At 48.2% G+C, this 56095-nt stretch carries 61 protein-coding genes, 2 pseudogenes and 1 riboswitch (1 of these 64 running past the window's edge); of the genes and pseudogenes, 50 read left to right on the top strand and 13 right to left on the bottom strand.

Going from position 1 to position 56095, the window contains the following annotated elements:
* Window positions 1-389 carry the beginning of a hypothetical protein gene (locus ADU23_RS02860; protein WP_157265565.1) on the bottom strand. 790 nt of this gene lie to the left of the window's left edge, so the window shows 389 of its 1179 coding nt (coding positions 1-389); its start codon is at window positions 387-389; its stop codon lies off the left edge, out of view.
* A 137-nt stretch (window positions 390-526) separates the two neighbouring features.
* On the opposite strand from ADU23_RS02860, the gene ADU23_RS02855 reads away from it, so the two are divergent.
* Both ADU23_RS02855 and ADU23_RS02850 read left to right on the top strand, forming a co-directional pair.
* Window positions 527-1456, top strand: coding sequence for a VanW family protein (locus tag ADU23_RS02855; RefSeq protein WP_053372362.1), 930 nt, complete (start codon window positions 527-529; stop codon window positions 1454-1456).
* A gap of 222 nt (window positions 1457-1678) precedes the next feature.
* Window positions 1679-1966: a HesB/YadR/YfhF family protein gene (locus tag ADU23_RS02850; protein ID WP_053377434.1), complete on the top strand. Its 288-nt coding sequence runs from the start codon at window positions 1679-1681 to the stop codon at window positions 1964-1966.
* 418 nt (window positions 1967-2384) lie between these two features.
* Here the strand turns inward: ADU23_RS02850 and ADU23_RS02845 are convergent, their stop codons facing one another.
* Window positions 2385-3122: a Crp/Fnr family transcriptional regulator gene (locus tag ADU23_RS02845; RefSeq protein WP_053372361.1), complete on the bottom strand. Its 738-nt coding sequence runs from the start codon at window positions 3120-3122 to the stop codon at window positions 2385-2387.
* A gap of 237 nt (window positions 3123-3359) precedes the next feature.
* Between ADU23_RS02845 and ADU23_RS02840 the strand changes: the two genes are divergently transcribed.
* The 17 genes from ADU23_RS02840 to ADU23_RS02760 all read left to right on the top strand — a co-directional run bounded on the left by ADU23_RS02840 (window position 3360) and on the right by ADU23_RS02760 (window position 17977).
* Window positions 3360-4142, top strand: a complete 783-nt coding sequence (locus tag ADU23_RS02840) for a formate/nitrite transporter family protein (RefSeq protein WP_053372360.1) — start codon at window positions 3360-3362, stop codon at window positions 4140-4142.
* Between the two features lie 2 nt (window positions 4143-4144).
* Window positions 4145-5059: an L-lactate dehydrogenase gene (locus ADU23_RS02835; protein ID WP_053372359.1), complete on the top strand. Its 915-nt coding sequence runs from the start codon at window positions 4145-4147 to the stop codon at window positions 5057-5059.
* A 127-nt stretch (window positions 5060-5186) separates the two neighbouring features.
* Window positions 5187-5720: a DoxX family protein gene (locus tag ADU23_RS02830; RefSeq protein ID WP_053372358.1), complete on the top strand. Its 534-nt coding sequence runs from the start codon at window positions 5187-5189 to the stop codon at window positions 5718-5720.
* A gap of 183 nt (window positions 5721-5903) precedes the next feature.
* The gene (locus ADU23_RS02825; RefSeq protein ID WP_053377433.1) at window positions 5904-6806 is read left to right on the top strand and encodes a LysR family transcriptional regulator; all 903 of its coding nucleotides are present in this window, start codon (window positions 5904-5906) and stop codon (window positions 6804-6806) included.
* 300 nt (window positions 6807-7106) lie between these two features.
* Window positions 7107-7943 (top strand): transporter substrate-binding domain-containing protein, encoded by an 837-nt coding sequence (locus ADU23_RS02820; RefSeq protein ID WP_053372357.1) that lies wholly within the window; start codon window positions 7107-7109, stop codon window positions 7941-7943.
* Window positions 7944-7969: 26 nt separating this feature from the next.
* Window positions 7970-8758, top strand: a complete 789-nt coding sequence (locus ADU23_RS02815) for an amino acid ABC transporter permease (RefSeq protein WP_053372356.1) — start codon at window positions 7970-7972, stop codon at window positions 8756-8758.
* Window positions 8748-9458 carry an amino acid ABC transporter permease gene (locus ADU23_RS02810; protein ID WP_053372355.1) on the top strand — a complete coding sequence of 237 codons (711 nt, stop codon included), beginning with the start codon at window positions 8748-8750 and terminating at the stop codon, window positions 9456-9458. Before ADU23_RS02815 ends, ADU23_RS02810 begins: the two co-directional genes overlap by 11 nt.
* Window positions 9455-10207 (top strand): amino acid ABC transporter ATP-binding protein, encoded by a 753-nt coding sequence (locus ADU23_RS02805; protein ID WP_053372354.1) that lies wholly within the window; start codon window positions 9455-9457, stop codon window positions 10205-10207. Before ADU23_RS02810 ends, ADU23_RS02805 begins: the two co-directional genes overlap by 4 nt.
* A 21-nt stretch (window positions 10208-10228) precedes the next feature.
* Complete coding sequence (locus ADU23_RS02800) at window positions 10229-11239, top strand: LLM class flavin-dependent oxidoreductase (RefSeq protein ID WP_053372353.1); 1011 nt, start codon at window positions 10229-10231, stop codon at window positions 11237-11239.
* Entirely contained in the window at window positions 11236-12426 is a 1191-nt protein-coding gene (locus ADU23_RS02795) for an amidohydrolase (protein WP_053372352.1), read from the top strand. Before ADU23_RS02800 ends, ADU23_RS02795 begins: the two co-directional genes overlap by 4 nt.
* On the top strand, window positions 12383-13546 hold the full coding sequence (gene solA, locus ADU23_RS02790) for an N-methyl-L-tryptophan oxidase (protein WP_053372351.1): 1164 nt from the start codon (window positions 12383-12385) through the stop codon (window positions 13544-13546). Before ADU23_RS02795 ends, solA begins: the two co-directional genes overlap by 44 nt.
* Before the next feature lie 36 nt (window positions 13547-13582).
* Window positions 13583-14077 (top strand): DinB family protein, encoded by a 495-nt coding sequence (locus ADU23_RS02785; RefSeq protein WP_053372350.1) that lies wholly within the window; start codon window positions 13583-13585, stop codon window positions 14075-14077.
* A gap of 48 nt (window positions 14078-14125) precedes the next feature.
* Window positions 14126-14662, top strand: coding sequence for a GNAT family N-acetyltransferase (locus tag ADU23_RS02780; protein WP_053372349.1), 537 nt, complete (start codon window positions 14126-14128; stop codon window positions 14660-14662).
* A gap of 81 nt (window positions 14663-14743) precedes the next feature.
* Entirely contained in the window at window positions 14744-16072 is a 1329-nt protein-coding gene (locus ADU23_RS02775) for an LLM class flavin-dependent oxidoreductase (protein WP_053372348.1), read from the top strand.
* A gap of 4 nt (window positions 16073-16076) precedes the next feature.
* The gene (locus ADU23_RS02770; RefSeq protein WP_053372347.1) at window positions 16077-17297 is read left to right on the top strand and encodes a M20 metallopeptidase family protein; all 1221 of its coding nucleotides are present in this window, start codon (window positions 16077-16079) and stop codon (window positions 17295-17297) included.
* 85 nt (window positions 17298-17382) lie between these two features.
* Window positions 17383-17622, top strand: coding sequence for a helix-turn-helix domain-containing protein (locus ADU23_RS02765; RefSeq protein WP_053372346.1), 240 nt, complete (start codon window positions 17383-17385; stop codon window positions 17620-17622).
* Window positions 17623-17689: 67 nt separating this feature from the next.
* Entirely contained in the window at window positions 17690-17977 is a 288-nt protein-coding gene (locus tag ADU23_RS02760; RefSeq protein ID WP_053372345.1) for a 4a-hydroxytetrahydrobiopterin dehydratase, read from the top strand.
* An 82-nt stretch (window positions 17978-18059) separates the two neighbouring features.
* On the opposite strand, the gene ADU23_RS33415 is transcribed toward ADU23_RS02760, so the two are convergent.
* The 6 genes from ADU23_RS33415 to ADU23_RS02740 all read right to left on the bottom strand — a co-directional run bounded on the left by ADU23_RS33415 (window position 18060) and on the right by ADU23_RS02740 (window position 22254).
* Entirely contained in the window at window positions 18060-18194 is a 135-nt protein-coding gene (locus ADU23_RS33415) for a DUF6254 family protein (protein ID WP_231637296.1), read from the bottom strand.
* A 116-nt stretch (window positions 18195-18310) separates the two neighbouring features.
* Complete coding sequence (locus ADU23_RS02755) at window positions 18311-19171, bottom strand: SDR family oxidoreductase (protein ID WP_053372344.1); 861 nt, start codon at window positions 19169-19171, stop codon at window positions 18311-18313.
* Complete coding sequence (gene uxuA / locus ADU23_RS02750; protein WP_053372343.1) at window positions 19168-20259, bottom strand: mannonate dehydratase; 1092 nt, start codon at window positions 20257-20259, stop codon at window positions 19168-19170. The genes ADU23_RS02755 and uxuA overlap by 4 nt, the downstream gene beginning before the upstream one ends.
* A gap of 20 nt (window positions 20260-20279) precedes the next feature.
* Complete coding sequence (locus ADU23_RS02745) at window positions 20280-20957, bottom strand: GntR family transcriptional regulator (RefSeq protein WP_053372342.1); 678 nt, start codon at window positions 20955-20957, stop codon at window positions 20280-20282.
* A gap of 147 nt (window positions 20958-21104) precedes the next feature.
* Window positions 21105-21263: a hypothetical protein gene (locus ADU23_RS32630; protein WP_157265562.1), complete on the bottom strand. Its 159-nt coding sequence runs from the start codon at window positions 21261-21263 to the stop codon at window positions 21105-21107.
* A 109-nt stretch (window positions 21264-21372) separates the two neighbouring features.
* Complete coding sequence (locus ADU23_RS02740) at window positions 21373-22254, bottom strand: alpha/beta fold hydrolase (protein WP_063845934.1); 882 nt, start codon at window positions 22252-22254, stop codon at window positions 21373-21375.
* Between the two features lie 220 nt (window positions 22255-22474).
* Here ADU23_RS02740 and ADU23_RS31900 point away from each other — a divergent pair, with 220 nt between their 5' ends.
* From ADU23_RS31900 to ADU23_RS02690, 11 genes are all read left to right on the top strand, one after another.
* Window positions 22475-22639 carry a DUF1328 domain-containing protein gene (locus ADU23_RS31900; RefSeq protein ID WP_065385664.1) on the top strand — a complete coding sequence of 55 codons (165 nt, stop codon included), beginning with the start codon at window positions 22475-22477 and terminating at the stop codon, window positions 22637-22639.
* A 58-nt stretch (window positions 22640-22697) separates the two neighbouring features.
* Window positions 22698-23096: a general stress protein gene (locus ADU23_RS02735; RefSeq protein ID WP_053372340.1), complete on the top strand. Its 399-nt coding sequence runs from the start codon at window positions 22698-22700 to the stop codon at window positions 23094-23096.
* A 152-nt stretch (window positions 23097-23248) separates the two neighbouring features.
* Window positions 23249-24385, top strand: coding sequence for a SpoIIE family protein phosphatase (locus ADU23_RS02730; protein WP_053372339.1), 1137 nt, complete (start codon window positions 23249-23251; stop codon window positions 24383-24385).
* Window positions 24386-24521: 136 nt separating this feature from the next.
* The gene (locus ADU23_RS02725) at window positions 24522-25136 is read left to right on the top strand and encodes a hypothetical protein (RefSeq protein WP_053372338.1); all 615 of its coding nucleotides are present in this window, start codon (window positions 24522-24524) and stop codon (window positions 25134-25136) included.
* A 77-nt stretch (window positions 25137-25213) separates the two neighbouring features.
* On the top strand, window positions 25214-25546 hold the full coding sequence (locus ADU23_RS02720) for an STAS domain-containing protein (protein ID WP_053372337.1): 333 nt from the start codon (window positions 25214-25216) through the stop codon (window positions 25544-25546).
* Complete coding sequence (rsbW, locus tag ADU23_RS02715; RefSeq protein WP_053372336.1) at window positions 25543-25980, top strand: anti-sigma B factor RsbW; 438 nt, start codon at window positions 25543-25545, stop codon at window positions 25978-25980. The genes ADU23_RS02720 and rsbW (ADU23_RS02715) overlap by 4 nt, the downstream gene beginning before the upstream one ends.
* Before the next feature lie 184 nt (window positions 25981-26164).
* The gene (locus ADU23_RS02710; RefSeq protein WP_231637295.1) at window positions 26165-26575 is read left to right on the top strand and encodes a GntR family transcriptional regulator; all 411 of its coding nucleotides are present in this window, start codon (window positions 26165-26167) and stop codon (window positions 26573-26575) included.
* A complete protein-coding gene (locus ADU23_RS02705; protein WP_053372335.1) occupies window positions 26568-27257 on the top strand; it encodes an ATP-binding cassette domain-containing protein in 690 nt (229 codons plus the stop codon). The genes ADU23_RS02710 and ADU23_RS02705 overlap by 8 nt, the downstream gene beginning before the upstream one ends.
* Entirely contained in the window at window positions 27254-28093 is an 840-nt protein-coding gene (locus ADU23_RS02700) for a hypothetical protein (RefSeq protein ID WP_053372334.1), read from the top strand. The genes ADU23_RS02705 and ADU23_RS02700 overlap by 4 nt, the downstream gene beginning before the upstream one ends.
* 11 nt (window positions 28094-28104) lie before the next feature.
* Window positions 28105-29355 (top strand): hypothetical protein, encoded by a 1251-nt coding sequence (locus ADU23_RS02695; protein WP_053372333.1) that lies wholly within the window; start codon window positions 28105-28107, stop codon window positions 29353-29355.
* 17 nt (window positions 29356-29372) lie between these two features.
* Window positions 29373-29648 carry a hypothetical protein gene (locus ADU23_RS02690; protein WP_053372332.1) on the top strand — a complete coding sequence of 92 codons (276 nt, stop codon included), beginning with the start codon at window positions 29373-29375 and terminating at the stop codon, window positions 29646-29648.
* 173 nt (window positions 29649-29821) lie between these two features.
* Here ADU23_RS02690 and ADU23_RS02685 read toward each other — a convergent pair whose 3' ends face one another.
* Both ADU23_RS02685 and ADU23_RS02680 read right to left on the bottom strand, forming a co-directional pair.
* The gene (locus ADU23_RS02685) at window positions 29822-30691 is read right to left on the bottom strand and encodes a CheR family methyltransferase (protein ID WP_442950600.1); all 870 of its coding nucleotides are present in this window, start codon (window positions 30689-30691) and stop codon (window positions 29822-29824) included.
* Window positions 30688-33438: a response regulator gene (locus ADU23_RS02680; RefSeq protein ID WP_053372331.1), complete on the bottom strand. Its 2751-nt coding sequence runs from the start codon at window positions 33436-33438 to the stop codon at window positions 30688-30690. Before ADU23_RS02680 ends, ADU23_RS02685 begins: the two co-directional genes overlap by 4 nt.
* A 163-nt stretch (window positions 33439-33601) precedes the next feature.
* Here ADU23_RS02680 and ADU23_RS02675 point away from each other — a divergent pair, with 163 nt between their 5' ends.
* The 3 genes from ADU23_RS02675 to ADU23_RS02665 are packed head-to-tail and all read left to right on the top strand — an operon-like array spanning window position 33602 to window position 35294.
* Window positions 33602-34036 (top strand): DUF948 domain-containing protein, encoded by a 435-nt coding sequence (locus ADU23_RS02675; protein ID WP_053372330.1) that lies wholly within the window; start codon window positions 33602-33604, stop codon window positions 34034-34036.
* Window positions 34037-34074: 38 nt separating this feature from the next.
* Window positions 34075-34515, top strand: a complete 441-nt coding sequence (rsbW, locus tag ADU23_RS02670; RefSeq protein WP_053372329.1) for an anti-sigma B factor RsbW — start codon at window positions 34075-34077, stop codon at window positions 34513-34515.
* Window positions 34512-35294, top strand: a complete 783-nt coding sequence (locus ADU23_RS02665) for a sigma-70 family RNA polymerase sigma factor (protein ID WP_053372328.1) — start codon at window positions 34512-34514, stop codon at window positions 35292-35294. Before rsbW (ADU23_RS02670) ends, ADU23_RS02665 begins: the two co-directional genes overlap by 4 nt.
* Before the next feature lie 75 nt (window positions 35295-35369).
* Here ADU23_RS02665 and ADU23_RS32625 read toward each other — a convergent pair whose 3' ends face one another.
* Entirely contained in the window at window positions 35370-35510 is a 141-nt protein-coding gene (locus ADU23_RS32625; RefSeq protein ID WP_157265559.1) for a hypothetical protein, read from the bottom strand.
* A 5-nt stretch (window positions 35511-35515) separates the two neighbouring features.
* Window positions 35516-35872 (bottom strand): YtxH domain-containing protein, encoded by a 357-nt coding sequence (locus tag ADU23_RS02660; protein ID WP_053372327.1) that lies wholly within the window; start codon window positions 35870-35872, stop codon window positions 35516-35518.
* Window positions 35873-36271: 399 nt separating this feature from the next.
* On the opposite strand from ADU23_RS02660, the gene ADU23_RS02655 reads away from it, so the two are divergent.
* From ADU23_RS02655 to pgsA, 3 genes are all read left to right on the top strand, one after another.
* On the top strand, window positions 36272-36838 hold the full coding sequence (locus ADU23_RS02655; RefSeq protein WP_053372326.1) for a hypothetical protein: 567 nt from the start codon (window positions 36272-36274) through the stop codon (window positions 36836-36838).
* 47 nt (window positions 36839-36885) lie between these two features.
* The gene (locus ADU23_RS02650; RefSeq protein WP_053372325.1) at window positions 36886-38367 is read left to right on the top strand and encodes a methyl-accepting chemotaxis protein; all 1482 of its coding nucleotides are present in this window, start codon (window positions 36886-36888) and stop codon (window positions 38365-38367) included.
* 174 nt (window positions 38368-38541) lie between these two features.
* The gene (gene pgsA / locus ADU23_RS02645) at window positions 38542-39129 is read left to right on the top strand and encodes a CDP-diacylglycerol--glycerol-3-phosphate 3-phosphatidyltransferase (RefSeq protein WP_053372324.1); all 588 of its coding nucleotides are present in this window, start codon (window positions 38542-38544) and stop codon (window positions 39127-39129) included.
* Window positions 39130-39211: 82 nt separating this feature from the next.
* Here the strand turns inward: pgsA and ADU23_RS02640 are convergent, their stop codons facing one another.
* On the bottom strand, window positions 39212-39625 hold the full coding sequence (locus ADU23_RS02640; RefSeq protein WP_053372323.1) for a DUF2500 domain-containing protein: 414 nt from the start codon (window positions 39623-39625) through the stop codon (window positions 39212-39214).
* 247 nt (window positions 39626-39872) lie between these two features.
* Window positions 39873-39971, top strand: a riboswitch (guanidine-I (ykkC/yxkD leader).
* Between the two features lie 82 nt (window positions 39972-40053).
* Here ADU23_RS02640 and ADU23_RS02635 point away from each other — a divergent pair.
* From ADU23_RS02635 to ADU23_RS02570, 14 genes and pseudogenes are all read left to right on the top strand, one after another.
* Entirely contained in the window at window positions 40054-41379 is a 1326-nt protein-coding gene (locus ADU23_RS02635; protein WP_053372322.1) for an APC family permease, read from the top strand.
* A gap of 256 nt (window positions 41380-41635) precedes the next feature.
* Window positions 41636-41941 (top strand): annotated as a pseudogene (locus ADU23_RS02630) (nitroreductase family protein); the annotation flags it as partial.
* Window positions 41942-41961: 20 nt separating this feature from the next.
* On the top strand, window positions 41962-42144 hold the full coding sequence (locus ADU23_RS02625) for a YezD family protein (RefSeq protein ID WP_053372320.1): 183 nt from the start codon (window positions 41962-41964) through the stop codon (window positions 42142-42144).
* Window positions 42144-42452 carry a hypothetical protein gene (locus ADU23_RS02620; RefSeq protein WP_053372319.1) on the top strand — a complete coding sequence of 103 codons (309 nt, stop codon included), beginning with the start codon at window positions 42144-42146 and terminating at the stop codon, window positions 42450-42452. The genes ADU23_RS02625 and ADU23_RS02620 overlap by 1 nt, the downstream gene beginning before the upstream one ends.
* A 206-nt stretch (window positions 42453-42658) precedes the next feature.
* Window positions 42659-43255 carry a PadR family transcriptional regulator gene (locus ADU23_RS02615; protein ID WP_053372318.1) on the top strand — a complete coding sequence of 199 codons (597 nt, stop codon included), beginning with the start codon at window positions 42659-42661 and terminating at the stop codon, window positions 43253-43255.
* Window positions 43245-45080: an ABC transporter ATP-binding protein gene (locus tag ADU23_RS02610; protein WP_231637294.1), complete on the top strand. Its 1836-nt coding sequence runs from the start codon at window positions 43245-43247 to the stop codon at window positions 45078-45080. The genes ADU23_RS02615 and ADU23_RS02610 overlap by 11 nt, the downstream gene beginning before the upstream one ends.
* 32 nt (window positions 45081-45112) lie before the next feature.
* Entirely contained in the window at window positions 45113-46876 is a 1764-nt protein-coding gene (locus tag ADU23_RS02605) for an ABC transporter ATP-binding protein (RefSeq protein ID WP_157265556.1), read from the top strand.
* Window positions 46851-48737, top strand: coding sequence for an ABC transporter ATP-binding protein (locus ADU23_RS02600; RefSeq protein ID WP_053372316.1), 1887 nt, complete (start codon window positions 46851-46853; stop codon window positions 48735-48737). The genes ADU23_RS02605 and ADU23_RS02600 overlap by 26 nt, the downstream gene beginning before the upstream one ends.
* 135 nt (window positions 48738-48872) lie before the next feature.
* Window positions 48873-49052: pseudogene (locus tag ADU23_RS02595) on the top strand (cysteine synthase A); the annotation flags it as partial.
* Window positions 49053-49234: 182 nt separating this feature from the next.
* Complete coding sequence (locus ADU23_RS02590; protein WP_053372314.1) at window positions 49235-50167, top strand: AEC family transporter; 933 nt, start codon at window positions 49235-49237, stop codon at window positions 50165-50167.
* Between the two features lie 156 nt (window positions 50168-50323).
* Entirely contained in the window at window positions 50324-51016 is a 693-nt protein-coding gene (locus tag ADU23_RS02585) for an ABC transporter ATP-binding protein (protein ID WP_053372313.1), read from the top strand.
* Window positions 51000-52025 carry an efflux RND transporter periplasmic adaptor subunit gene (locus ADU23_RS02580; protein WP_053372312.1) on the top strand — a complete coding sequence of 342 codons (1026 nt, stop codon included), beginning with the start codon at window positions 51000-51002 and terminating at the stop codon, window positions 52023-52025. Before ADU23_RS02585 ends, ADU23_RS02580 begins: the two co-directional genes overlap by 17 nt.
* 63 nt (window positions 52026-52088) lie before the next feature.
* Entirely contained in the window at window positions 52089-54968 is a 2880-nt protein-coding gene (locus ADU23_RS02575) for an ABC transporter permease (protein ID WP_053372311.1), read from the top strand.
* A 3-nt stretch (window positions 54969-54971) separates the two neighbouring features.
* Entirely contained in the window at window positions 54972-55856 is an 885-nt protein-coding gene (locus ADU23_RS02570) for an ABC transporter ATP-binding protein (protein WP_053372310.1), read from the top strand.
* Window positions 55857-56095: the final 239 nt, after the last annotated feature.

Below are 56095 nucleotides of genomic sequence, written 5' to 3'. Positions count from 1 at the left end.
TTCTTGGACACCTTTTGGGGCAAAATCGTTCGTTCAGCCGTTGCTTCGTTCCATAATTGGCCGGATTGCTCCAAGCGGAGATGCTTCTCTCCGCTGGTTGACAGCATCGTGAGGTCGATATCGGGAAAAACAATGGCGTCTGCGGCAGGCATTTGTTTCGCTTGAAGCAAAGCGTCGCTGAACTCGCGGCTTTCAATTTGAAGATCGCTGACCAGTGAAGCATGCGGGCTTGAGCGAACGGTAATCGTAAGCTTAACTTGCTGCAGCTTTTTAGCCGATGCTTTAGGTTTCTGAATCTTTCCTTCAGCTAATGCCAAATGCGGGTCTGGCTGTACAAGCAGCGTTATCATGAAAATTAACGTAAAAAGGACTATTTTTTTTCGTTTCACGCTCTCCACTCCGTCTAACGATTTTTGCTTATTTTCAACCATTCCTCCACGAATTATGTAGGCCAACGAATATGTATGGTTCCAGTCAAAATGATTCATACTAGCTTGGATACTAACCATACGGGGGGGTCATGGCAATGGGACTTCATTGGATTTTAGCTATATTCATGCTGTTTCAGCAAGGACAATATCCCGATCCTCTGGTCATTGAGCAGGAAGGAATGGCCATTGTAGAAATGAAGCGGACGCAGTACAGCCATCCTCTGCCAGGGGTGCCGCTAATTGATCAAGACAAGCTGAATCGATTTATGGACGATTTAGAGAAAAAAGTAGAAAAGCCGCCGATGAATGCGACTCTTGACGGAGCAGGACGAATACTGCCTGAGCAGGCAGGGAAAAAGCTAGACCGAAAGATTTTTACGGAGCAATTTTACAGCTTTATGTTTGAAGGGGGATTTTCGAAGCTGGAGGTTCCCATGCAACCGACTTATCCGAGAGTGGACAGCGAGCTTTTATCGGTGATAAAGGTCAAAAGAATTGGGCAATATGCTACATATTACAATTCCAACAATAAAAACCGGTCTCATAATGTAAGCTTAGCGGCAAAAGCCATCAACAATTATGTGGTGTTTCCTAATGAAAGCTTTTCGTTTAATGAGGTTGTCGGGAAAAGGACGAAGGAGAAAGGGTATTTGCGTGCTCCTGTTATCGTTAGGGGAGAAATGTCCGAGGACGTTGGCGGAGGCATTTGCCAAATATCGTCGACGCTATTCAATGCAGTGGACCGCGCCGGACTCAAAATTATTAAGCGTTACTCCCATAGCCGAAATGTAAAATATGTGCCGCCCGGGCGCGATGCGACCGTGAGCTGGTACGGACCGGACTTCGTGTTCCAAAATAAATACGATCAGCCGATTCTCATTCGAGCCTATGCGAGCGGCGGCCAAGCCAGCATCGTCATTTGTTCTTCTGAAGATATTAATGAGAAGAAAAGACAGGTTCCCAGCGCTTCGAAAAAGCTGCCTGAAGAAGTCAGGTCAGAGATGGATGCTAGCGGCACGAAGTAGCGAGTCGATAAATACGAATAAGTGAAGAAGAGCAAACCAGTTGTGGCTGGTTTGCTTTTTTGTTGTGATTTTAGAGCAATATTCAAAGCGAAGATGGTTGACCCTGCTAAGATGTTACGACAAAAAAACTAGGATATTAATGGTACCTATCATTGAAGGGTTGACACCATTGCGCATATTCGTGATGATGGAGATAGTAAGAAGCGGAAGGGGATGGCGGCGATGAAATTGATAGTGGAACAGTCGGCGGCACACTGGTATAAGTCGGAAATGGGATTAACGGATGGAGAATCGGTTCGTATCTATGTCCGCTTGGGAGGCTGTGGCAGCGTTCACCCAGGTCTTTCGCTTGGCGTCACGAAGGAAGAGCCGAGAAGCATTGGTTTAAGAGATGACGTAGCAGGCATTACTTATTATATAGAAGAAGATAATTTGTGGTATCTGGAAAATAAGTCGCTTCGGATCTCATTTGACGAGAAGTATGAAGAAATCAAAATGACTGTGGAATAATGACGCCAACGAGCCTTTAGAATCGCTTCTAAGGCTCGTTTGTCGTTTCTGGGACCATAAATAGTCGCAGTATCCTCTAAGAAAATTTCGGTTGCGTATCATTAACAGGAAATACTCCATCTAATTTTCCTCTAAGAAGCCTATTAGACCATTTAGCTGGAAAATCTCCCGTTAATCGGAGCACATTCAGCGAAATCGAGCTCATTTCAAGAAATTAACGGGAGAAATTCCTGTTACTTCTGATTTTCTTCCAAATTCTCGTAAATTAGCGGGAGTTTTTCCCGTTAATATTATTTCCAGCAAAAAGCATGAGCCGCAGCTTCAAACACCAGCGCCGGCGCTGCCGAAAGCGAGTTACATCAGGATATCAGCAATAATCTCCTCTCCGCCGCATATGCAGCCATAGTCCACTCTCCGCCTACACTCGGCATATTTCAATCGGGCATAGCTCGCATCTGCAAGTATGGCGGAGATAGTCCATATTTTTGATGACAATGGTGCCGCTAATGATATCGAGCACCTCTGCCTTGCGCATATCGCTTAGCATCCGGTTGACGCTCTCCCGCGTTGCGCCAATCATTTCCGCGAGGTCCATGTTCGTCGCTTTGTAGTTGATTGCAATGTGGCTGCTTTGTTGGATGCCATACGAATTACTCATGCGGATAAGCAGCGAGCAAAGGGCGCCAGGCTTGCCGTAAAGCAGCAAATCCCGAAACTTGGCCTGCGTCATGCGGTACATCGCCCCCATCCAGCGCATGAATTCGATCGCTAGATCCCCGTTTTTAAGCAGCAGCCGTTCCAGCTCAGCTTGCTCAATTACCCCAAACTCCGCATCCTCGATGACCTCCGCGCTAAATGCCTGTACCGATGGCTGAAACGGTGTAATATGCCCGAACATATCGCCTGTATGATGAAGGTAAAGCGTAATTTTGTTGCCTGTGTCCGTCGTTTTAGTGAGCTTAACCCGGCCTTTTTTGACAAAATACATATATTCGGCAGATTCGCCCTCTTGAAATAGATATCCGTGGACTTCTACTTTTTTGGTATGCATGATCCCTTTTAGCTTATTGAAATTTTCCTCTGAAAAAAACGCGGCAACCCCTGTATCCTGCTTAATATCCCTATCATTCGGAAGTGTATTTATGCTAACCGCCATATGTGCCAGCCCCTCTCGGCTTATCTCTTTCTTCAATTATAGATAAGGGATCGCGGCAGTCCTATCGGGGAAGCTCCCTATTTATGAGGCGCCTTTCGCGCAGAAACCCTGAGCGATAGTTCAGGGAGTTCCCCGACATACAAATGGAAAAGAATACCCTAAACTAAAGGTGTGGCAAGGGCAAGCGAAACGAGCCAAACTTCAGAGCTAACAACAAAACATTAGGAGGACTATCAGATGGAGCATGCTCCTTTGAGAAGGGTTGAGCAGCTTGCTTTGAAGAAGCAAAAAGTGTTTCTAACGAGCAAGCTGAGGTATATATTGCGAGCCATGCTGGCGAGTATGTTTATCGGGTTTGGCGTCATCGTAGCGTTCAAGACAGGCAGCTTCTTCTATGTCACGCATAGTCCGCTCACCTATCCGATGGCTGCCATCACGTTTGGGGCCGCGATCATTCTAATAGCCTACGGCGGAGGGGACCTGTTTACCGGCAACACCTTTTACTTCACCTTCACGGCACTCCGCGGCAAAATGAAATGGGCGAACGTAATCAAGCTATGGTGCACGAGCTACGCAGGCAATTTCCTGGGGGCAGTCGCCTTCGCCTTGCTGATCTGGGCAACGGGATTGTTTGAGGATGCATCGGTCAACGGATTTTTGCTTAGTGTCGTAGAGAAGAAGCTCCACGCACCGGTATGGGAATTGTTTTTCCGAGGGGTATTGTGTAACTGGCTCGTCTGCTTGGCCTTTTTTGTTCCGATGTCGCTGCGGGGAGACGGGCCAAAGCTGTTCGCGATGATGCTGTTCGTTTTCTGTTTCTTTATCTCAGGTTATGAACACAGCATTGCCAATCTTTGCACCTTCGCCATTGCGCTCGTTCTTAACCATCCGGGGACGATTTCACTCGGCGGCATGATTCATAACTTAGTGCCGGTGACGCTTGGCAATTTAATCGGCGGTTCAGTCCTCATGGGCTTCATGTATTATTTCGTAAATAAACCATTTGATGAGGTGGAATAACGATGAAAAAAACAAAAGTAGTAGTTATTGGAGTAGGGGCCGTAGGATCAACAACAGCATATACGCTGCTTCTTCGCAGCCGGATGGATGAGCTGGTGCTTATTGACGCCAATGCAGGCAAAGCAGTCGGAGACGCGCTCGATATGAATCATGGCATGCCGTTTCTCGGGCAGACAAAAGTATGGGCAGGCACTTACGAGGATTGCAAGGGTGCCGATATCGTCATCATTACGGCAGGGGCTGCCCAGAAGCCTGGCGAGCCAAGGCTTAACCTATTGAAGCGCAACATCGCCATTTATGAGAGCATCGTAACGGAAGTGTTGAAATACAATGATGACGGCATTCTGCTCATTGCGACAAACCCGGTAGATATTATGAGCTACTTCTGCTGGCAAAAATCCGGCTGGCCAACGCATCGCGTCATTGGCTCAGGCACATTGCTCGACAGCGCGCGCTTCCGCTATCTCATAGGCGAGCGGCTGCAGCTTGATCCGCGCAGCGTGCATGCCCATATTATTGGAGAGCATGGTGATTCCGAGCTGCCGGTTTGGAGCCTAGCCAACGTTGCAGGATCGTCGATTGCGCTTAGCGAGGAAGAGAAATCGGACATTTTTGCCCATACGAGAGATGCAGCCTATGAAATTATTGAAGCGAAGGGCGCGACTTATTACGCCATTGCGCTGGCATTGGATCGAATCGTAACAGCTATTTTGCGCAATGAATCGGCGGTGCTCAACGTGTCCACGCTCGTAGAAAACTATTACGGCTTATCAGATGTGTACATGGGCGTTCCATGCGTCGTCGATCGCCAAGGAGTGAGAGAAGTGCTTGATATCCCGATTACCGAAGAGGAAAAAGCTTTGCTCCACCGTTCCGCAAACAAGCTGAAGGAGCAAATAACAACGATTTCGGTATAACAAGCAGTTCAGGCATTGGAACTGAAAATAGGCTATCAATCCTGCTAAGAATGTGAAATGGATCACATATTTTACGCTAAACAAGGCTTATAGTGAAGATAGATCATAAAAAAAGGAGCTGATCCTCATGGTGATCAGATGGCTAAGCGAAAATAAATATGCAGCGGGTTTAATGCTTTTGCTTCGTGTATACTTGGGCTGGCAATGGCTGAGCGCGGGCTGGCATAAGCTTGGAGGCTTCGATGCGAGCGGATTTTTGAAGGGGGCAATCGGCAATCCGGTGATAGATAAGGCTACTAATGAATTAGTTTATCCGACGTTTACCGCGTTTCTTGAGCATGTTGCGCTGCCGAACGCCAAAATCATTAACGTACTCATTCCTTTAGGCGAATGTTTGGTCGGACTTGGACTTATACTAGGGGCGCTAACGACGGCCGCCGCATTTTTTGGACTCTTAATGAACTTCATGTTCATGTTCGCAGGCACCGTATCGACTAACCCATGGCTGATGCTGATCGGGATACTCGTATTCGCGGCAGGAGCGAACGCAGGAAAATTCGGCTGTGACTTCTTTGTGCTTCCGTATCTGCGCACGCTGATTCAAAAAATCAGAAACCGTAACGGTACCGTTCATTTAAGCAATAAGACATTCCCTCGTTAATAAGGCAGCCGAGAGTGAGCATTGTTCACTCTCGGCTTTTTGCTAGGAAGCCGAATAACGGAAAACTGGGGCCGGATGCGGCTAAACGAATGTTTGATTGACAGCGAACGTTTAGTTTGTTATTTTTAATTAAATATATTCTCATTGGTTTAGTCGGTATTAGGTGAGCGAGGGGTGTTTCCTATCAATATTGAAAATATCGAGGCATTCGTCTACGTCATCCATTGCGGGAGCTTTAATAAGGCTGCTGAAGCTTTGTATTTGTCCCAGCCTTCGGTAACGGCCCGGATCAAGTCGCTTGAGCAGGAGCTCGACTGCAAGCTGTTCGACCGGCAAGGCAAGCAGATCCAAATTACAGAGGATGGCAAACGGTTTTTGCCATACGCGCAGCAGCTGCTTCTTATTTATCAGAAGGGCAAGCACCATATCAACCAGAAGAAATCGCTGCCGAATGAGTTCCGAATCGGCTGTACCGTATCGGTTTCCAATTATATCATCCCGGATTTATTGCCGCGTTTAAAGCTAAAATTTCCGAATACTCATTATAAGCTGGTCACAGGCACTACGGATGAGATTATGAATAAAGTGCTCAGCAAGGAAGTGGATATCGGTTTTGTGCGCAATGTGAATCATCCGAGCCTGCAGTCCACTAAATTTTACGAGGACCCCATCCGGCTGTATGCCTATGACGGGCATCCTTTTTTATCGACGGCTAAGCTGACGATTGAGGCCATTGCGGAGCAGCCGCTCGTATTTTTTGAATGCGGCTCCTTAGACTGGCTTCGCATCCATCGCATCTTCGAACATCTGGAATCGCCGCCCAATATTCAAATCCATACGGATAACTCTGAAATGGCCAAAAAGCTCGTCATTCAGAAGGCGGGTATCTGCTTTCTCCCCGACTTGTGCGCCAAGCAAGAATTAGAAGACGGGAAGCTTTACCCGATCCGTGTTCCCGAGACGGAAGGCATCTCATTGCAGACCAATCTGATTTCGCAGCACGGCGAGCATCTTGAATTGCTGGATGCCATTGCGGACATCGGCAAACAATTGGCTGAAGCAAAGCTGAGCTTATCGGCAATTTGAAAGCTGTTATAGAAAAGCTCTATTATCAAAAAGCGTGTTTGTCATGATACATTTATATTGTCAGTAAAGCCGATTGGAATAATGTAGTTAAGCCTATTCGTCCGCTGCTCCTTCTGAAGCAGCGGTTTTTTTATTGGAATGGGATCGATCGGACAAATCAATTTACTTATAGAAGATCTCTATAAGGAAGAGGATTGACGAAGGCAGCAATCAGGTGGTAAAGTATGTTCAACGCTAATCCTTACTTAACAGGTAGGAATTATAAGAATTTAAAACTTAACGACTTTGGGGGAGAAAAAAATGAAAAAACGTTTTATTCTATCGATCGCACTTATCCTTACGCTAACGATTGCAGGCTGCGGCAGCAAAGAAAATAATGCCGGAAATAAATCAGAACCAGCAAGCGGAGAAGCTTCCGAGAAAGTGACTAAGATCGTTGTAGGCACAGGAACACAATTCCCTCAAGTTTGCTTTATTGACGAGAACGGCAAGTTGACGGGCTTTGACGTAGAGCTTGTAAGAGAAATTGACAAGCGCCTTCCTGAATACGAATTTGATATCCAAACGCTTGAATTCACGAACCTGCTTCTAAGCTTGGAAACGAAAAAAATCGATCTGGTCGCTCACGAAATGGAGAAGAACCCAGAACGCGAACAGAAGTATTTGTTCAGCACTGAGCCATATGCGCACTGGAGAAACAAAATCGTTGTAGCGAAGGATAATAATTCCGTTCAAACGTTGGATGATCTTAAAGGCAAAAAAGTGTTGACGACGGCTACGAGCGCCCAATCGACAATCCTTGAGAACTATAACAAAGAAAACAACAATGCGATTAAGATCGTTTACCAAAACGGCGGCGCGAACGACGAAGTAGCGCAAGTAGCATCAGGTCGTGTCGATGCATTCCTTGCGGCTGACTTTACCCTATCGCTTGTCGATACGAAGAAAGAGCTGAAAACAGTAGGTCCAGCACTTAGCGAAGCGGATATCCTGTTCATGTTCCGCAAAGATGATCCTGAGCAGAAGAAGCTTGCTGATGCGGTTGACGGAGCAGTCAAAGAGCTGAAAGCAGACGGTACGTTAGGTAAACTAAGCGCAGAATGGCTGGGCAACGACTTTACTTCCGAAGAAAAATAAGCGCGAGTGAAAGGTGAGATCACTAGATGGGAGAACCATTTGATATTAGTTATGTGTTCGAGTATCTAGTAAAGCTGCTACCTACCTTGAAAATCACTCTACTCATTGTAGTGAGTTCCATCGTACTTGGGCTGGGCGTCGGGTTTATCGTCGCCCTTCCCCAGCTTTATAAGATTCCGGTCTTAAGACGATTTTCGCAAATTTACCTTTCCTTTTTTAGAGGAACTCCGATATTGATTCAGCTTTTTTTGTTTTATTACGGCCTTCCTGAGGTTTTAAAAGCCTTTAACTTGGACGTAGCTAAAGTGCCGGCAATCTATTTTGTCATCCTGACATATGCTTTGCACAGCGGAGCATACATGGCGGAAATGATCCGCGCTGCTGTAGGCGCTGTAGACCGCGGGCAGGTTGAAGCGGCCTATGCGGTTGGCATGACAGGCTTTCAAGCTTTCACAAGAATTGTGCTCCCGCAAGCCATGGCGATTTCGATTCCTGTACTCTCCAATTTGGTCATTGCCAATTTGAAGGATACTTCGCTCGCCTTCTCGCTAGGCATTATGGAAATGACGGGCAAGTCGCAGACGCTCGCCATCATGTCCAGACATTTTGTCGAAACGTACATCTCACTGGCTATTATCTACTTCATTATCAGCTTTGGGCTGGAGAAGCTGTTCCATCTTCTAGAGCGCAAATTGTTGAAGCACGAGCACCGTTTGGCGTCAGAGGATAAGGAGCCCAGCTTGAAAAAAAAGAAAACGAAGTGGCTGGAAATAAAGCCGGGCTTTAGCAGAGGAGGCAGGGAAAATGAAGCTTGATTTTGCATTCATATGGACGGCATTTGTTCAGCTGCTATCCGCAGTGCCGACAGCTTTGGCGATTACGGCCGTTTCTATTTTTTGCGGTCTTATCATTGGAACATCCATCGCCATCATAAGACTGTATAAAGTTCCTGTCCTTTACCCTATCGCTGCATCCTATGTGACGTTTATACGCGGAACGCCTATGTTAACCCATTTATTGCTTATCTATTTCGGATTGCCGATTATTGTTGACGGCATTGCTGAAGCGCTTGGCTTATCGTTCCGGTCGATCTCCATTCCCATGATCGGATTCGCTTATATTTCATTCTCCATTACGGCTGGCGCTTATTTGTCAGAAGTCGTAAGATCAGGCCTGCTTGCCGTTAATCGCGGACAAATCGAGGCAGCCTACTCCATTGGGATGACGAGTTCCCAGGCGATGCGCAGAATTATTTTGCCGCAAGCCTTTGCCGCAAGCTTGCCTAACCTATCGAACTCGATCATAGGCATGCTGCATGGGACGACGCTGGCATTTACAGTATCGGTCGTGGACATTAATGCAAAAGCACAAATCGTTGCAACGACGAATTGGAAGTTCTTTGAGGCATATCTTGCTGCAGCCCTAATTTTCTGGGGATTAACGTTTATTATTGAGCGGCTGACCGCGTTAGCCGAGAAGCGCTTTAACCTTTACAACCGAGGCGGTGTTTCATGATTAAGCTGACACAGATTAGGAAGAGCTTTGGTCGCAATGAGGTTTTGAAAGGGATTGACCTTACCGTTAAGAAAGGCGAGGTTGTTGCGATACTTGGACCAAGCGGTTCCGGTAAAACAACGCTTCTGCGCTGCATCAACTACATGGAGAAGCCAAACGACGGCCAAATCTCCATCGACGATTTTAACGTAAATTGCAAGCGTCCAGACAAAAAAGACATCCATACCCTTCGTCAGAAGACGGCTATGGTTTTTCAACAATATAATTTGTTCAAGCATAAAACGGCCGTGGAAAATGTAATGGAAGGGCTCGTTATCGTAAAGAAGCTTTCCAAGGACGAAGCTCGCAAAAAAAGCGTGGAGCTGCTTGAGAAGGTTGGGCTTGGCAACAAGCTGGATGCCTATCCGAGCGAGCTTTCCGGCGGACAGCAGCAGCGCGTTGGCATCGCTCGCGCGCTAGCGCTAAATCCGGAGGTCATCTTGTTCGATGAGCCAACCTCGGCGCTTGATCCGGAGCTCGTTGGCGAGGTGCTTGGCGTCATTCGCAAAATCGCGAAGGAAGGCATTACGATGATTATCGTAACGCATGAAATGAGCTTTGCGCAGGACGTTGCGAGCCACGTTGTGTTTATGGATGGCGGCGTCATCGTTGAAGAGGGCAATCCAAGCAAGATTTTTAACGATCCAAAGGAAGAAAGAACGAAACAATTTTTGAAACGGATCACACCTGAAGGTGTCTATTCCATCTAACTAATAGAGGAGCGAATCAATATGTCACTAAAATTTGGCATTCTGGATCAAAGTATTATTTTCCCCGGGCAAACCGCTGCAGAAGCGCTAGGCAATACCGTCAAGCTGGCGCAGCTGGCTGAATCGCTTGGTTTCGAGCGCTTCTGGGTATCGGAGCATCATGATTCCCCAGGCATGGCCGGATCCTCGCCAGAGGTGCTTATTGCTTATTTGCTGGCTCAAACAACATCGATCCGTATCGGTTCAGGCGGCGTTATGCTGCAGCATTACAGCCCTTATAAAGTAGCGGAAAACTTTAATGTGCTTGCTTCCTTGGCGCCGGGTCGCGTTGAGCTCGGCATCGGCCGTGCGCCAGGCGGACTGCCTCGTTCGACTAAGGCTTTGCAGAAGGGCATAGCGGAAGCCGCGACTTTAGCAGAGAAGCTGACGGAGCTGGAGCATCTGCTCCATGCCAAAGCTGGCGAAGAGCATCCGCTGGCAGGTCTTGAAGCAAGCCCGCTGCCAACGCAGCCTGCTGACATCTATTTGCTCGGCACAAGCGTTTCGAGCGCGGAGCTGGCTGCGGAGAAAGGGTATCCGTATGCCTTTGCCCTATTTATTAACAATGATCCCGAGACGGCCCGCAAAGCGATTGATACGTACCGAAGCAACTTTAATCGTTCGCTTGGCGCAGAGCCGAAGACGATTCTTGCCTTGTCAGTCATTGCTTCGGATTCGGAAGAGGAAGCAAATGAGCTGGCCGGACATTTCAAAAACGTTAGAGTTACGCTCGCAAGCGGCAAGACGGTTAACGTAGGCTCGTTGGAGCAGGCGAAGGAATTCGCTAGGCAAGCCGGCGAGGAATTTACAGCTGAAGAAAGGGAAGCGGATATTACGAGAGGCACAAAGGAAACGGTTCGCAAGCGGCTGCTCGAAATTCAAGAGCAATACGGCGTCGACGAATTTGTGTTTACGACGATTATCCCTGATTTCGCCAAACGGATACGCTCCTTTGAGCTATTGAAAGAAGCGTTTGAAGGGGAATTGGTATGAGCGATTTCTCGGCAGAATCGATTGAACGGCAATTAGTCGCAATCAGGCGGCAGCTGCATGAGCATCCGGAGCTATCCCATGAGGAATACGAGACGACGGCTGCCATTCGCGGCTGGCTGACGGAGGCAGGCATCCGAATTGTTGATTATGGACTCAAAACCGGCGTTATCGCAGAGGTTGGCGGCCAAAATGGCGGCCCGACCGTTGCGGTTCGAGCGGACATAGACGCGCTTCCGATACAGGAGGAGACGGGACTCCCGTTCGCTTCCAAAATAGCAGGCAAAATGCATGCCTGCGGCCATGATTTCCATACCGCTTCTATTCTTGGCACAGCGTTCTTATTGAAGGAGCGGGAGCAGGAGCTGCAAGGGACCGTGCGGTTTCTGTTCCAGCCCGCCGAAGAGAAAGCGAAGGGCGCAGGGCAGCTCATCGCAAGCGGCGCGCTGAAAGGCGTGGATGCGGTGTTCGGCATGCACAACAAACCGGATTTGCCGGTTGGTACGATTGGCATTAAGGGCGGCCCTATCATGGCGGCGGCAGACGGTTTTGCCGTTGAAGTGGAAGGAAGAGGCAGCCATGCGGCGGTGCCTGAGGCTGGCCTTGATCCGATCGTCACCTCGGCTCACATCATTACGGCGCTGCAATCGATCGTAAGCCGCAACGTAAGCGCGCTGGATAGTGCGGTCGTTAGTGTGACGAGGCTGAATGCGGGAACGGCTTGGAATATTATTTCCGATAAGGCGGTATTCGACGGCACGCTGCGAACATTCGACGAGCATGTCCGCAAGACGGTTCGCGAACGGTTCGAGCAGGTCGTAAACGGGGTAGCCGCAGCCTTTGCCACGAAGGCGCAAGTGAAATGGATTGAAGGGCCGCCGGCTGTCGTGAATGATCAGAAATGGGCAGATCAAGCAACTGTAACGGCAGAGGCTCTTGGATTTACAGTCGTAAGTCCGACGCCATCCCCGGCAGGCGAGGACTTTGCCTTTTATTTGAAAGAAACGGAGGGGCTGTTCGTGTTTCTTGGAACGGCCGGCCCGCAGGAATGGCATCATCCGGCATTTGATTTGGATGAGAAGGCACTGCCGATCGCGGCATCGTTTTTTGCCAAACTAGCTTCAGACGCTTTGCGCAAGCTGGCGGATGAGCGCTTGCCGGGAGGACGACAACATTCCGAAATCGTATGATGTCATCGTTGTAGGAGCAGGCTCAATGGGCATGAGCGCCGGCTATGAACTGGCATCACGCGGAGCGAAGACGCTGCTCATAGATGCTTTTGACCCGCCGCATAACATGGGAAGCCATCATGGGGAGCCACGGCTGATCAGGCATGCTTATCATGGCGGCGGCACGTACGTGAAGATGGCGCTTCGCGCAGATGAACGGTGGCTGGCATTAGAGAAAGCAACCGGGCTAAAGCTGCTGGAGCGCTCCGGCGTGCTGAACATGGCGGAAACGAGCTATTACAATTACGAAGACAGGCTTGACGATGCTGCCGCGAATGGCGTTCAAGTTGAATTGCTGCGCGCGGCTGAGATTAACCGCCGCTTCCCGGGCATTCAGCTCGCAGATTCCTTTCAAGGGATGTACGAGCCGAATGCAGGCTACTTATATAGTGAGCAATGTGTAGCTGCCTACAAGCAGCAAGCTCTTGCAGCTGGCGCGGAGCTGCTGGCGAACAGCTTCGTAACGCATATCGAGGCTAGTCCCTCCAACGTTGCTGTTCATACAAAAGAGGCAGCGTATACGGCACCGCAAATCATTATTACCGTCGGCGCTTGGTTCAAAATGTTATCGGATCATGTGAGCCTGCCGATCCGTGCGGTTCGCAAGGTGGTCGGCTGGTTTGAAACGAGCTCGGCAAATTTTGATGCAGGTGTTTTTCCTGGTTTTACATGGGGCGGTGCGGCTGGCGGCTATTACGGCTTTCCGAGCATCGGAGGCGCTGGCATTAAGATCGGCCGCCATGATACGGGAGTAGAATGGTCGCCGGGCGAGCCGCTTGCGCCGTTTGGCGCTTACCCGGAAGACGAGGAAGATCTTCGCCGCGCGCTGGATGCCTTTGTGCCAGGCGCAGCGGGCAAGCTGCTGCAAAGCGCAGTATGCAAATATGAGTTTACGCCTGACGAGGACTTCATTATCGATGCGCATCCTGAGCATGCCAATGTGCTGCTCGCGGGAGGGTTCTCCGGCCATGGCTTTAAGTTCGCTAGCGTCGTTGGCGAGATTTTGGCGGATAAATTGGAAAAGAAGGATACGGGTTATGATCTTGGCTTATTCGAGATTAGCCGTTTCTCTAACAAATAAAATGATCATTTTTGCTATTCATAAGGAGGAGCTTACATGAGCCAGTCAACTGTCGATGTTCAACCCTATTTGCAGGCGTATGATCAAATTGAGGAAGAAATTAAAGGATTGTCGGAGGAACAGCTGAAATGGAAGGCCGCGCCGGCATCATGGAGCGTAACGGAGGTGCTTGCCCACCTTGTTGACCACAGCATCATCGTATCCTTCCGCATCCGCGAGATATTGTCAGGCTCAGAAGCTAGATTGCCAGCCTTCAACCAAGATGCATGGGTATCCGGCCAGAAGGCAAACGAGGGAGATGCGCAGGAGATCCTCACTGCAGCGCGCGCGTTTGTCCAATATAACAGCCTGCTGTTTAATCGGTTGACGGAGGAAGAATGGAATAAGACCGGCATTAACTTTAAAGGCGAGCCCGTATCGATAGCAGCTATCGTGCCTGCGTTTGTAAAACATGTGCAAGGCCATTTAGCGCAAATTCGCCGGATCAAGCAGGGAGAAACAGAAGCTCAAGGCACTAGCTGCACGATTTAATGCTGCAAGGATTTGCTATTATTTTTTGTGGAGAGCGGGTGGAGGGGCATGTCAGCTAAAGCGGTAATCATTCGTAGTGCCGAGCTATCCGATCAGGAGGCGATCCGGGAAGTGCTGCTTGATGCTTACGGGCAATATGAGCATGAGCTGCCGGAGCCGCGCTGGTTCGAGTATAAGGAAAGCATACTGGCATCCGTTGAAGGAGCGGCTACCAAGGAGCGTTTAGTAGCCGTGCTGGATGGCGAGGTTGTTGGAAGCGTGTTTCTATTTGATTCCTCAGAAGCAGCCTATGGGCGGCCTGAACTTAATATTCAATCCCCGATTATTCGGCTGCTTGCCGTGTCGAAGAATGCCCGCGGCTACGGCGTCGCAACGGAGCTTATACGCGCCAGCGCGCAGCTTGCGCGGAACTGGGGCGCAGAGACGCTGCATCTCCATACCTCCGACATGATGGATTCCGCCGTAAGATTGTATGAGCGGCTTGGGTTTGAGCGAGCGTACGACAAAGATATTATGAATGGGGAAACGCTCGTTAAGAGCTACTGGCTTCAACTGAAGGAAGCGGCTTTGCTGCAAGCGCAATAGAGGGATAAGGCTTCTTGCAATAAGACGACAATTACGGAATAGTTCAAATACAATCATAAGTGATACGGGAGGCTGTTTAAAATGGCGAATCGCAAACAAATTAAGTTTGGCGCATTGATTCATGGTGTTGGAGGCAACGTGTCGGCTTGGCGTCATCCTGAGGTTCCGGCTGACGCGAGCGTGAACTTTCAATTTTATAAGCAGCAGGCACAGACGGCAGAAGCGGGCAAATTCGATCTCGTTTTTATCGCAGACGGCTTATATATCAACGAGAAGTCGATCCCGCATTTCTTAAACCGTTTTGAGCCGCTTACGATATTGTCGGCGCTTGCGGCTGCTACGTCGAAGATCGGTCTAGTTGGCACGCTTTCGAGCTCATACAGCGAGCCATTTACGGTAGCTAGACAGTTCGGCTCGCTAGATCATATCAGCGGCGGCCGCGCAGGCTGGAATGTAGTTACTTCACCGCTTGAGGGCTCCGCGAGCAACTTTAGCAAAACCGATCACCCGACGCATGACGAGCGTTACAAAATAGCAGAAGAGTACTTGGAAGTGACGCGCGGCCTATGGGATTCATGGGAAGACGATGCTTTCGTAAGAGATAAAGAGTCCGGCGTGTTTTTTGATCCGTCTAAGCTGCACCGTCTGGATCATAAAGGGGAGTATTTCTCCGTTCAAGGTCCGCTTAACATCGCCCGCTCGAAGCAAGGGCACCCGGTTATTTTCCAAGCGGGCTCATCCGAGAGCGGCAAGAAGCTGGCGGGCAAAGCAGCGGATGCGGTGTTTACCGGACATGAGAACATCGAGGAGGCAAAGGCCTTTTATAAGGATGTTAAAGACCGTACAGTAGCGGAAGGACGTTCGGTGGATGATATCGTTATTCTTCCAGGCATCGGTCCAATTATTGGACGCACCGAAGAGGAAGCGGAGCGCAAGTATCAAGAGCTGGCTGAACTAGTCACAATCGAGAACGCTTTGAATTATTTGGGACGTTTCTTCGAACATCACGATTTCTCGCAATACCCGCTAGATGAACAGTTCCCTGACCTTGGCGATTTGGGACAAAACAGCTTCCGCAGCGGCACCGACAAAATCAAGAAGGCGGCGAAGGAGCAAAAGCTGACGCTTCGTCAGGTAGCGCTGCAATCGGCTACGCCGCGCGGACAATTTGTGGGCACGCCGGAGAAGGTTGCCGATCTCATTCAGCAGTGGCATGAGGAAGGCGCAGCGGATGGATTCATTATTCATTCCTCCATTCCGAGCGGCTTGAACGACTTTGTTGAACTCGTCGTTCCGATTCTTCAGGAGCGCGGCATTTATCGTACGGAATATGAATCGGATACGCTTCGCGGCAACCTAGGCTTGCAGGTGCCGGTTAATCGTTATACCAAAGAAAAAGTGAACAGCTAACGAGGTGGATACGACTCCGATTTATACGCTGCTGGAGGAACGGGAGCAGGAATGGATAACGCTAAGAAGGGAATTCCACCGCCTGCCTGAACTGATGTATGACGTAGATCGGACCTCGGAGAGGATTGCAGCGCTTCTGGAGCATTACGGCCTTGAGGTTCAGCGGGGCGTAGGGAACCATTTCGGCAAAGGAGTCATCGGGTTGCTGCGCGGCGGCAAGCCCGGCAAGACGATTTTGCTGCGAGCGGATATGGACGCGCTGCCGATTCAAGAGCGAAATGACGTTCTCTATCGTTCAACAATCGATGGCGTCATGCACGCCTGCGGCCATGATGCCCATATGACGATGCTGCTTGCTGCAGCTTGCGCGCTAAGCCGCTTTCGGGAGCAGCTGGAAGGGTCAGTAAGATTTGTGTTCCAGCCAGCGGAAGAAGGTGCGGCGGCAAGTCCGCTTGACGGCAGACTGTTAAGCGGCGGGCGAGATCTGGTCGAGAGCGGGGCGGCGGACGAGGTGTCCGCCGCTTTTGCTTTCCATGTATGGCCGGAGCTGCCAGCACTGCAAGTCGCCGTTCACCGCAAATATGCGATGGCGGCCTCCTCGCATTTCCGGGTTTCGTTCCGAGGACGGTCAGGCCATCACGGCGCTCAGCATTTAGCTGCCGACGCGCTGCTGATGGCCGCACATTTTGTAACCGAATCACGCGCTGCCGTAGCAAGCGCCGTAGATCCTCACGAGCCGGTAGCCTTTGCATTTGGCAGGCTCCAAGCAGGGACGGTCATTAACGCCATTGCGGAGTCAGGCGAAGTGGAAGGAACGTATCGCGCCTTCGAGCCGCATACGGTAGACCGTATTCGCAGCATCATCGAACGCTGCGCAGCCGCATGTGCGGACCGGTTTGGCGGCGAATATGAGACCCGGTTCCGCATGGGAAAGGCGCTGCTTAATGATGCCGCTGCTGCCGCGCTAGTGCAGCGTGCAGGCGAGAAAGTTTTCGGCGATGGAAATTCCAGCGTACTCGACAAGCCAAGCCTTGCCGGCGAGGACTTCAGCTATTATTTGGACAAAGCACCGGGAGCTATGGTACTAATCGGCGTAGGCAATACGGATAAAGGAATCATCCACCCGCTGCATCACCCGCAATTCGATCTGGATGAGCGCGCACTTGTACTCGGAGCTAAGCTGCACGTGCAGCTTGTGGCGGATGCGCTGGCTGCTGATTTCTAAACGTTTCCTGTTATGCTTTACTTGTAATAGAGAACGGGCTTCTGGGTTAAACTGGTATTGTAAATCCACTACTGGAGGCAGCGCGATGCATATAGAGCTTGGCCCCTGCCTGCTCGAGCAGCGTCTGGCGGAGCGTGGCATGTCGAAGGAGAAGCTTGCGGCGGAGCTGCGCATTAGAGCGGAGCGAATAGGCGATTTTATTAGCGATAAACGAGTGATGCCGCTCAGAACAGCGATTGCTATAGCTGACATTGTAGCGTGCGATGTTCGTGATCTCTATGAGCTGCGCTCATTGAAGCAAAGAGAGGAGTCCTTGCAGCCATAACTGCGAGGGCTTTTTTCTTGTGACTAAGACGGGCTGCGTAGTAAAATGGGGCAAAGGAGTGGAGCGTATGAAGCTTACAGAGGCGGAAATCGAGCAGAGCTTGGCGGCAAGCGAGGGCTGGAAGAGAGAAGATGGCAAGTGGATCGTCAAAAAATATCGATTCCATTCTTTTATGGGTGCCATCCAATTCGTCAACAAAGTGGCTGAGGCCTCGGAGCAGCTTAATCACCACCCCTTAATAGCGATCGATTATAAAATGGTTACGCTTCGTTTGACGACGTGGAATGATGGCGGACTAACCGGACTGGATTTTAAAGCGGCGGCAGCATTTGACCGGTCATATGTCCGCGAATAGTGATCAATATGTCAAAGCCCTCTGACCCAAGCAAAGCAATGGGGCAGAGGGTTTGTTTGATGCGCAATGCTGCGATTATCGCTTATGAATCTTGTTTGGCTTTTATGTTTGCGTCTTCTTGGCTCAGCTCTTCAAGCGACTTCACTTTGCCATGCGGATGCTGCGTATGCTTACGCTGGTTCCATGCATTTTCACGGCGGCCTTTGGATGATGTCATCGTCTTTCCCCTCCTTTCCTCCTGTAGGGTGGCATATTACAGCCAAACTCATACGGAGGTTTCACAATCGGTTTCGGGAAGAAAAAGGTGACCGAACACATTCATCAGCCTTCCAGTTAAACGCCCGAATAAGCTAAAAATCCGCCATCAACGGGTATGGTAGTACCGGTTACGAAGCCAGCCGTCGTATCGTCCGCGAGCCATAATAATGTTCCAAGCAGATCCTCCGGCTTGCCGAAGCGCCGCATTGGCGTGTGGGAAATGATTTTGTCCGACCGTTCCGTTAATGAGCCGTCATCGTTCTTTAGAAGCTTACGGTTCTGCTCGGTGAGGAAGAAGCCGGGGGCAATCGCGTTAACTCTAATGCCCGACTCTGCAAGGTGAACCGCCAGCCACTGGGTGAAGTTGACGATAGCAGCCTTGGCTGCGCTATAGGCAGGAACCTTGGTCATCGGCGACGGCGCGCTCATCGACGAGATGTTAATAATCGCTGCGCCTTGCCTCCCAAGCATTTGCTCTGCAAATATTTGAACCGGGATCAGCGTGCCGACAAAATTGAGATCCATAACGCTGCGAAAGCCGTCAACGCTTAAATTAAATAACGTCGTCAGGTTGTCCGCATTCAGATGCTCCGGCTTAAAAGTCTCGTTCGTTGTATTCGCGCTTGGATGGTTACCGCCAGCGCCATTGATCAAAATATCGCAGGGGCCAAGCTGCTCTAACACGGAAGCGCCAGCGGATCTTGTGCTTTCGATGCTCGTTACATCGCAGGCTACCGCAATTGCCGTACCGCCGGCGTTCGTAATTTCGGCTGCAACGGCAGCGCCTTTCGCTAATGTGCGATTAAGAATCGCAATTTTAGCGCCCTGGCGAGCAAGCTCAAGCGCCATGACGCGGCACAGCACGCCTGCGCCGCCGGTAATGACCGCTACTTTGCCGTTTAGCGATTCATGCATGGGGAGCGGGGGCTGAGTCATCCTTTCACCGCCTTCGGCTTGGAGGAAGTGGCCGCAAGCTGATTAGCATCCCAAAGTCCCCACAAATACATAATGCCGAGCGCGCGGTCGTATAAGCCATATCCCGGTCTGCACTGCTCATCCCAAATATGGCGCCCGTGATCAGGCCTTGCGTAGCCGGTAAATCCGATCTCATGATAAGCGCGTACGATTCCAGCGATATCGACTGTGCCATCCTGCGTACGGTGGGAGGTCTCGATAAAATCTCCGTTTTCGTAAACGCGAACGTTGCGGATATGCGCGAACGGAATGCGGTCCGCGAACTCATGAATCATCGAAATAATGTCATTGCTCGGATTCGCGCCAAGCGAGCCGCTGCACAGCGTTATGCCGTTATAAGGGCTGTCGTACAGCTTCAGAAACGTTCGGAAGTTTTCCTGGCTGGTCATAATGCGCGGCAAGCCGAACACCGGCCATGGCGGATCATCCGGGTGAATCGCCATTCGAATGCCGCTGCGGGCTGCGACCGGAATGATTTCATTTAGAAAATAGCGGAGGTTTTCCCACAGATGCGCCTCCGTCACGCCTTGATACGCTTCAAACAGCTGAGTCAAATGCTGAAGCCGCTCCGGCTCCCAGCCAGGCATAGTCAGTGCCGAGTTGGCATTGATTTCTTCAACCAATTGAAACGGGTCGGCGCCTGTAATCCGGTTATTTTCATAAAATAAAGCGGTAGCGCCGCTATCCATCCTCTTGTGCAGATCGGTGCGCAGCCAATCGAAAATCGGCATAAAGTTGTAGCAGATGACTTTGGCGCCAACGCTGCCGAGCTTCTCGATTGTTCTTTTATAGTTTTCGATGTATCGATCACGAGAGGGCAAGCCCAGCTTAATATCCTCATGTACGTTAACGCTCTCAACTACGTCGATATGCAGGCCGTATTGTTCCGCTTGCTGCTTTACCTCCAAAATCCGCTCCAGCGGCCATTCCTCGCCTGCCGCCAAATCGTGCAGCGACCATACGATGCCGTCCGTGCCCGGAATTTGTTTAATATAGCTAAGCGGGACCGTATCATTTCCTTCGCCAAACCATCTGAACGTCATCTGCATGCGAATCGATCCTCCTATTGTCATTTATAATAATTCGGATATTTTTCTTTCAGCAAGGCTTGATCGGCAATATTCAATGAAAGATGCTCTTTCATTATCCGCTCGGCGGCCGGACCGTCCTGTGCCTTTATCGCTTCCGCCATGAAGCGGTGCTGCTCATAAAGATGAGCATAGTTATGGTCATCCACGAGCCTCAGCATGCGGCTGCGATTCAAGTGAGCGTTCATTTGCTGCATGATTAACCAGGTGTGGCTTTTGCTCGTGCCATCGAACAAAATACGGTGGAAAGCATCATCAAGCTCCAGCATGCTTTTATCATCCTCAAGCCGAACGCATTCCTCTTGGCGGCGAAGGTTCTCTTCGAGCAGCAGCAGGAAAGGCTCCGGAAAATGGTCGCATGCGAGCAATATAACGGCCTTCTCCAGCTGCTCCCGCATAAATCTCGCTTCTTCAACAAGCATCGTATCAATGAGTGAAACGAAAGTGCCGCGCTGCGGAAGCACTTGGACAAGTCCTTCTTGCGCAAGGCGGAGAAAGCTTTCTCTCACGGGCGTGCGGCTGACATTAAATAAGAGAGCGGTTTCATTTTCGGATAAAGGGGTTCCGGGCGGCAGCTCAAGCTTCAATATTTGTTCTTTGAGCTGCGTATAGACCGCATCCCTAGTGGAAAAAGGCTGCGGGCGTAATTGATAATCCATAGGCTCATCCCTTTCGGCTTTACACTACCATACTACCATACAAGTTAGAACGTGTGAAGCTAAAAACGCCAAAAGGGCTGCCCCAAAAAGTAGGAAATCTACTTTCCGGGACAGCCCTTCCGTATGATTCATATCCGTTATTTTGCGCTAATCGGCATTGCTCCAAGTTGTTTCATTACCGCTAACAGGACAAGAAGGGAATTTTTCTCCCTTTTGCAGCTTATCTTTCTTGCCTGATTTTGAAATGTAGTTGCCATCATGCTTAACAATTTCTCCCGTTCGATAAGAAGTATTCGTACTACTCATAGTAACTAGCACCTCCAGTTATTTTGTGGCAGATGATAGGGGTTGTCTGCCTATTCTTATTTACCCAATCGGACTTGCTTTGAATCAGCATTCTAAAAAATGTTTGCTGCTATTTGCCGGTCGGCAATTCCGTTTTGCCCTCGGTTCTCGTTTTCTCACGCTCCAAGAGCGTTTTCAAATAAGTGGACATGACCCGGGCGAGCTGATCGGATACTTCAACAAGACTCATATGCGCCACATCCTCGAACGTCGTTTCAAGAATATGCGGATATTTATAGGTCGTTTCAGGCTGATCGAGGCTCGTAACCGTAAAGGTGTCATTCGGCTTAATGACGGCATCCTCTGCACCGGCTACCAGCAATACTGGGAATTTGGCTTCAGCGAGCACATGACTCCGGTCAGGACGCTGCATCATGCCTAATAGCGTAGAGATCACGGCATGTGCTTCCATCTGCTGGCCGACTCCGATCATCTCATTGACCTCATCGCGCATTTCCCCGAGTTTCTCGTCGGTAAACAAATTCGGGATGATGCCGTAAAGGTATTTGCTAATGCCTTTTTCGCGAATCGCTTCAATATCATCCGCTCTTTTTTCCTTAATCTCATTTGTGTCCGGCAGCACTGTCGAATGAATGAGCGCGAAGCCAGCCAGCTTTTTGGGATATTTTTCTGCAAAAGCAGCCGTTACATAACCGCCTAAGGAGTGGCCGAACATGACGACCTTCTCAATCTTAAGCGCATCCAGCATTGCTGCAATATCTTCTGCCATTACTTCCATTGTATAGGTCCCCTCGGGTGAGGAGGACTCCCCGTGACCACGAAGATCCGGGATGATGACGCGATACTGATCGCTCAGCATCGGACAAATTTTTTGCCAGTATTGGGATGAGCCGCAAAAGCCGTGGAGCAATACGATTACGTTTCCATTACTACTTCCACATTCTTCATAGACTAAATCGATGCCATTAACGTGTATACGCTGTTTTTCCATCGATCTCACCAGCCTTTTCTATTATCGATTTGATTTATTTGGTGTAGTCTCTTAACCTCATCAACCGCTTCTGAAACATTTAAAAGCAATGGTTTCTATTTCTTCATTAATAGCGGCGTTTGGAGGCTGGAAACCTAAAAATAGCCTGTTTCAAAGGGCGCAGCGCTGGTTAATAACATGACAAGTTAACAAAAACAGTTTCGAAGGAAGGATGATTCCAATGTTAGGATGGGCATTATTATTTTTCATTTTTGCAATCGTCGCAGGCATTTTCGGCTTCTTAGGAATTGCTTCCGCATTAGCTGGGATCGCAAAAATATTATTCGTCGTATTCGTCGTACTCTTTATCGTATCTCTCATTGTCGGACGAAGACGGGTTAGTTAACAACGTTCAAAGGAAGTACGCCAATACCAAAATAAAATGAATAGCAGGAGGAATTACAATGAATAATCTAACTAATACGAAGGTACACACGGTCAATAATGCAGTGGAGGTTCAAGAGCAGGTGTATAAGTTCCAAACGGAAGGATATGCGAAGGACAAAATTTTCGTGCTGACGCATGATAAAGACCGGACAAAACGGATCGTCGACAACACGGATGCTGAGAAAATCGGCATTGCCGAGGAAGGCCTTGGGACAGCAATCGCGAACATTTTCCGCTCGAACGGTGATGAGCTGCGGGCCAAGATGAGGTCGCTGGGTATTTCCGAGACAGATTCAGAGCGTCTAGAGCGTGAGATGGACCAGGATAAAATTTTGGTCATCGCTTGGGGCGGCAAGGAGTATACGGGCGATGAGTTTGACCCGGCTGTTTATTACTACCCGCACTATGTCGTATAAGCGATCGATTGCACGATAGATTGAAATGAAGTGCACAAAGGCCTATCCGGGAGGATAGGTCTTTGTTCAAATAGGAGCTTTAAAAAGTTGACTCTATGTATCGTTAGGCTCAAAATATGAGTATAGAAACTGGAGTAAAAGGGAGCTTGCATATGAGTATTATAATCGTGGATGATAATGCGACAAATCAGATCATTATAAAAGCCATTTTAAATAAAGCGGGCTACGAGAATTTGAAAATCGCCTCTTCGGCAATGGAGCTATACGATATTTTGGATATTGAATCCGAAACGGAAGCGAAGACCAATGTTGACTTGATCTTAATGGATATGATGATGCCGGAAATCGATGGTTTAGAGGCATGCAAAACGATTCTGCAGGTGGAGCGCTATAAGGATGTTCCGATTATATTTGTTACTGCGCTTGGCGATTCGAACAAAATGGCGGAAGCGCTTGACGCCGGCGCCAGCGATTATGTGATGAAGCCGATCAACAAGATGGAGCTGCTGGCACGGATACGGTCGGCATTAAGGCTAAAGCAAGAAATTGATTGGCACAAAGAAAGAGACAAGCAGGTGAAGTTTAAGCTGGAGCTTGCCAAAAAGGTGCAAAGAAACGTATTAAGCCAGCCGATTAACGATGAAAATGTAGGGATAAGCGCGATTTACCAGCCCTCCACGGAGCTTGCAGGCGATTTTTACGCATGGTATCGCATTGATGAAGGCCGATATGGCGTTATTTTGCTCGACATGATGGGCCATGGCATTGCGTCCTCACTTGTATGTATGTATATATCATCCGTACTCAAGGATACCATTACACGCATAACGGAGCCTGATCTCGTCATGCACGAGCTGAACCGATATATGAACCAGCTGTATAAGAAGGAAGAGCTGCTTAACTACTATTTTACTGCTATTTATTTGGTCTTAGATACGAATGAACGGACGATCGATTACGTAAACGCCGGACATCCACCGGGCAAGCTGCTGATCGGTGATCAGGTTACGCTGCTAACCGAGGGCTGCTGCGCGATCGGATTGTTTGAAAAGATTGATATTCGTAAAGGGAGCATCCCATACGAGGAACATATGAAGCTCGTTCTCTACACGGATGGTCTAAGCGAATCCTTGGGCGATAACGAAGAAGCCAAGCTGGATACGCTCGTAGAGAGATTGATTGAAACTGAAACCGAAGCGCATGCGGAATTGGTTAGCGATTTTATAGCAGGACATAGCAATGAGAGCCAGAAGGATGATATTTGTTTAGTGATGATTGCTACGAAGTAAGGCTTCGAGCATTAACCGTTGAAAATGATATTTTTATAAAATAAATCGTTTGCCCCTGTTTCAAAGGTTCGGATATGGTTTATAAATACGTATAAGTAAATAGATGAAGGACAATCCCGCAGAGGAGGGAGAACATATGAGAAATATGATGATTATCGGCTGCTTGATCGGAAGCATATTCGCTTTTAACAGTGATTATGGCAAGGTGACGAATACCTATTCCTTATCAACGAGTGCAAGCAAGGTGATGGCAGAAGCATCTGCTAAGGCAGCCGATGAAATGGTATCCGCTTCTATGCCTCCCTCCACGGTAACGGAAGTTACCTATGCAAGCAATGATGCAAGTGCGGCCAATGAGGCAACTCAGAGCTTTGCGCTTCAAACGGTCAACGGCATTACGCTTTATGATGACCCTAGCAGCGTAACGAAGAAGCTTGGCGAGCCTAAACGTATTTCCGAGGATCCGCATTTAAAGGAATTGAAGATTTACGAATACCCGAATATGAATGTCGTCTTCAGTGACGGAATGGTTAATTTCGTGGAAATAACGGAGGGCTCCAAATCGTTTTTAATTGATGGCGTTGAAATACCAGCTACGATTGAGGCGGTTAAAGAAGCGTTAGGAGAGCCGGATTACTTCACAGAGGACGGTATTGCATTCGAGCGAAATGAAGCAGTGTTAAAACTATTTGTCGATACGGATACTCAGAAGCTAACGTCCATTCATTACTTTTACAGTTTTACGATGTAGGTGGTGCAGCTGCGCCTTGTACAAAGTAAAGGATATTTGCTACTATTTATTAAACAAACGCGAGCGGAGTGAATAGAATGAAGGCTGAGCAATTTCAAGTTGTACAGGAAGAAACGAAGGATCAATATATCCTTCACGTAAACGGAGAGCTCGATTTATCGGTGGTGCCGCAGCTTCGGTCAGCTTTGGAGCTGGTGATGAATAAAACGGATAAGGCATTGGTGCTTAATCTCAAGCAGTTAAAATATATCGACAGTACCGGAATCGGCATTATCGTTTCGGTGCTTAAACTACGTGACGAGCTGAATGCGCCGTTCTTTGTACGCGACATTCCAGCTGCGATTAGACGTTTATTTGATTTAACCGGCATTTCGAGATACCTAATAGAAGGGACAGAGGCCCAAGCATGAATGCCATTCGATTACAAATACCGGCCCATGCAGACTATATCGATATGGTCAGAATCTGTCTATTTGGAATCGCCTCGAAGATGAGCTACGCCTACGAAGAAATCGAAGATATGAAGGTAGCCGTTTCCGAGGCCTGCAATAATGCGGTTATCCATGGCGCTCAAGGCACGGACGAGGGAATGATCGACATTTCCTTTGAGCATGACGAGACTACACTTACGATCAAAGTGAAGAACAACGGCTCAGCTTTTCTGGCCCCCGAGGCGCTTGATAAAGCGGCTCCCCTTCCTGAAGCGGATGTGAGCGGGCTCCGAGTCGGAGGGCTTGGCATCTACTTGATGCAGGCGTTGATGGACGAGGTAGAGGTTAACGCTTTGCAGGATGGAACGGAAGTTGTGTTAACTAAATATTTGAACGCAGCTACGGAGCATTAGCATTTACGGCTGCCAAACGAGCATAGAAGAAGAGCAAATGACGCTGGCGTCATTTGCTCTTTTTTTTGCGTGCAGCATTTTCTGATATGTATTCCAGCATTTGACTTTTAAGTGTATTACGTGCATAATACGCTTATCAAGTGTATTATGCACGTAATACACACGTTTGTTAGGAATGTGAGGAATGATCGCGATGAGCTTAAACGACGGGTGGACAGAAGTGGCGTTTAATACGAGGGACCCTGTCTATTTGCAGGTAGTCGGATATTTTAAGGAAAAAATAGCAACCGGCCGCCTTGCTGCAGGACAGGTGATACCTTCCCGCAGGGAGCTAGGCGGCTTAATGAAGATTAATCCGAACACGGTACAAAAAGCGTATAAGGAAATGGAGGAGCAGCGGTTGATCATAACGGAGGGAAACTCACATAGCAGGATTACAACGGAAGAAAAGGTGCTTAACCAAATAAGAGCGGAATTAATCGGCAATGCAGTTTGTTCGTTTGTGGCGTCCGTAAGAAAAATCGATGTGCCAATCGATGAGCTGCTGCAGCTGGTCAAAAGCAAATATGAGGAAGGAGCACCGGAGCATGATTGAGGTCAAAGATATCCATAAGCGTTATCGCCGCCGCAACGTGTTAAACGGCGTATCCTTTAACGCGAATAAGGGAGAGATTACTTGTCTGATCGGTGCAAATGGAGTCGGGAAATCTACGGTTTTGAAGGCAATCATGGGGCTGACTCCGATTTCGAGAGGCTCTATTCATATTAACGGACAACCGCTTAGACCAAGCCTCTATGAGAAAATATCCTTCGTCCCTGACCATCTGGCGATGCTTCCCGGCATGAAGCTATCCGAAGCGCTCCGGTTCATGGCAGACTTCTATGATAGCTGGAATATGGAACGAGCGAGCGAGCTGATGCATTTTTTTCGGCTGGAGCATTCGGAAAGAGTCGGGAACTTATCGAAAGGAACCGCTGCTAAATTCAACCTCCTGCTCGGTCTTGGCCAAGATTCCGATTATTTATTAATGGACGAGCCGTTTTCCGGGATCGACTTATTCAGCCGCGAAACGATTACGGAAGTATTTACGAGCGACTTAATTGAGGGCCGCGGCGTGCTGCTTACGACGCATGAGATCGGAGAGATGGAGCATCTCATGGATAAAGCCGTTTTATTGCTGGACGGGAAGGTTAGCCGCTCGTTCAACTGCGAAGAAATGCGAAGCGATGAAGGCAAATCCGTTATTGATGTCATGAGAGAGGTGTACCGGGCATGAACCGATATTTGAAGCTGGTCCATATGGAAGTGCATCGTTTTCGGTGGGTGCTTGCCATCTTAATGGGAATCACGGCAATTTGCCAGATCAGCAGCCTCATTTGGAAGCTTGATAGTGAATTATCCCTGAAGAAAGAGCTGCTGACGCAAGACATCGAAAATAGGTTTCAATTATCGTCACCTGATCTGCTAACTTTTGAGTGGGCGATATTTAATACGCAGATGTGGTTTATTTTGCCGATACTCGCTTGTATTGGTGTGCTAACCGTATATGTCTTCTTCATCTGGTACCGCGAATGGTTTGGGCGTCATACGTTTATTTATCGATTGCTTGTGCTGCCAACAGCAAGGCGCAACATCTATTTAGCTAAAATAACCGCGCTTCTCCTGTTCGTATTTGGCTTTATTTCCTTTCAATTGGTACTGCTGCCCATCGAGCATCTCCTATTCAAGCTGGTTGTTCCGGCGGATCAGAGAGCAGACTCGCATATGGTGGATGCGATCAGCCGCAATCAAGCGCTTGTAGAGCTTATACCTAGGCAGTTTGAACAGTTCCTCTACTATTACGGGATAGGGACGATTGCGGTATTGGCTATTTTTACTGCAATATTGCTGGAGCGAAGCTATCGCCGTTTGGGGATTTTATATGGCGTGCTGTATTTGGCGGGCTGCGTGTTAGCGGTTATTTCGCCTGTATTATTTCTTGGTTATGGTAAGCTTTACACCTTTGTGTATCCAAATGAGATATACGCCATATTGGTGATCATGTGCGCTCTAGTGCTCTGCTTATCGGTGTGGCTTGGAATGAGGCTGCTTGCCAAAAAGATTACGGTGTAAGGAGAATGCAAATGAGGCGTTATTGGTTATCCATCGTTATTGCAGTGATCGCTGTGAGCGGAATTGGCACTTATTATACGTACGGCAAACAAAACCATCTGCCTGAATACAAGCTTGAAACGATACAAGGTGACCCAAAGGAAGCCGCGGCAGTCAGCTTGACTGGCGCTTATTATGGAAATATGAGCTCCGAATTTTTAAAAGTAAATGCAGCTGGAAGCGAGTATGGCGGCTTGAACATGAAAAACATTCGTTTAGGAATAACTGACGCGAATTCATGGTTTTATAACCTGCCTGGAATCAAGCAGCTGATCAATGACCATAAGAGCTTTATGCGAGGAAAACAGAATTCGGGCTTTTACCGTGATAAGGAGTGGGTGATTTACGCAGATACAGTCTTGAAAAATACGGGACTAAAGTCACGTTTTTCCGCACTTCAGCTAAGTGTTCTTAATGAGGCAACAGAAAAAATATCGGAATTCGAGCTGTCCTTTGAGCGGGAAAGGGAGCTTAGATATCTCAATATCGTAGATGTACAGAGGGTGGATGAAGAGGTTCATATTCTGGTTGGGACCTTTTATACAGATAATCCGCAAAGTGAATATGAAGTATTCGTGATGGACATAACGAGCGGAAAGCTGCTGCGAAATGAAAAGCTTGAGTCTTGGGGAAGCACCAAAAGCGATCAAAAAGAGGAGCAAATACAAGTTTCAGCCATAAAAACAAATAGATTTTTGACTCCGGCCGATAACGTTTATTTTATTTTAAAAAAGGTGAAGGTCAACGATAGAATGGATGAGGCTGCTCGTTACGCAGAGAAGCTCAGCGAGAAATTTTACTCTTATTCGTATCGTACTGGATTAATGATTGAATTGCCCGAAATGGTTCGGGAGCAGGCTGCTAATACAGAAAGAGTGCATAGCGGGCAAAATGAATATTTATATGTTGCGGAATACGATGCGGACCATGTTGCCATATCGCGTTATAGCGCTGAGAACCAAAAATATGAACACGCATATGTTTCGGTATCGGCAGAGCAGCTAGGCGTGAACGAGATTAAAAAGGTGCAGTTTGGATTCAACCGTCTGTACATCCTTTTTAACCAAGCCGGCATTCCAGGAACAGCTGTGGTTGATATTACAAACGGGAAGCTGTTGTTCATAGGAAGTGCTGCCTTTGTTGGCGAGAAAGAGCAGGCGAATGATCAGCTAAAGAAGCTTCATCTGTTAAACTTTGAAATCAACGAAAGCATTATAAAATGATTTGACGAGGATACGTTATGAACGAAATGAGCGCAGCAAAACAACGAATTCACAAGCTTCAACAATTAAGGGGACTGGAGCATTACGCCTACCAGGTTGCCCACTTTATTTTGCAAAATGAATGTCTCGCATTAGAAGCGGCAAAAGCGGCATTAATAGAGCTGAGCCGAATGGGCGCGCAATTCAAGGGTTCGGAGGAGGAATTACGGGGGCTTGCCAAAAAAGTAACCATCAATGCTTCGATCCAAATCGCCCGCACGTCTTCTAATGTGAGCCGGAAAGCGGCCTTATAACAATGAAGGAACTGTAACGAAAGGTCTGGAATGACCTTTCGTTACAGTTCCTTTTCTAGAAGCTTGATGCAATACGTTGCGGCTCCACCCGCCAATTGAGCTGCCAAGCCGCCGCCAACTGAAAATAGAGCTAGAAACTAGCCTTATTTCTTCGTATCCCCCGCTAAAGCGGACTAACTGCTTACCTTGCGGAAAATCCGCTCTGGCGCATTAAAGTCCTCGTATTTATTTTTAAGGGGGGTTAACAGCGATTCCATGTTGCCCAAAGCCAAGAAGCCATTCAAAGCCAAACTTTCAAAAAACAAATGATGCACATGGTTTTGCAGCTCGGAATTAAAGTAGATAAGGACATTCCGGCATAAAATGACGTGAAACTCATTAAAGGAACGGTCCGTTGCCAGATTATGCTGCGCAAACATGATGTTTTCTTTGATATGCGGATGAAATAAAGCATGCTCATAATTAGTCGTATAGTAGGAGGAGAACTCCTTGGTTCCGCCTGCCCGCAAGTAGTTTTTCGTAAAGGTTTGCATCCGCTTTAGCGGAAACTTGCCTTGCTTCGCGCTCTCAATGACAAGCTCGTTCATATCCGTAGCATAGATCTTCGCTTTATTCAGCAGCTCTTCTTCTTCAAGAAGGATAGCCATGGAATATACTTCTTCTCCAGTCGCGCAGCCTGCATGCCAGATCCGAATTTCCGGTAGCTCCCGAAGGTGCGGAATGACGTCTTTCCGGAATGATGCGAAAAAGCTGGGATCACGAAACATCTCCGTCACCTTAATAGAGAAATCGTTAAGCAGGTTGTCGATAAAATTCGGTTCATGAAGCACCTTCTCAAGAAGGGAGGTGATCGTCGGCAAGCCTTCAAGGTTCATCCGATGATAGATACGCCGCCGCAGCGAGGAACGCAGGTAACTCCGAAAATCGAAACCGTAGATGCTGTAAATGCCTTCTAGCAGCAAGTTGATCTCTATGCGCTCCAGTTCGTCCTGCGTTATCGCATCCTCATTAATGAAGTCTTCCTCATTCCATTCGCTGCTCAATTACCCACCTGCTTTGTAAGCCATACCCGCATAAGCGAGAACAGCTGCTCCATATTGAGCGGTTTGCTAATATAGTCAGACGCGCCAGCCTCTAAGCATTTATCACGATCGCTTTTCATCGCTTTAGCGGTAAGCGCAATGATTGGCGTATCCTGCATAGCAGGAACAAGACGCATCGCTTTCATCGTTTCAAAACCGTCCATAATTGGCATCATAATATCCATAAGCACCAAATCGAAGTCGGTGTCTTTATCGATAATTTCCATACATTGCTTGCCGTTGCTTGCGACGGTCACGTTAAACTTTTTATTTTCAAGTGATTTGACGAGAGCATAGACGTTGCGGGAATCATCCTCTACGAGCAGCACTCTTTTTCCTTCAAAAAGCGAGCATTCATAGTCTGATGATTCGGAATCCATTCGTTCGATAACGGCGGGCGCTTCCGCTACGACCGAAACTTCTGAAGCCGCTGCTATTTCCTGATGGAATGAAACGAGCTGCTCTTTTTCCATATCAGGCAAGCTTGGCACAAAGAGCGTAAAGCTGCTGCCTTTTTGCGGCCGGCTGTCCAACACAATCCGTCCGCCGAGCAGTCTGCTGAATTCATTGCAGATCGATAAGCCGAGGCCGGTGCCACCGTATTGACGGTTCGTTTCGCCATCAACCTGCTGGAAGGCTTCGAAGATCAGCTGCTGCTTATCGAGCGGAATGCCGATGCCCGTATCCGTTACAGAAATCGCTATAACCGTCTTGTCCGTGTGGGCAGGAAGATGCTTCTTCACGCTTTGCGGATCCGCATTTTGAATGTTTAATACAACGGAGCCTTGCTCCGTAAATTTAAAGGCATTGGACAATAGGTTTTTTAAGATTTGCTGCAATCTTTGACCATCTGTATACAGCACAGGCGGTACATCTTCATCTAAATTGATTTGGAAAGCAAGCTCTTTTTTCTCTGCAACTGGGTTAAAAAGAAGCTTCATATGCTCAGGGATTTCGCTGACGTTCACTTCATCCATCACCAAAATGACCTTGCCGGCTTCGATTTTGGATAAATCGAGAATATCATCTATTAGCGTAAGCAGATCATTACCGGAGGTATGGATGACTTTAGCATACCCTTCTTCCTCTTCATTCAACGTATCGTTTTCATTTTCCGAGAGAAGCTGGGACAAAATTAATATGCTGTTGAGCGGAGTGCGAAGCTCATGCGACATATTAGCGAGAAAATTGGATTTGTATTGCGAGCTTTTCTTAAGCTGCTCGGAATACGTTTCGAGCTCTTCCTTCGCTTTTTCCAATTCCTTCGTTTTCTGCTCGGCGAACAGGTTTTGTTCCTCCAGATGCTCGGTAGTCATGCGCATTTCTTCCTGCTGCATTTGCAGCTCTTCCGATTGCGTCTGCAGCTCCTCGGTTTGTGTCTGTAGCTCTTCCGTCAGCACTTGCGATTCGCTCAGCAGTCGCTCTACCTCCATACGGCCTGCGACATTGTTAATCGCAACGCCAAATGAATTCTCGATTTGCTCAAGCAGCTTCAGATGCTGCGAAGTAAACGACTCTACGGATGCGAATTCAACGACCGCGGCAACCTTGCCCTCAAACTCGAATGGAACGATTAGAATGCTTCTTGGCTCTACCGATCCAATGCCTGACGAAATGCTGAGCGGATGATCAGGAGCAGAGTTCAGCAAGAAGGTGCGATTATCTAGCGCCGCTTGGCCGATAAGGCCTTCCCCCATACGAAAGCTGGCATGTCCTGGACTGTCGCCAGCCGCGGCATAAGAAGCAATTTTGTTCAGCTTCTGCTGATCTCCTGCTCCTTGTTTAATATAAAATAATCCGTAGGCTGCATTAAGCATAGGCGCAAGCTTGGACAGAAAGGAATCCGCTAACATCTTCATATCGTTAATGCCTTGATTCATGGTTGCCACCTCGGCGACCTTCGATTGAATCCAGTTCTGATCGTTAAGGTTGTCCAGCAGCGCATTGGTTGCACGAGCGAGATCTCTAATCTCATCACGGGTGTTCACTTTAATGCGCGTCGATAAGTCCCCTCCGGAAGAGGCGATATCCGTTATCGTTTTTACGACATCTTTTATCGTCTTGACGATAGTTCCAGAAACGAAAGATACGATTAAGAGAGCGACAATGGAGACGACGAGCAGCATGACATACAGGCTGATAATAAGCATGTCGTTCCGGTTTTCCAATTGCATGATATGGTTTTTAGTTGATGCAATTTCCTTTTGACGCAGTGTTTCGAGCTGTACGCGAAGGGAATCGATATCTTTTTTGCCGGTGTCTCCATTAAAAAAATCAATAATGCCTTGCGTGTCGTTCGCCTTACGAAGTGCGACGGTAGGCTCGCCCGCCACCTTGATCCAATTTTGAATCGTCAGCTTGATCTCCTCAAGGCTTTTGCGCGTTGTCGGATCATCGAATAGATATTGGTACAAAGCATTGTAGTTGGCTTCCCATTCCGCTTTTCCCGCCAAATAAGGCTCTAAATATGTCTCGTTGCCAGTAATGACAAATCCGCGCTGGCTGGTCTCCATGCTGACAGCATTGTAGCGAATGGTCGTTATCAAATTATGCACTTCGATGTCCCGGGTTGTAATCGTCTCAATTTCGTTTTGCAAGGATGAGATTCTATCGCTCACTACAACAATACATGCACCTAGACAACATATGATCAGAAAATAGCCGATTAATATTTTTGCACGAATATTTAATCGCAAATTACGTAACATGATTAGCTCCTTTAATAGTAGTAATCGTTTAATATAATTCTTCTATTATAACATGGATGGTGCGATTGACAATTTTCTTCCTGCTATTAACATCCCGTAATAACGAGTTGTTTCAAATATGGTGATAGCGGGTAACTAATGAAAAAAGAAAGTGGTGACAACGATGGATATGTTAATGCAAATCAGTATTGCTGTTATAGCAATTGCGTTTCTTGTACTTCTGTATTCGCTCATTCAAACGTTGAAAATTTTGAGAGGCGCATTGGATGAGATGCGTGTAACGATCGGTTCGCTTAGAACGGAAGTTACGCAAATCAGCGTCGAGGTGAAAGAAGCGATTCATAATACGAATGCGATGACGCTTGATGTAAGAACGAAGCTAAGCTCGCTGGATGTGCTGTTTGCCTCAGTTAATGATCTAGGTCATGCCCTGCATTCCTTTACCGGTGCAGCCAAAGAGTCGGCGGCGAGTGTGGTAGCCTCTATTAAGGGAGAGGGCAAGAAGGCGAAGTCCGCTGGAGAGCCCGGATTAATTAGCACGGTATTTGACGGCGTGATTTCCACAATAAGGGTATGGAATAAAGTGAAAAAAATATGAGCTATAATAGGAACATACAAGAGAGGATAGAAGAAACTATGAACTCATTCATTCGGTTGACGATTCCGGCGCGGGCGGAATATATCGATATTGTTAGATTGTCATTGTTTGGAATTGCAAGCAAAGCAGGTTTCTCCTATGAGGAAATTGAAGATATGAAGGTAGCGGTTACGGAGGCTTGCACGAACGTTGTGCTTCATGCCTACAGCAACGAGCAGCCTGGAGTTGTAGACATCAGCTTTGAGATTGAGCGGGACGGCATCTCCATACGGATTAAGGATGAAGGCGAAAGCTTCAAATACGAGCCTGCCATCAGCAAATCCGTCTCCCTGCACAACAAGGAGCTGAAAGAGGTGACAGCAGGCGGGCTCGGGCTGTTCATGATGCATGCTTTAATGGATAAAGTAGAGGTTTTTACCGAAAGAGGTACAGAGGTGATTCTCACCAAGTTATTTGGTAGGAAAGAGGAGATGGCATGAGCGTGAATTCTTCTTGCCTGGATCCAAAAGAAACGATCGAAAAAATGAAAATATATCAGGAAACTAATTGCAACGATACGGCGACCGTATTGTTGCAGCATTTTGAGCCGATTGTGAAGATGGCAGCCGCCAAAATGTCCCGCAGTCGGCCTGATCTTTACGAGGATCTTTATCAGGTCGGCCAGCTGTCTATGCTGCGCTTATTTAAGCAGTATGACAGCTCGCGGGAAATTCCGTTTGAAGGTTATGCGATGAAGAGCATTATCGGTCATCTAAAAAACTACTTACGCGATAAATCATGGTATATCCAGGTGCCAAGACGCATTAAAGAGAAGGGACTGCTCATTCAGCAGGCTATCGATCACTTAACGGTGGAGCTTGGCCATTCGCCAAAAATGGAGGAAATTGCAGTCCATCTCGGACTTTCCGTAGAAGAAACGATCGAGGTGCTGTCCTGCCGTGAATCTTATCATTATGTATCGCTTGATACGCCTTTGTCGAGCGAAGGAGACAGCGCCGCAACCATAGGGGATCTTATCGGCTCAGACAAGGACGATTATCAGAATGTGGATAATCGTCTGGATCTGGAGGAGGCGCTGGATCAGCTTAAGACGGAGGAGAAAAAGGTGCTTCTGCTCGTGTATCATAGCGGCAAATCACAACGTGATATCGCCGATGAGTTAGGCGTATCGCAGATGAGCGTATCGCGTATCCAGAAGCGGGCCATTGAGAAGCTTAAGCTATTGCTCGTAGATCAGCGTCCGGATTTTAGCATTTGATTAGTTTAGAAAATATAAAAATCCCCTTTCCATATTGCGTATGGAAAGGGGATTTTTTAATGAAGTTCGTATTTATTATTGAGCGGGGTCTGGAACCAGACCCCGCTCAATAACCTCTGCATTCGTTTCCATTTGCTCCATGTCCTCGCCAAGCTTAACCATTTCTTCCTCGGTCGGTGCCATGGAGTTTGTAGTCGTTTCAAGCTCCGTCTTCATCATTATTACCTCCCAGAGGTAGCAAGTCCATCCTTAACGTCTTCCTTCGCAGTAGAGAAGGATTCCATAATATGCTGGTTGGATTTTTTGGCGTGATCCACCAAATCGCCGGCTTCCTCTTTGATGTTGCTGGCTAGTTCCTTTGTATTTTGCCCGACAGTAGCGGCGAGCTCTTTCGTGTTTTGTCCCACTGCAGTCGCGATGTCTTTTGTTTTCTCGCTAATCTCTTTGAACTTGCTCGAGAGATCCTCCCGAAGATGAGCACCTGATTTTGGAGCAAATAGCAGTGCCGAGATGGCTCCGATAGCTCCTCCTACAATTGCGCCTAACAATACGCCGTTACTAGAGTGTTCTCTTGACATTTGTCATCTCTCCTCGATTGGTATTTGTTGATCTTATTGACCAACTTGTATTCGATTTCTTAGTTATATATAAACGGATATCATTATTTTGAAACAAACATTTAAGGAAAGTATTGACAATTAATAATGCCGATGTTACGATGTGTTTCAAATCCCTAGTTGTCAGCTTGGGATTAAGAAGGTTTATTTTGGCAAGCGGATATACATCAACTGAAAGGAGAATTTTAACATATATTTACTTTCTAACCTTCCATCCTCGTCGTCACAATTTCATTAAATATTATTATGGTTCCGTTAAAATGGTAAATTATTGAGTTATTAATTCCGATAAATAATTAACCTACATATTTTATCTGCGAAGAAACCTACGAGAAAATAGAGAGATAAAGGAGAAAAATCATGTTTAAACGAGTGGAGAACGAGCTGGAGCTAGCGATGTTTAACGGCATTTGGACTACCGTCTGGATGGAGAAAGGGTTTGAACTTGAATTTTCTGAGAATGCTCTTGAGCGATTTGTCGTTGTTACTGCGGAAGGACACTATGTGGGAACGTCTGAAATTAAGCCTTACAGCTTAATTTCAAGCTCGATTAACGATGCAGGCCCTTTTCAAACGTATCCAAAAGTAATAGAAGCAGCTAGCGCAATCGCTGAGATCGATAAGATCGCGCTGCTTAGACCGTATCGCGGGCGATATATTGCTGACCTGCTGTCCTCGGCCGTCTATATTGCTGAAAAGCTGCAAATGAAATATTTTGTCTCGCTTCTGGAGCCTGTATTTCTAAGAGCCCTTCGCATTACTTATCAGGTACCGCTTGAAAAGGTTGGAGAGAAGGTTTTTTATAAGGGAGATGATGTCGTACCGGTATTATTCAACATGGAGCAAATGTATCGCAACAAGCAGCGCTATGAATGGCTCGTCTATCCGCAAGAGACTGTTCTTGCCACAACCGGTGCGGAGGGCTGAGCGAAGCTTACGGACGTATTAGTTAACTTAGAAAAGGCGGAAATGTCGTGAAAAAAGAATTAACAGAACTTGACAAGCGTAATCGATTGTTAATCAAAATCCTTTGGAGCCTCCTTGGTCTTGGGATCGCCACAGATCTTGCTATCGGGCTCGGCGCGGACATGATTCTCCTGCTTGCAGGGGTCGGTATCTTTTTGTGTGGTGCAGCAACTTTCATGACATACCGGAAAATTTTTACGGGATATATTAAATATTTAGTGCCTGTTATTTTGACCGTTATCGTAACTCTATTGATTGTGTCTGATCCGAATCCGATCGTAAGCACTTATTTTTTGGTGTATGTCAATCTAGCGATCATTACCTTGTATGCGGATTATAGGCCTATTATTTTTACCGGGGTTTTGGGAGCGGCGCTCAGCACCTATTTATTTCTTGATCCCGTGCTTCAGCCGAAGCTCTTCCCAAATGAATCGCTGGCGTATTTGTTTTTGTATTTAACGTTTGCAACCGTTGCGATGGCTTTTTCCGCTGGGTTCAGCGGCAGACTGCAGCGGCAGGTGACGGACAAGCAGCGTGAGGCATTAGCTGCCAAGGATATGGCGGAGGGGCTATTGGACAAGCTCAAATCGTCTATTATCGTATTGACGGAATTTAGCAGCAGCCAGCAGACGACGGTTCGCTCGACGGGAGACATCTCGAAGGAAGTCACGATTACGTTCTCCGAAATGTCGGCTGCTATCGAGAAGCAGACATCAACCATTCTGAACATCAGCGAGTCGTCACAGGTCATCGATGCTTCGGTTAAGCAATTGCTGGAAGGTGCGGAGCAGTTGCAGCAATATTCCGCGAGCAATGCCGAGTTGACGGAGAAAAACCGCGAACAAATGGCTACTCTCTCGGACGAAGTGGAAAGCGTGCGCTCGATTATTAAACATACGGTCGAGATGATGACGCAGCTTAATGAACAAAATGATCGCGTAAGCTCTATCGTAAGCACCATTAGCGACATTGCGGAGCAAACGAATCTGCTGGCGCTAAATGCGGCTATTGAAGCGGCACGGGCTGGCGAGCATGGCAGAGGATTCGCCGTCGTATCCGGGGAGGTTCGCAAGCTGGCAGACAATGCAAGAGTTGCGACCAGTGAAATCTCTGATATTTTATCCGGCATTCGTTCGCAAATCAGTGCCGTTCATGAGCAGGTGGAGAGCGGGCAAGAGGCTGTGATGAACAGCAGGGAAGTTTCTCAACAGGTACAGCAGCTTATGGAGCGAATTAACGAGAATACGGAGCTTGTGAAGCGCCATTCGGATAATGTGGGAGTCTCCGCAAACGATCTGCATGAGCGTTATTCGAGCATGGCTGATGAAATGGTTAATATTGCGGCCACTACCCAGCAAAACATGGCCTCCGTCGAAGAGGTCCATGCAAGCATGGAGACGCAGGATATTAAGATTCATACGATGGTCGAGGAATACACGCAGCTGGACCAGCTGCTGTCAGAGCTTCAGCAATTAGTAGCGAAGCATTAAGTCGCTTGTGTAATAGAAGCATCAAAAGCGCCAATTGGAGGAGAGCAGCGTAGGAGCTACGCTGCTTAATTGCTCCTTTTTGGCGCATTTTGGTTTAGGAGGACTCTTAATCTTGCCTCACAGCCTGTACCAGTATATGGTACAATAAGTGGAATATGGTGAGGGAGGATTCAGATGAATCTAGCAAACAAAATTACAATCGCCCGTATATTGTTGATCCCCGTGTTTATCCTGCTTTTTCCGCTATATCCGGATGGGCTCGTTTCAAAATCGGCTATGCTGCTTCATTTAGACGCCTATGGTATTTATTACGCCGCAATTGTATTTATACTTGCCTCGGCTACCGATAAATTAGATGGGCATATCGCAAGAAAATACAATCAAGTAACGAATATTGGAAAGCTGCTTGACCCCTTAGCGGATAAGCTGCTCATCGCCGCCGCGTTGATATTAATGGTAAGTGAGCAAATGATTTATACCTGGATCGCAGTTGCCATTATAGGAAGAGAAATGATTATTACGGGCATTCGAATGGTAGCGGCCTCTCAAAAAATAGCGCTTCAAGCGGATCAATTCGGCAAAATAAAAATGGTGTCGCAGGTGGTTGCGATTGCGGCAGTGCTGTTAAACAATTTGCCTTTCCGTTTTTTTACAAACATGGCTGTCGATCAAATTTTGATGCACGTCGCGTTGATCTTAACGATCTATTCCGGCTACAACTACATAAAGAAAAACTTTCGTTTGTTAAAGCTTGATTTATAATATAGCTGATCAAGGACAAACAAATAATGAGTAGGATTAAACAAGAAAGAGCACGCTGACCATTCAGCGTGCTCTTTCTTGTTTAGCGTAGGGGCTCGCTGTGGCTGCGCTCAAATGCGACGATCCACTCGCCCTGTACGGCTGCATAGCCGGTATCGCCTTCGACGACCAAGCCGTATAAGTTTTTTACGTCTAAGTATTCCTTTCGCGTCCCGTTATCAAATTCGAGCGTGATATAGTAGTAGGTTCGCGATGAGTTCGTGGAATGATGGGCGCCGTCATGGTTATGGTGATTCGTATGGTGGCGGACGTCCATCCGCTTGGATACGATGCGTGCGTAGCTAGATTCCTTCGGAGCTCTAGCATTTTTTGCATGGTTGATAAGGCTGTACAAAATCCCTCCAATAACGAATATAAAGCCGATGCCAACCAATATCGGGATGATCGTAAACATCAAATTAAACCCGCCGCCGAATGAAGGTCCGAACCCGTTCATCTATTCACCTCCATCTTTTTACTAATTTGTCGTTTGTTATCATACGCAAACATAGGCGTTTTGTTTCGAACTTTTAATAGGGCATTGGAGAGCTGAAGAGAAGCAGCTCATCACTTCTAATTTCATGAAATAAAATCTTTAAATACAGAACAGTTTATGTTATGTTATTTAACATAAGAGAAAAAACGATATTTAATGTTCGGCTTTTTGGATGTTTTGTGAGGAAACCTATCATATATAAACGATATTAATAGTTTTCTAGGGTTCCGCGGACGATTGTTACGGACTGGACCGAGAGAAGACGCACAGCATGCTGTGTTCACGGAGGGATAAAAGCCCGGGAGATTGTCTAATGACGATGCCTCCCTGGCTTTTGTTGTTTTTAAAAACAGTGAAAAGACCAATTAACAAGGCAGAGGGTGCAGCAGATGGAAGAGAAAGTGACGTACCGCAGAACATTAACATTGTTTCAGGTTGTAGCATTTGGACTCGCATGGATGTCGCCTATGATTTATTTTACCGTTTATGGCATTGCCTACGAAGGCTCTAGCGGATGGATGACCAGCTCTTACACCGTGGCTGCAGCGGCTATTTTATTAACGGCGCTTAGCTATATCGTCATGTCCAAAAGATTCTCGTCCTCTGCCTCCGCCTATACCTATGTCAAAAAAGCGATCCATCCCTATGCCGGCTTCTTAGTAGGCTGGGTCGTCCTGCTTGAATATATTTTCTCTCCGGTTATCGCATGCTTAACCTTCGGTCTTTATATGCATGCCCAGTTCCCAGCCGTTCCGGCTTCCGTATGGATCATAGGCATCAATCTCATCTTTGCGATTGTGAATATCATAGGCATAAAATTCTCGGCTGGGCTAAGCAAAATATTTGTAGTCGTGCAAATTTTATTTATTGCCTTGTTTTGTGCGTTTCTGATTAAGGGGTTAGCGGCCAATGCGGCTGCGATTGCCGTTCAACCGCTTTTGCCTCATGGTGAATGGGGGATTTCCGCGATTTTGACTGGCGCTTCGATTGTGTGCTTCTCTTTTCTTGGCTTTGACACGGTTACCACGCTGGCGGATGAGACGATCAACGCTCATAAAACGATACCGCGCGCGATCATGCTTATCGTGCTTATCGCTGCGGTCATGTATATCGTCGTTTCTGTATTAACGAAGCTGGTGTTTCCAAGCCTTTCCTTTACGAATGGCGATGCCGCAGGGTTTGAATTGATGAGGCTTGTCGGCGGCGCCGGCCTTCAGTCGCTTTTTATCTCGGTGCTGATCATGGCTGTATTTACGCAAGGCGTAATCGCTGTGACGAGCGCATCGAGGCTACTGCATGTGATGGGCAACGACTCGACGCTGCCCAGACGTTTTTTTGGCAAGCTGCACTCCAAATATAAGACGCCCGTCAACAGCATTGCCGCCGTATGCGTCGTTTCGATGCTAGCGCTGGTTTTAAGTCTGGAGACGGCTATAAAATTCGTTAGCCTCGGGGCTTTGACGGCTTTTGTGTTCGTTAACGGTTCAGTCGTCGTGCAAATGTACGTGAAGGAGAAACGAAGATCTTTTTCACAAACGATTGTTTATTTGATTATTCCGCTTACTGGCGCGTGTTTTGTAGGATGGCTCTTGACGCTGCTGGATCGAACCGCTTTAATAATGGGCGCATGTTGGCTCATGGTTGGCATTCTTTATCACTTGTACCGCACGAAGCCGGCGCTTGCTGCCATTATGCAAAAACGTCAACTTGATTAGTGGATATTTGTTGACGGATAGAAAACATCATGGTAAATTAAATTTATCCTATTGAATTAGTCGGGAATAGAATTGGAAACTGAATAAGAAATTATGGCATAAGTGTCGCTGTAGTTTATTCACATTCGCGCTCACTAGAAAACTGGAGGCGCATGCCAACCGAATGCCGAATCGGTTGTCGTGCGCCTTCTTTTATTTTTTTGGAAGGGGAGGTGTTGAAGGGTGAGCCACTCGGGAAAATGGCGATCCCAACGTATCGCACGCCTTTGATTCCGGGGCGGCATGGGCGACGCTTGCATTGCAGGCGCGGCTGCTTGGCCTTTCAACGCGGGCGATTGGCGGCTTTGATCGTGCTGCAGCTCGTGAGTTACTGGCAGTGCCGGAGCATATTGCGCTTCATGCCGTTATTGCGCTTGGCCACCGAGGGGATGCCGATTCACTGGATGAATCCTTTCAAGAGAAAGAGCGTCCGACCGGCCGCCGTCCTTTGGCAGAGAGCCTACTGGAAATCAAAAAAAAATCAGATGATCAAGTTGTGAGCTCATTAGGGCTGAACCTATAACTTTGGAGAGGATGTTGTATATGTCTCGACCGGCTGAGGTTGCGGATGAGTGGTTGAAACGCATTAAGGAGCAATTGGCAGGCGTTCAATATGGCGTAGTTCAGATCACGATTCATAACGGGCAAATCGTACAGATTGATCGGACTGAACGCAGTCGCTATGACACGGAGAAGGCTCCTTCTGCGGCTCGGAAACAGAGATAATGAAGAACCACCTTACTATGGACGTATATGAATGGCCTGATTTGGCTTTTCATCATTATTGCTTGCAAATGTATCAACTGAATCGTGGTGTCTACAATACGATCGATCAGTGGCTGTACGATAACGGTTATCCTGAAATTAAACGCAGGCGAAAAATGATTATTCGGTTTTTGGATCTTATGGCAAAGAAGCAAGCGGAGGAAGGACGAAAGTTTTTATCCTTCGGCAAGGGCAATTTAATTGTGGAGCTGAGCGAGTTTGTAGCTGAGCACGGCATTCATGCAAGAGGCGTCTTAACCGCATACTAGGCAATATAACTGCAACGATGATGATTGACATCAGGCGGCATTACATTTTTATTTCTACCGTATCATATGAAGGTTATCAGAGCATCACATGATATCCTTTTTTTTTTGGCAGAAAACACTATTTCGTAACAAGTAATTGCCAATTAACGATATATCGTATAGTATTTGAAGTAATACGATATATCGTTAACGAAGGAGAATACGTAATGACAGAAGAATGGCAGCCAGAGGAACGGTTGTTTTTAAATCATGCACTAGAAAGAGAGGTGAGCGGCTCAGGCAGACGTTATTTCAGCCGCGGCGGAGTCAAATATGCTTTGCTTGAGCTTCTGGAGCAGGAAAGCATGCATGGCTATCAAATGATGAAGGCGCTTGAGGATCAATCGGGCGGCACATACAAGCCTAGCGCAGGCTCGATCTATCCAACCCTTCAGATGCTGCGGGATCAAGGATTTGTAGAATCCTCTAAGCAGGATGGCAAGAAAATTTTTGAAATTACGGATAACGGCAGAGCCTATTTGCTTGAAGAGAAGGAAAATGCCGTTAACGGACCCGAGCGCCGCGAATATGGCTACGCCGAGGAGGAAGGCGAGCCATTTGACCGAAGCAAGCGGAATCGGCGATTAACGCCGGCGGGCAAAGAGCTGCTGCATCTGCTGAAGGCGGCAGAGCGGGCAGTCGTGAATGACAGCAGAAAGGCAGATCAGCTGCGTACGATTCTCGATCATTTGCGCGTCTCGCTCCGGCAAGTGGCTGCGGAAGCGGAAAACGGCGATGACGAGGGTGAAGCGTATGAGCAATAATTACAATTCTGCTCAGTCCTATCGGCCAGGCGGAGGAATGGGCGGCATGAGAAAGTTCGGAACGGGAGAGAAAGCTAAGCCCGCCAGCATCGTCAGCATGTTCGTGCGAGTCTATACGCATGCGCGAATGCAGCTGCCCTTGCTAATCGGGGCTGTTGCTTGCGTCATCGCCATTTCGCTGCTGGAGTTTATCGTTCCGCAGTTAACGCGCCTTACGATTGACCACGTTATTCCGAATAAGCTGTTTTCCAAGCTGTTTCTTATTGGCGGCGGCGTTCTCGGTGCCGCGCTTCTGCTCGGCGTTCTGCGCTATATCAGTACTTCCCTGATAGCCTCCGTCGGCCAGAAGGTGCTTTACAATCTTCGCAATGATTTGTACCGCCACATGCAAAGCTTGGACGTATCCTTTTTTGACCGCAATCGGACCGGCGATTTGATGTCTCGGGTTACGAACGACGTAAGCATCCTTCAGCAAATGATTTCCTCCAGCATGATGCAATTATTTACCGATTTTTTCACCTTTACAGCGATTGCGATTTATATGCTTTGGATCGATTGGAAGCTAACGCTGCTGCTGCTCGCTACCTTCCCGTTTATGATACTTACGACCAAAATATTTGGCAAAAGAATGCGTTCCTCGTTCCGAACGGTGCAGGAGTCCGTAGCCGATGTCAGCGACCATTTGCAAAATACGCTAACAGGCATACGGCTCATCAAATCCTTTACCGCGGAGGCTTACGAGTCGGATCGATTCGCTGAGCGCACTCAGCGGAATATGGATGCAAATATACAAGTGACACGCTTGCGGGCTGCTTATGAGCCTATTATTGATTTTCTCAATTTTCTCGGCCTTGCCATCGTCCTTGTGTTTGGCGCATGGCTAGCCATGAAGGATATGATGACGGTCGGCACGATCGTTGCTTTTATTGCTTATTTGCGGCTGCTGCAAAACCCGGTTCGCCATTTTAGCCGGATTATCAATACGATTCAGCAATCGGCTGCCGCGTATGAGCGCATTATGGAGGTTATGGACACGAATGCAGAAATCGTGGAGAAAGAGGAAGCGATCAAGCTGCCGCGAGCAAGCGGTCAAATCGTGTTTAATCATATTGATTTTGCCTATTCCAAAGACTCCGCCGTATTAAAGGATTTCCATTTGGAGCTTGAAGCAGGCAAGGTGACCGCGCTCGTCGGCTCTTCCGGCTCAGGCAAAACGACGATTGCCCATCTCATCACTAGATTTTATGATCCGCAGTCCGGAGACATCACAATCGACGGCTATTCGCTCAAGGATATTACGTTAGCCTCGTTAAGAGAGCAAATTGGGATCGTGTCGCAGGATATCGTTTTGTTTAACGGGACGATTGAGGAAAATATCCGTTATGGCAATCTGCATGCGACGGATGATGAGGTGCTCGCTGCCGCTAAAGCTGCGAATGCCGACGGCTTTATTGATTCGTTCGCGCAGGGCTACGAAACGCAAATCGGCGAGCGTGGCGTGAAGCTATCGGGCGGCCAGAAGCAGCGGCTGTCCATTGCGAGGGCGATTTTGAAAAATCCACGGGTCATTATTTTGGATGAGGCGACCGCGTCGCTCGACACGGAGTCGGAGCAGCATATTCAAGAGGCGCTGGCGCAATTGCTGCAAGGGCGCACATGCCTAGTCATTGCGCATCGGCTATCCACGATCCAGCAGGCGGATCAGATTTATGTACTGGAGCAAGGACGAATCGTGGAGAACGGAACGCACGAGGAGCTGCTGCTTCTTCAAGGGCGCTACAATCAGCTTTATGAATTGCAATTCCCGCAAACGGATGTATCGTAAAACATACTTTGAAAATGGGAAGTGATCGTTTTTTGAAGCCCAATAGCTTGTTAACTGATTTTTTTCGGAAAACGTGGTACCTATACGTAGCCTCTATCTTTTTTCATTTGATATCGAACACGATTAACGTATTTTTTCCGAAGGTGCTGGGGCAGTTTACGGATAAGCTGCAAATTGGCGGTTTAACGAGCAAGCTGATTGTGGACTATAGCCTGCTCCTGCTATTAATCGGCGTTGGCCAAGTGCTGTTTAACGGCGTAGCGATGTACTTGGTCATGTATGTGGGCAGAAAGTTTGAATTTCTCGTCCGAAGAGGGCTATTCAAGCATTTTACGGAAATGAGCGAACGTTTCTATTCGAAAAATGGCGTCGGGAAGCTGCTCAGCTATTTTATGAATGACGTTACTGCGGTTCGGGAGTCGATCTCTATGGGCGTCAACCAAACCGCAAACGCATCCATGCTGCTTGTGGCGTCTATTACGATGATGCTTGTCAGCCATATTCCTTATTATCTGATTTTGGCATCTGTATTTCCGCTGCTGCTGATCCCGATTATCGTTGTTTATTTGGGGCCGATTATTAGAAAAAGGTCGCTAGAGGTGCAAGAAGCGCTTGGGACGATGACGGAAACGGCCGAGGAGCAATTTGGCGGCATCCGGGTAACGAAAAAGTTTGCAGTGGAAGACATCATGATCGAGCGCTTCGGCAAAACGGTGGATCAAATCCGGCATAATCAATTGCGGCTGGTTCGCGTTTCGTCTTTTTTCCAAGCGTTGATTCCGTTTCTTGGCGCGATTGGGCTGATCGTCGCGCTTTCCTTTGGCGGCTATATGACCATTACGAAACAAATTTCGCTTGGTAACTTCGTTGCACTAACGCTCTATATCCGCATGCTGATGAATCCGCTTCAACAAATCGGGAACGTCATCAACACGATCCAACGCTCGCGTGCTTCGCTGGAGCGGCTGAACGGCTTGCTGTCACAGCGTTCGGAAATCGTGGAGCTTGAGGGCGCCAAGGCTGTAAATTTAGATGATGCCGGCATCAGGATTGACCATTTATCGTTTGCTTACGAGCAAGGCGGCAATCCTATTCTGAAAGACATCAGCCTGCGCGTTGAGCCGGGCGCGACGCTTGGCATCATTGGCCGAACCGGCAGCGGGAAGACGACGCTGATGAAGCTGCTGCTCCGAACCTATGACCCGCCTCCGGGGACAATATGGTATGGGCAGACGGATGTGAGAGAGATGACGCTTGAGAGTCTGCGCACCCAAATTGCTTACGTCCCGCAGGATGGCTTTCTGTTTAGTACAACGATTAAGGAGAACATTGCATTCTCCGATCGCGAACGTGAGCTTGAAGCGGTTGAGGCTGCTGCCAAGCATGCCCAAATTTATAATAATATCGTCGATCTGCCGAATAAGTTTGAAACGCGGCTCGGCGAGCGCGGCTTAACGTTGTCTGGCGGCCAGCGCCAGCGTACCAGCTTAGCTCGCGGGATGATTAAGGAATCTCCGATTATGATATTAGACGATAGCGTCAGCGCGGTGGATGCCGTGACGGAGAAGGATATCATTGACGCGATCCAAACGGAGAGAAACGATAAAACAACGATTATCATTGCGCATCGCATTAGCGCGATCAAGCATGCGGAGCAAATTATAGTCATGGATGACGGCGTCATTGTGCAGCGCGGCACCCACTCGGAACTGCTCGAGCAGCAAGGACTTTATGCAACGCTTCACGCCATACAGGAGGAGGGGAGTCAGCATGCGACCGGCACAAGCCATTCATAATTGGCAGGCGGATCAGAAGGGCGATCCAAATGCACCTGAACAGAAGCCGAATTATGTACCAGCGTTTCGTACCCTTTTTAGCTATGCGAGACCGCATCTCTGGGCATTCATCGGCGTATTTTGCTGTACGTTAATCGCGATTCTGTCTGATTTGCTGCAGCCCTTTTTAATGAAAATCGCGATTGATGACAACTTGCTTTCCGGCAAAAACGATTACAAAGGCTTGCTTACGATTTGTTTCATCTATTTAGGCTTATCGGTATCCAGCTTGCTATTCACGTATTTGCAAAACAACTTGCTCCAAAATATCGGTCAAAGCATCGTGTCACGCATCCGGAAGCAGCTTTTTGGCCATATATTGAAGCAGTCGATGCGGTATTTCGACCGGATGTCGAGCGGCAGCCTCATCACGCATGTCTCGAGCGATACGGAGGCGCTGAACCAGTTTTTTAATCAGGTGCTGCTGAGTCTATTTAGAGACGGGCTTACGCTCATCTTTATCGTCGTGATTATGTTCGAGCTCGATACGAAGCTCGCGCTATATTGCTTGATTTTGCTGCCGATTATTTGGGTGATCGCGATTGCCTTCCGGTCTTTCATGCGTACGACCTATCAGCTGGCGAGAACGAGATTGTCCCGCATGGTGGCGTTTGTAGCTGAGAACCTCTCTGGCATGAATCTTGTGCAGGTGTTCCACCAGCAGAAGGAGCAAGAGAAGCAATTCAACGAGCGGAACGGCTTGTACTTTAAAGCTAATCTTCGGGAAATTCGGACGAATGTCGTGTTTGGCCGTACCTTCGATATTTTAAGCAATCTATCGATTGCTTTTGTCACCTGGATCGGCGGCAACGCCGTGCTGGGACAGCATCTCGAATTCGGTGTTTTGTATGCGTTCATTACGTATATCCGCCAGTTTTTTCAGCCGATCAATACCATTACACAGCAGTGGAATACGCTGCAGTCTGCAACGGTTGCGATTTCGAGAATTTGGAGCGTATTCGCGAATAAGCCGGATATTACGGATCGTGATCTGGAGCCTGTCGATTTGCATAAATCGCATGCGGATCATGATGAGGCGGATGAGCGCCAGGCTTCATTACCGGCTTACAACCTAGAGAAGGTGAAGGGACGCATCGACTTCGACCACATCTCCTTCTCCTATGAGGAAGGGATACCGATTATTCGGGATTTGGATTTGCATATCAATTCCGGTGAGCTTATCGGCGTCGTTGGCACGACTGGCGCAGGCAAAAGCTCGCTCATCAGCTTGTTATGCCGCTTTTACGATGTGAAGGAAGGAAGCATTCGGATCGATGAAACGGATGTGAGAGATATTCCGCAAGCGACGCTTCACCGACTAGTAGGGCTGGTTCAGCAGGAGCCTTACCTTTATTCAGGCAGCATCATTGAAAATATAAGGATGTTTGATGATTCGATCTCCCGCGAGGAGGTTATTCGCGCCTGCGAGTTCGTTGGAGCGGATGCCATTATCAAGAAGCTCAAGAACGGATATGAAACGAAGCTGTCGGAGCGGGGAAGCGGCTTGTCGGCAGGCGAGCGCCAGCTGATATCTTTTGCGAGAATTATCGTCTTTAAGCCAAAGGTTCTTATCTTGGATGAGGCAAGCGCCAACCTTGATTCGCATACGGAGCAGCTGATTCAGAACGCGCTGCAAGTTGTCTCGCAGGATCGGACGACGATCGTCATTGCGCATCGGTTGTCTACCATTATGCAAGCTGACCGCATTATTGTGATGAGCCATGGTGAAATTGTGGAGCAAGGCAATCATCAGCAGCTTTTGGAGCATGACGGTCATTATAAAGAGCTGTATGAGCATTCGCAAGGCAATGTCGCGGTATAGCTCTTGGCATGACCCACTGATCATTACGGCACGTGCCGCAAGGCCATTCTCGTAATGCATGAAACGATGAGCTTGGAGCGCCGCAATCTGCTGCGTGCGTATGGCGCTGAACTGGTGCTTACGCCAGGGGCTGTCGCAAGAAGAGTAGCGAAGGAGCAAGGCATCCTAGGCGGCATTTCCTCGGGCGCAGCTGTCTTTGCAGCCATTCTATTGGCGCAGAAGCTAGGTGCGGGCAAGCGCGTTGTTGCGGTTATTCCAAGCAACGGCGAGCGTTACTTGTCTACAGTGCTCTATCAACAGGAGCAGCAGCTGTAGGAGATAAGCTAATCAGAACGGGCAGCGTTGGCTAAGGACGACGGCTGTCCGTTTTTGCATGCCGAGTCAAAAAGTAAGCTTGCCTAATAGGCGATGAACCTATTAAAATTAGTGATGCGAACCTGGGAGGGACGACTTGACCCATTACTCACACTATATAATAGAAGGAAGCAGATGCAGGAATGAATATTTTTGTTCATATATTGATGACGAACGTACTTCCGATGGTCATTATGATTGGGCTTGGCATTCTGATTCAACGTGCGTTTAAGCTGGATATCAAAACGTTATCGAAGCTGAATTTTTATTTATTTTCGCCGGCGATCATGTTCGACCTGCTGTACAAAACCGATATTTCCGTTTCGGTAATCGGCAAAATTTTATTTTTCTTCGTCGTATTTATGGTTGCCCAGTATTTGATCGTTGAGGTTGTTATCCGCATAAGAGGGTATAAGCCCAGCATGAAGAGCGCGATGCGCAACAGCGTCCTCTTTTATAACAGCGCCAATTATGGGATACCGCTTAATCAGCTGGCATTTGCCGGGAACGAGAAGACGCTCGCCATTCAAGTGCTTATTATGATGACGCAATCCTTTGTGCCCAATACCTATGGCATTTATAGCGTAAATGCGCATAAAGCCGATATGCGTGCGATTTGGCGCACGATTATTTCTATGCCTATCATTTATGTCATTCCGCTTGCTTTTCTATTAAGAGGATTCCATGTGGCGATCCCGCAGCCGATTGCTACGCCGCTAGGTTACTTGGCTGACGCCTTCATCGGCACCGCGCTCATTACGCTTGGCGTTCAACTTGGCAATATGGAGTGGAAAATCAAACGTTCCCTTCTCATCGATGTAAGCCTGTCGGGTATGCTTAGGCTTGTTGCCGGCCCATTGCTCGCATGGCTGATCGTGTGGCTTATGGGACTCGATAAGCTGACGGCAGCAGCTTTGATCGTATCGTCGGCCGTGCCAACTTCTCTTAGCAGCGTGCTGCTCGCGGTTGAGTTCGACAATGAAGCCGAATTTGCTTCGCAATCCGTGTTCGTTTCTACTATTTTAAGCATTATAACGGTTACGGCTGTTATCTTTTTCTTGAATCTTGACATATAAGCGGACTTAAAGCCTATTAATCCTTAAGCATGGATTTCATAGGCTTTTTTAATTGCTTAGTAGTAATAGAATGGCTTGTACATAATGCGAGATGGGTTTAAAATGGAAATTGATACAAATGTAAACGTTTTATTGGAAACGGAGGTTTTCTGATAGATGCAGCTGATAGAGCATGATATGATTCGTGCAAGCGCTTTAAAAAGAACGTTTGGACGGGGGAGCGGCGCAGTTACCGTATTGAAGGGCGTGGACTTATCGATCCCTTCCGGCAAGCTGATTGCGTTCAAAGGAAGATCCGGTTCGGGGAAGACGACATTGATTAATTTGCTTAGCGCCTTGGATCGTCCAACGGAAGGGCAAATTACATTTGCAGGCCGTGATTTGACAGCGATGTCGAATCAGGAGAGAGATATGGTGCGCCGCAAGGAAATGGGACTTATTTTTCAATCGTTTGCGCTGATTCCCCTTATGTCTGCATATGAGAATGTAGAGTTTATATTGCGGGTTGCGGGCGTCGGAGCGAGCGGACGCAAGGAAGCCGCTGTGCAAGCTTTGGAGCAGGTTGGCCTGAAGGGGCGCATGCATCATAGGCCATTCGAGCTGTCGGGCGGAGAGCAGCAGCGGACGGCAATTGCTAGAGCAATCGCCCATAAGCCAAAGCTATTGCTGGCGGATGAGCCAACTGCGGAGCTGGACAGCCGGACGGGACTGCAAATTATGAAGGTGTTCCGCGATTTGGTAGAGACGGCAGGCATGACGATCATTATGACCACGCATGACCCTGCTATTATGGAAATCGTTGACCAAGTGTATGAATTGGAGGATGGACAAATTGTCGCAAAAGCTTAAGCCGCTGCTTGGCTGGTCATTCGCGCTGCTCATCAGCGCCTCATTAACAGGGTGCTCCTTGCTGCCTGCCGAGGAGGAAGCTCTGAAGCCTCCATTAATTAAGCCGGCACAGGAAAATTACCGAACGGTCACGGTTGAGAAGGGTACGATTACGCAGGATATTAACGGAAGCGGCGCACTGGAATCTACGAAGTCTGAAATTGCTCAGTTTGTAGGCCAAGGCGGCCGTATTGCGAAGATGCTGGTAACCTCAGGAAGCAAGGTGAAGAAGGGCGACGTGCTCGTTCAACTCAACGTAGACGGATTGGACATCCAATTGAAGGAGCAGGAGCTTGCGTTTGCAAAGGCGAAGCTGGCGTTCAAGCAGGCCAAACTAGGCGGGGACAGCGATGCGATTGACATTGCCAATCTGCAAATGGAGATTGAGGATTTAAAGCTGGAGCGGCTGATGAAAACCTTTAACAGCAAGCAGCTGGTAGCCGGAATGGACGGTCAGGTAACTTTTGTCGAGGATTTAGATGAAGGCGATTTTGTCGAGGCTTACCAGACGCTAGTCATTATATCGGATCCATCGAAGCTGCGCGTGGCGCTTCGGGTCGAAGCGGGCGCTGAAATTAGCGGCGTGGATGTGGGCTTCCCGGCTTTGGTCAAATTCGGCTCGCAGGAGCTGCAGGGCAAAGTGGTGCAGACGCCATCGTCCGCTCCTACGACATTAAACGCGCAGCTTCAAGAGCGGTACTCCAAAACGTTGTTCATCGAGGTGCCGAAAGTGCCGGCGGATGCGTCGATTGGCGCTTTTGCAGATGTGAAGATCATCCTGCAGCAGCGTGATGATATTTTGAAAATTCCGCGCAGCGGCGTGCGCAGCTTCCTTGGCCGAACATTCGTAAGAACGCTGGAGGAAGGCAATAAAATACGTGAGATCGATGTCGAAACGGGCGTTAAGGGCTCGACGGAAATTGAAATCACGAAGGGTCTGGAAGAAGGCGCGATTGTCGTCCTGCAATAACAAAAGCATGAGCTTGTTATAAGGCAATACGTTATCAGTCGTTTACGCTTGGGAGGTTTTCGCGTGGCTTTGTTCGTCATGATTATTCGCAAAATGGTGCAAAACAAGTGGTTGGTTGCGAGCTTGTTTATTGGTTTGGTTATGTCTGTCGCTTTGGTCAGCAGCATGCCCATTTATTCGGAAGCAGTGCTCTCGCGAATGCTGGTCAAGGATTTGGAGACGATGCAAACCAAGAGGAGCGTGTATCCCGGCAGCCAATACAACAAATTATTTTATACCAAAGAAACGCCCGAGCAGATGAATAAGATCTATACGAAAGTGGATCGGTACATCCATGAGCAAGCCGCCGCAGGTTTCCAAATACCGGTGCAGGAGCTTGTTGTCGATTTCCAATCGAAATCGATGAAGATAAGGCCCACAAATGATCCTGAGCCGAATACGAAAAAATCGCTCAAAACGATGGCGCTTCGCTCCTTCTCTGATCTAGAGAAGCATATTAAGCTAAAGGACGGCAGAATGCCTGCGGAACAGCAGCCCGTCGATGGCGTATATGAAGTACTCGTGACGGAGCGGGGACTTATTCAGTTTAAAACGGTGCTTGATTCCGAGTTTTTTGTCGATGACGATAAAATTGCCGGGGAAATAAAGTTTAAACCGGTAGGCGTATTTGAAAAGCTGCAGGATGACGATCCCTACTTTCGGGATACGGACCTGAGCGAGCTTAGCGGAAGCTTTGTCATTAGCGACAAGCTGGCTAAGCAGCAGCTGATGCAGGAGGCGCGTATTCCGGTTGCGTCTGTCGGTTGGTTTTTTGTACTGGATTATTCCAAGCTTGAGCTGAGATTCGTGGACGATTTTATCCAGACGACCAGTAAGATCCGCAACGTTATGCTCAATAACGTGACGATGTATCAGGCGGTGACTGTAACGCCGGCTTTGGATACGATCGCGAAATATATGGACAGGGCAGAGCAGTTAAGAACGTTAATGTGGTCGCTAAATGTTCCGGTGTTGATTATGCTCGGTTTTTATATGTTCATGGTGTCGAATCTTATTGCCGACCGGCAAAAAAATGAAATCGCCGTTCTGCGCAGCAGAGGAGCGGCACGCTGGCAGGTTATTACTTCGTATGCGGTAGAGGGCATTATTTTATGCGGCATCGCATTTGGCGTAGGACCCTTGCTGGGGGTCGCATTGACAGAGATGCTGGGCGCTTCGAACGGTTTCTTGGAGTTCGTGCAGCGCGTGAGGCTGCCCGTCAGGCTTACCGAGGAAGCTTACCGTTACGGGGCAATCGCCTCGGGCGTATGTTTCGTTATTATGCTTATTCCAATCATCATGGCAACTCGCGTCTCGATTGTTGGACATAAACAGCAATTGGCAAGAATGCTGAAATCACCGCTTTGGCATAAAATGTTTCTCGATGTCATTGCGCTGGCACTCGCTATTTACGGCTTGTATACGTTCAGAAAGCGGCTCGCCGATTTGCAAAGCCTGGGACTGAATGCTGACGATTTGAATATCGATCCGCTGCAATTCGTTATTCCAGCCTTATTTATTATGGGAGCGGGCTTGCTGCTGCTTCGCTTGTATCCGTGGGTGCTCAGGCTCGTATACTGGGCCGGCAAAAAATGGTGGCCGCCTTCCGTGTATGCAACGTTAATCCAGGTTGGCCGTTCTAGCTCGCAATACCAATTTTTGATGATTTTCCTCATCATGACGATTGCAACAGGCGTATTTAGCGCCTCTGCTGCAAGGACGATTAATAACAATACAGAGGATCGGATTAAATATGGAAATGGTGCCGAGATCGTGCTGACCGCACAGTGGATCAACGATGCGCCTCCTCCGGCGCCGCCGGGTATGCAGCAGCCGGCAGCGCCTGTCGTACAAGCGCCTGTCCATTATTTAGAGCCGGCTTTTGAGCCTTTTAAGGCGATTAAAGGTGTAGAGCATGCTGCCAAAGTGTTCAAGAAGGAGGCTGGCTTCAGCGTCAATGACAGTACGGGCGCGGCAACGCTGATCGGCATCGACTCAGACGAGTTCGGAGAAACAACATGGTTCCGTGACAGCTTGCTTGATTATCCGATTAACGACTACTTGAACCTTCTCGCAGGAGATTCGCAGGCCGTGCTCATTTCCAAAACGCTCGCCGATCAGAAGAAGGTTAAGCCGGGCGATACGATATGGGTAGGCTGGAGCGATGTGCCGCAGCAGCCGTTTAAGGTGTATGGCATCATCGAGTATTTCCCTACCTTTAACCCAAATCCGGCTGTAGGGAGCGTGGATGTGAGTGAAGAAGCGTCAAAAGGCAACGCTCCGATGCTGATCGTAGGGCACTTGCCGCGCATTCAGGTCATGCTTGCGCTTGAGCCGTATGATGTCTGGATCAAGCTGAAGCCAGAGACCAGCACAGCGGAGTTTTATGAAGGCCTCAAGGAATCGAAGCTTCCGATTACGAATATCGTCAATACGAGGCTAGAGCTTGTGGATGCCAAAAACGATCCATTCCTCATGGCGCTGAACGGCATTTTGACGCTTGGTTTCGTTCTGTCGATACTTGTTAGCTTTATCGGCTTCTTATTGTACTGGGTATTATCGCTGCGCGGCCGGACGCTGCAAAATGGCATTTTGCGCGCGATTGGCTTATCGCTCCGACAGCTCATTGGCATGCTCGGCGTCGAGCAGCTGCTCACATCCGGCGTTGCCGTTCTTATCGGAATAGGCGTTGGCAATGTGGCGAGCCTGCTGTATGTGCCAAACTTTCAAATTGCGTTTAATCCGAGCAGCCTCGTTCCTCCGTTCAAGGTCATGTTCGATTCGTCGGATTTAATGCGTATTTATATACTTGTCGGCTTCATGCTGCTCTTCGGTCTTGGCATACTTGCCTATATGCTGTCCCGTCTGCGCATTCATCAAGCGATCAAGCTAGGGGAGGATTGACGGATGATTCATTGCGAAGGGCTAGTCAAAATATACAAAACAGCCGACCTAGAGGTATTCGCCCTGCAAGGCCTCGATCTTCATATTGATAGCGGTGAACTCATGGCGATTATCGGCAACAGCGGCAGCGGCAAATCGACGCTGCTTAATATGCTCGGGGGCTTGGACCGTCCAACGGCCGGCAAGCTGACGGTTGACGGCAGAGACATGCTGAAGTTTAAGGAACGGGATTTTGTCCGTTACAAACGGGAAAGCGTCGGTTTCGTCTGGCAAAATAATGCGAGAAACCTTATTCCGTATTTGACGGCGCTCGAAAATGTAGAGCTGCCGATTTTGCTGACGGGCAGCCGCAAGCGCTGGCGGGCGAAGGAGCTGCTCGATGCTGTGGGGCTTAGCCACCGCGCATCGAACAAGCTATACGAGCTCTCTGGCGGTGAACAGCAGCGCGTGGCCATCGCGATCGCGCTTGCCAATCATCCGAAGCTGCTGCTTGCGGATGAGCCGACAGGCTCCGTAGATTCGCGGATGGCGAATCAGATATTGGATTTGTTCCGCGAGCTGAACCGGACGATCGGGATTACGGTCGTTATCGTTACGCATGATCCAGAGCTTGCGAAGAAGGTAGACCGCGTAGCGGCTATCCGCGACGGCAAAATTTCATCCGAGATGCTGCGCAGGCGGTCATACGCGGAAGAGCTGGCCGAGCTTGAGCAAACGGAGGATGAAGAAGGCACGCATGTGGAGTATGCGGTGCTGGATAAGGCAGGCCGTTTGCAGGTGCCAGCGAACTACTTGGAGTCGATTGGCGTCAAAAACTCCAACAAGCTTCGCGTGGAGCTCGGGGAAGGTCGTATCGTGCTGCTTCCTCCGGAGAACAAACCAGAGTAACTAATCAGGGCTGTGCCAGGTCATTCATGACTTAGGCGCAGCTTTTTTTCTTGGCAGAGCCGTAAGCTCAGAAAACCAAATTAACAGGAAAACCTCCCGCTAATATCGCCGAATGAAGCTCATCCGGTCACTTAACTGGAGAACCGGTTTGACCCCTTAATTTTGGAGTTTTAATTGGAATTCAATAGTCGGTTCTTACGCTTGCACTTTATTTCGAGTAAATGCTCCAGAATTCAAAA

The sequence above is a fragment of the Paenibacillus sp. FJAT-27812 genome (assembly GCF_001273905.1).
Classification (GTDB): Bacteria; Bacillota; Bacilli; order Paenibacillales; family Paenibacillaceae; genus Pristimantibacillus.
This window is presented reverse-complemented; position numbering and strand designations above follow the sequence as displayed.

What these genes read in the sequence shown, in the direction of transcription:
- ADU23_RS02855 (WP_053372362.1), top strand. Translation starts at nt 527, where the DNA reads ATGGGACTTCATTGGATTTTAGCTATATTCATGCTGTTTCAGCAAGGA.
- ADU23_RS02850 (WP_053377434.1), top strand. Translation starts at nt 1,679, where the DNA reads ATGAAATTGATAGTGGAACAGTCGGCGGCACACTGGTATAAGTCGGAA.
- ADU23_RS02845 (WP_053372361.1), bottom strand. Translation starts at nt 3,122, where the DNA reads ATGGCGGTTAGCATAAATACACTTCCGAATGATAGGGATATTAAGCAG.
- ADU23_RS02840 (WP_053372360.1), top strand. Translation starts at nt 3,360, where the DNA reads ATGGAGCATGCTCCTTTGAGAAGGGTTGAGCAGCTTGCTTTGAAGAAG.
- ADU23_RS02835 (WP_053372359.1), top strand. Translation starts at nt 4,145, where the DNA reads ATGAAAAAAACAAAAGTAGTAGTTATTGGAGTAGGGGCCGTAGGATCA.
- ADU23_RS02830 (WP_053372358.1), top strand. Translation starts at nt 5,187, where the DNA reads ATGGTGATCAGATGGCTAAGCGAAAATAAATATGCAGCGGGTTTAATG.
- ADU23_RS02820 (WP_053372357.1), top strand. Translation starts at nt 7,107, where the DNA reads ATGAAAAAACGTTTTATTCTATCGATCGCACTTATCCTTACGCTAACG.
- ADU23_RS02815 (WP_053372356.1), top strand. Translation starts at nt 7,970, where the DNA reads ATGGGAGAACCATTTGATATTAGTTATGTGTTCGAGTATCTAGTAAAG.
- ADU23_RS02810 (WP_053372355.1), top strand. Translation starts at nt 8,748, where the DNA reads ATGAAGCTTGATTTTGCATTCATATGGACGGCATTTGTTCAGCTGCTA.
- ADU23_RS02805 (WP_053372354.1), top strand. Translation starts at nt 9,455, where the DNA reads ATGATTAAGCTGACACAGATTAGGAAGAGCTTTGGTCGCAATGAGGTT.
- ADU23_RS02800 (WP_053372353.1), top strand. Translation starts at nt 10,229, where the DNA reads ATGTCACTAAAATTTGGCATTCTGGATCAAAGTATTATTTTCCCCGGG.
- ADU23_RS02795 (WP_053372352.1), top strand. Translation starts at nt 11,236, where the DNA reads ATGAGCGATTTCTCGGCAGAATCGATTGAACGGCAATTAGTCGCAATC.
- solA (WP_053372351.1), top strand. Translation starts at nt 12,383, where the DNA reads ATGAGCGCTTGCCGGGAGGACGACAACATTCCGAAATCGTATGATGTC.
- ADU23_RS02785 (WP_053372350.1), top strand. Translation starts at nt 13,583, where the DNA reads ATGAGCCAGTCAACTGTCGATGTTCAACCCTATTTGCAGGCGTATGAT.
- ADU23_RS02780 (WP_053372349.1), top strand. Translation starts at nt 14,126, where the DNA reads ATGTCAGCTAAAGCGGTAATCATTCGTAGTGCCGAGCTATCCGATCAG.
- ADU23_RS02775 (WP_053372348.1), top strand. Translation starts at nt 14,744, where the DNA reads ATGGCGAATCGCAAACAAATTAAGTTTGGCGCATTGATTCATGGTGTT.
- ADU23_RS02765 (WP_053372346.1), top strand. Translation starts at nt 17,383, where the DNA reads ATGCATATAGAGCTTGGCCCCTGCCTGCTCGAGCAGCGTCTGGCGGAG.
- ADU23_RS02760 (WP_053372345.1), top strand. Translation starts at nt 17,690, where the DNA reads ATGAAGCTTACAGAGGCGGAAATCGAGCAGAGCTTGGCGGCAAGCGAG.
- ADU23_RS33415 (WP_231637296.1), bottom strand. Translation starts at nt 18,194, where the DNA reads ATGACATCATCCAAAGGCCGCCGTGAAAATGCATGGAACCAGCGTAAG.
- ADU23_RS02755 (WP_053372344.1), bottom strand. Translation starts at nt 19,171, where the DNA reads ATGACTCAGCCCCCGCTCCCCATGCATGAATCGCTAAACGGCAAAGTA.
- uxuA (WP_053372343.1), bottom strand. Translation starts at nt 20,259, where the DNA reads ATGCAGATGACGTTCAGATGGTTTGGCGAAGGAAATGATACGGTCCCG.
- ADU23_RS02745 (WP_053372342.1), bottom strand. Translation starts at nt 20,957, where the DNA reads ATGGATTATCAATTACGCCCGCAGCCTTTTTCCACTAGGGATGCGGTC.
- ADU23_RS32630 (WP_157265562.1), bottom strand. Translation starts at nt 21,263, where the DNA reads ATGAGTAGTACGAATACTTCTTATCGAACGGGAGAAATTGTTAAGCAT.
- ADU23_RS02740 (WP_063845934.1), bottom strand. Translation starts at nt 22,254, where the DNA reads ATGGAAAAACAGCGTATACACGTTAATGGCATCGATTTAGTCTATGAA.
- ADU23_RS31900 (WP_065385664.1), top strand. Translation starts at nt 22,475, where the DNA reads ATGTTAGGATGGGCATTATTATTTTTCATTTTTGCAATCGTCGCAGGC.
- ADU23_RS02735 (WP_053372340.1), top strand. Translation starts at nt 22,698, where the DNA reads ATGAATAATCTAACTAATACGAAGGTACACACGGTCAATAATGCAGTG.
- ADU23_RS02730 (WP_053372339.1), top strand. Translation starts at nt 23,249, where the DNA reads ATGAGTATTATAATCGTGGATGATAATGCGACAAATCAGATCATTATA.
- ADU23_RS02725 (WP_053372338.1), top strand. Translation starts at nt 24,522, where the DNA reads ATGAGAAATATGATGATTATCGGCTGCTTGATCGGAAGCATATTCGCT.
- ADU23_RS02720 (WP_053372337.1), top strand. Translation starts at nt 25,214, where the DNA reads ATGAAGGCTGAGCAATTTCAAGTTGTACAGGAAGAAACGAAGGATCAA.
- rsbW (WP_053372336.1), top strand. Translation starts at nt 25,543, where the DNA reads ATGAATGCCATTCGATTACAAATACCGGCCCATGCAGACTATATCGAT.
- ADU23_RS02710 (WP_231637295.1), top strand. Translation starts at nt 26,165, where the DNA reads ATGATCGCGATGAGCTTAAACGACGGGTGGACAGAAGTGGCGTTTAAT.
- ADU23_RS02705 (WP_053372335.1), top strand. Translation starts at nt 26,568, where the DNA reads ATGATTGAGGTCAAAGATATCCATAAGCGTTATCGCCGCCGCAACGTG.
- ADU23_RS02700 (WP_053372334.1), top strand. Translation starts at nt 27,254, where the DNA reads ATGAACCGATATTTGAAGCTGGTCCATATGGAAGTGCATCGTTTTCGG.
- ADU23_RS02695 (WP_053372333.1), top strand. Translation starts at nt 28,105, where the DNA reads ATGAGGCGTTATTGGTTATCCATCGTTATTGCAGTGATCGCTGTGAGC.
- ADU23_RS02690 (WP_053372332.1), top strand. Translation starts at nt 29,373, where the DNA reads ATGAACGAAATGAGCGCAGCAAAACAACGAATTCACAAGCTTCAACAA.
- ADU23_RS02680 (WP_053372331.1), bottom strand. Translation starts at nt 33,438, where the DNA reads ATGTTACGTAATTTGCGATTAAATATTCGTGCAAAAATATTAATCGGC.
- ADU23_RS02675 (WP_053372330.1), top strand. Translation starts at nt 33,602, where the DNA reads ATGGATATGTTAATGCAAATCAGTATTGCTGTTATAGCAATTGCGTTT.
- rsbW (WP_053372329.1), top strand. Translation starts at nt 34,075, where the DNA reads ATGAACTCATTCATTCGGTTGACGATTCCGGCGCGGGCGGAATATATC.
- ADU23_RS02665 (WP_053372328.1), top strand. Translation starts at nt 34,512, where the DNA reads ATGAGCGTGAATTCTTCTTGCCTGGATCCAAAAGAAACGATCGAAAAA.
- ADU23_RS32625 (WP_157265559.1), bottom strand. Translation starts at nt 35,510, where the DNA reads ATGAAGACGGAGCTTGAAACGACTACAAACTCCATGGCACCGACCGAG.
- ADU23_RS02660 (WP_053372327.1), bottom strand. Translation starts at nt 35,872, where the DNA reads ATGTCAAGAGAACACTCTAGTAACGGCGTATTGTTAGGCGCAATTGTA.
- ADU23_RS02655 (WP_053372326.1), top strand. Translation starts at nt 36,272, where the DNA reads ATGTTTAAACGAGTGGAGAACGAGCTGGAGCTAGCGATGTTTAACGGC.
- pgsA (WP_053372324.1), top strand. Translation starts at nt 38,542, where the DNA reads ATGAATCTAGCAAACAAAATTACAATCGCCCGTATATTGTTGATCCCC.
- ADU23_RS02640 (WP_053372323.1), bottom strand. Translation starts at nt 39,625, where the DNA reads ATGAACGGGTTCGGACCTTCATTCGGCGGCGGGTTTAATTTGATGTTT.
- ADU23_RS02635 (WP_053372322.1), top strand. Translation starts at nt 40,054, where the DNA reads ATGGAAGAGAAAGTGACGTACCGCAGAACATTAACATTGTTTCAGGTT.
- ADU23_RS02625 (WP_053372320.1), top strand. Translation starts at nt 41,962, where the DNA reads ATGTCTCGACCGGCTGAGGTTGCGGATGAGTGGTTGAAACGCATTAAG.
- ADU23_RS02620 (WP_053372319.1), top strand. Translation starts at nt 42,144, where the DNA reads ATGAAGAACCACCTTACTATGGACGTATATGAATGGCCTGATTTGGCT.
- ADU23_RS02615 (WP_053372318.1), top strand. Translation starts at nt 42,659, where the DNA reads ATGACAGAAGAATGGCAGCCAGAGGAACGGTTGTTTTTAAATCATGCA.
- ADU23_RS02610 (WP_231637294.1), top strand. Translation starts at nt 43,245, where the DNA reads ATGAGCAATAATTACAATTCTGCTCAGTCCTATCGGCCAGGCGGAGGA.
- ADU23_RS02600 (WP_053372316.1), top strand. Translation starts at nt 46,851, where the DNA reads ATGCGACCGGCACAAGCCATTCATAATTGGCAGGCGGATCAGAAGGGC.
- ADU23_RS02590 (WP_053372314.1), top strand. Translation starts at nt 49,235, where the DNA reads ATGAATATTTTTGTTCATATATTGATGACGAACGTACTTCCGATGGTC.
- ADU23_RS02585 (WP_053372313.1), top strand. Translation starts at nt 50,324, where the DNA reads ATGCAGCTGATAGAGCATGATATGATTCGTGCAAGCGCTTTAAAAAGA.
- ADU23_RS02570 (WP_053372310.1), top strand. Translation starts at nt 54,972, where the DNA reads ATGATTCATTGCGAAGGGCTAGTCAAAATATACAAAACAGCCGACCTA.